Below are 54953 nucleotides of genomic sequence, written 5' to 3'. Positions count from 1 at the left end.
CGCGACGGTGCGCAACATCCTCGATTTTCCCGGCCATTTCGAGCCGCCTGCCGCAACCGTCACGCTCGATCGCAACTATCGTTCGACGGAGCCGATTCTCGCGGCGTCGAACGCGGTGATCGGGCTCGCGTCCGAGCGCTATACGAAGAACCTCTGGACCGACAAGGCATCGGCGCAGAAGCCGCGCGTCGTCTCCGTCGCCGATGAAGCCGATCAGGCGCGCTATGTCGTCGAGAAAGTGCTCGAAGCGCGCGAAGGCGGCATGAAGCTGAAAGCGCAGGCGGTGCTCTTTCGCGCCGCGCATCACAGCGCGACGCTCGAAATCGAGCTCACGCGGCGCAACATTCCGTTCGTGAAGTTCGGCGGGCTCAAGTTTCTCGATTCGGTCCATGTGAAGGACGTGCTCGCGGTGCTGCGCTGGGCGGAGAATCCGCGCGATCGCGTCGCGGGCTTTCGCGTCGCGCAGTTGTTGCCGGGCATCGGTCCGGCCATCGCGGGGCGCTTGCTGGATAGCGTGAGCGCGCCCGACGCCGTTGCGCCGAACGCCATTGCCACGTTCCAGGCGCCGGCGCGCGCGAGCGATGACTGGCCGCGCTTCGTCGGTCTGATGGCGAAGCTCTGCGGGCGCGAATCGGGCTGGCCGGCGGAGTTCGAGATGATCCGGCGCTGGTACGAGCCGCATCTCGAACGCAATCACGAAGACGCGGCCATTCGCATCGGCGACGTTTTGCAGATGGAAAGCATCGCGTCGACGTATCCGACGCGCGAGCGCTTTCTCACCGAGCTCACGCTCGATCCGCCCGACGCGACCAGCGACGAATCCGGCGTGCCGATGCTCGACGAAGACTATCTGATTCTCTCGACCATCCATTCGGCGAAGGGGCAGGAATGGCGCAACGTGTTCGTGCTGAACGGCGTGGACGGCTGCATTCCGTCCGATCTCGGCACGGGCAGCGACGAGGAAATCGACGAGGAGCGGCGGCTTTTATATGTCGCGATGACGCGCGCGAAGGAAGACCTGCACATCATCACGCCGCAGCGTTTCTACGTGCACAACCAGACGCATCTCGGCGACCGGCACGTGTGGGCGCAGCGCACGCGCTTCATTCCGCCGCATCTGATGCAGAACTTCGAAGCGGCCGCGTGGCCGCCGGTGATCGCGCCTGCCGCGCCGACGGCGGCGGGGCTCGCGGCGGCCGCGAAAGCGAAGATCGATATCGCGGCGCGCCTGAAGGGGATGTGGGACTAAGGGCGGTCGCGTTCAGCGCTGCGCGCGCGAGGTTCGCGGCGCGCGCGGCGTCGGCGCGAAGATGCTGCGTAGCCACGCGGCGAAGCGCGTGAAGCCGTCGTAAGGCTCTTCGACGAAGAGTTCAGGCCGCAGCGCGCGCAGATACTCGAGCACCTGCTGCGCCTCCTGCTTCTGGATCGAGCCATAAACAATGCCGAGCCGCAGCAGGCAGCGCAATTCGCCGAGCTTCTCGCGCGCGGTCGACCCAATGCTGGCTTCCACCGCAATCTTCGTTTCGTACACGCGCTGACGCAGCGAATCGGCGAGACGCCATGCGGGCGTCTGCATCTTCTCTTCGACATCGCGGATATCCGCCGCCGCCGACTTGATCTGCGACGCCAGCATGTCCACTTGCGACACGTCGCCCTTCGCCTCGGTGACGATGGCCGTCGCCCATTCGCGCGACGCCCTGACGAGATCCTCGGCGGTCCAGTCGGCGCGGATCGCGAACGCGAAACCGTGCTCCGCCGCCTGACGGATCAGGATTTCGACGACGTCCGGAAACTCCTTGTCGAGCGCGCGCTTCGCCCACGCGTACTGGCCGTGAGTGAGCATGCGCTGCACCGCCTGCTCGGTGAGCGGCGTGTTGTTGTCGAGCAGCTTCGCGCGCAGGAAGTCCTCGAACGACGGCGTGACGAATTGTGGATCAAGCTTCAGCGACAGACGCAGAAACGCTTCGAAGTCGCGCTGCAGCGAAGCGATCGTCTCGTCGCGAAGCGAAAGGGTGATTTGACGCATGTTGGTTCCCGGTTCCGCTTCTCGGCATGCCGATGGCGGGAAATGCTTGCGGCGCCGCTAATCAGGCGGAGTCCATTCGTTTCTGATATCGGCGCGATTTCCGGGAACTTGAGGCTTCTTCGAGGCTTTTTGAAAGCCGTTGGGCAGTGAATCGGCGACAGGGGTTCAGCGCAGCACCACGAACTGCCAGAAGAAAAACACCGCGAGCGACACCGCAATCGTCAAAAGCGGCCGCTTCGTGAGCGCGCAAACGATAATCGCGACGATCGCCGCGACCAGCTGCGGATTGCGCCACGTGATCTCGGCGCCGCTGCCGTGCGGCGAGACGGTCATCGGCACGATGATCGCGGTGAGCACCGTCACCGGCACGAACGAGAGGGCCGTGCGCACGATGGGCGGAAACGGAATGCGCTCGCCCAGCACGAACACGGCGGCGCGGATCGCATACGTGACCACCGCCATGCCGACGATCAACCAGACATAGTTCATTGCGTGCGCTCCTTCGGATTCTTCAGGCGGTTCTTCTCCTGCGGACGATTTTCCATCAGCGTGAGCACCATGCCGACCGCGACGCCTACCAGCACGGCCGCGAGCAAGCCGAGCTTGTACGGCCAGCCCTGCCACGCGAACGACAGCACGCCCGACGCCAGCGCCGCCGCGACGAAGCGCACCGCGACGAGCTGCGGCACGATGATCGCGATGAAGGTCGCGACCATCGCGAAGTCGAGTCCGAGCGATTTCAAACCGGGGAACGCCGCGCCGAACAGCAGGCCGATGAGCGTCCACATCTGCCAGTTCAGATACATCGCGACGCCGGAGCCGAAGAAGTAGTGCGGGCCGGTCTCGCCGGGCGGGCGCTTCTGATAGTGCGCGTAGGCGACCGCGAAGACTTCGTCGGTCATGATGCCCGCGAGCGCCCAGCGCCAGCGGCGCGGCAGATGCGCGACATAGGGCGCGAGCGTCGCCGAATACAGCACGTGACGCAGATTGACGACGAGCGTCGTCGCCCAGATGACGGCGAAGCTCGCGTGCGATGCGATCAGCCCGACCGCAATGAACTGCGCGGAGCCCGCGAACACCGCGAGCGACATCAGCTGGCCGTGCCAGAGCGTGAGCGGACTTGCGGTGACGAGCGTGCCGAAGATCACGCCGAAGGGCGCGGCGCCGACCATCATCGGGATGGTGTCGCGGGCGCCGGCGGCGAATTCGCGCAGCCCGGAGCCCGACGAATTCGCGGACGGTTGAGCGGGTGTTGCTTTCAAGATTTCCTCCTATGGAAGCGAGGATACGTAAAACACCGGTTCGAATGCTTGTACGTTCTTGCGCTTTCGCGTCGCCGGAACGCGCGGATCAGCGCCAGCGGCCGGGCGGCACGCCGAACGTGCGCTTGAAATGACGCGTGAAATGGCTCTGGTCGGTGAAGCCGCTCGCCGCCGCGACATCGGTCACGGAGGCGCCCGCGCGCAACGCGGGCAGCGCACGCACGATGCGCATCTGGTTGCGCCACGCGTGCGGCGCGAGTCCCGTTTCGCGCGTGAAGAGGCGGGCGGCGTGGAAGGTCGAGAGGCCGACCGTCTGCGCCAGCTCGGCGAGGGTGAGCGGTTCGAGCAGATCGTCGGCGAGGCGGGATTTCATCGTCGCGACGCGGTTGGCATCGGCGGCGAGCGGGGCGATGCCGGGGCGCTCCAGCGCGTGACGGCCGATGAGCGTCGTCACGGCATCGACGAGCGCGGTTTCCGCGGCGAGCGGATCGACGCCGCTTTCCAGCAGCCGATGCGCGCACACCAGCCGCCGCGCGAGATCGGTGTCGCGGATGATATCGACGGGAAACCACGGCGACGCCGCCGGCCGCGCCGACATCTCGCGCGCGAGATCCTCGACGAACGGCACCGGCAGATAGAACACGCGATACCGCCAGCCGGCATCGACGGCCCGCGCGCCGGTATGCACTTCGCCGGGATTGATTACCGGCACCGAGCCCGCTTCGGCCACGTGATGCGCGCCGCGGTAGTCGTAGCACTCGGCGCCCGCTTCGATGACGGGCACCGTGTAGGCGTCGTGCCAGTGCGGCGAGAATTCGTGGTCGTAGTATTCGGCCGTGACCATGTCCGCGTCCGGCACGAGCGGCGAGCGCCAGTAGCGTGCGGCATTGCGGAAACGGGCGGCGTTCATGACGGAAGAAATCGGCAGCGGGAGGCGGAATCGGACAGTTTACAACTTTGTCGCATCCCGGGCCGGACAGTTGGACCTCACTTGACCGGTATGGTCGTGCCCGCGGGCACCGGCACGGCGGTCACGCTGTTCTTCGGGCTGCCGGTCGCGATGCGGTCGCTGTAGGTCAGATAGACGAGCGTGTTGCGCTTCGTATCGACAATGCGCACCACATGCAGCGTCTTGAAGATGAACGACATGCCGGCGGAAAAGACATCGGTTTTCTGCTTGAGCGGCTGTGTGATCTTGATCGGCCCGACCTGGCGGCAGGCGATCGACGCTTCCGTCGGATCTTCCGCGATGCCGAGCGTGCCTTTGACGCCGCCCGTGCGCGCCCGCGACACATAGCAGGTCACGCCTTCGACGAGCGGATCGTCGTAGGCGTCGACACTCACGCGGTCCGAGCCGGTGAAACGGAAATTGGTATTGACGCTGGCGATTTCTTCCCCGTGCGCGAGTCCCGCGCCGAGGAAAGTAGCGAGCGATGCGGCGAGTGCGAGGACGGAGCGTTTCATCGTCAGCCTTCAGAAAAGAGAAAGGGCGTCGTATTGTATCGACGCCCTTGACTCTTTTGATGCATCGCCGCGCTGCCGGTCAATGAAAGATCAGATACAGAATCACCAGCACGATCACGGGAACGCCGAGCAGCCATCCGAGCAGATAAGGCATGTTGTCCTCCTTCGCGTGTTGTTTGTTGACGGTTCCAGTATCGCGAAGCAGAACGCCGCACGTTAGCCGTGCGCGTCCGAAATCCATGTAGGCGTTGTCCTATCACGACTTTCTTGACGCTTACAGATTCGTAATGTGATTCGATTCAAGCGACACGGTTCTTCTTCGCCATCAGGTCGCGGTAGAGCGTACGCACGTAATCGAGATGCGCGCCCGCGCACTCGCGCGCCCGCGCCGGATCGCGCGCGACGATCGAATCGAAGATCGCGCGATGCTGCGCCAGCAGGGTCGCTTCGATCTGGTCGTCATAGTCGACGAGCCGGTGCGACGTCAGCATCGATTCGCGCACGAGCTCGTCGAGTCCGTGCATCACGTGCGTCAGCGCGACGTTGTGCGTCGCGTCCGCGATCGCGAGATGGAACGCCGCATCCTTCTCCGCGATGCGCGTGCTCTTCTCCACGACGGCGGTCCGCAGCGCGTCGAATGCGGCCGCGATGCGCGCGAGATCGGCTTCGGTCGCGCGCTCGGCGGCGTAGGCGGTGGAGAGCGTTTCGAGGCCGTGGCGCAGTTCCAGCACATCGGCGCTCGCGTCCGGTTGCGCTTCGAGCAGGGCCGCGAGCGGATGCGACACGAGCGGCGCCGTCACGTCCGATACGACGAAGCCGCCGCGTCCGGCCGCGCGGATGAAACCGTCCGATTCCAGCCGGATCAGCGCCTCGCGCAGCGACGGGCGCGACACGTTCAACTGCTCGGCCAGATCGCGCTCGGCGGGCAGGCGCTGACCGGGCAGCAGCGTGCCGTTCGAAATCAATTCCCGAATCTGCCCGGACACGACATCGGAAAGGCGCACTCGGGCGTAGGAATGCGCATGGACGGGCTGGAAGGTCATCGTTCGCCGCGAATGGAAGGTGGAACCTGAGGATTGCCCCAGTTTGACACGAAACAGCCGCCTCTTTAAAGTCTTGGTCAGACCAAGCTTACCAAGCGCCGCCCGTCATCCTCGCAATCGGACCTCCATGAAAGTTGCCCTGTTCGTTCCCTGTTTCATCGATGCGTTCTATCCGCAGGTCGGCATCGCCACGCTGGAGGTGCTCGAGCGCCTCGGGCTGGACGTCGATTACCCGCAGGATCAGACCTGCTGCGGCCAGCCGATGGCCAATAGCGGCGCGCACAAGGTCGCCGCCAGCGCCGAGCGCGTGTTCGCGCGCAATTTCGCCGACTACGACTACGTCGTCGGGCCGTCGGCGAGTTGCACGCACCACGTGCGCGAGCACTTCACCGCGATCGAGCAGACGAGCGCGGTGCAGAAGGTGCGGCGCAATACCTATGAACTCGTCGAATTCCTGCATGACGTGTTGAAGGTGCGCGAGTTTCCGTGGGCCGAGTTTCCGCACAAGGTCGGGCTGCACAACAGTTGCAGCGCGGTGCGGCATTTGCGCGAGACGTCGAATTCGGAGATCGCCGGCACGCCGTATTCGAAGCCGCGCGCGTTGCTCGAAGGCGTGAAGGGCATCGAGTTCGTTGCGCCCGCGCGTCCGGACGAATGCTGCGGATTCGGCGGGACGTTCTCGGTGACGGAAGAGGCCGTCTCCGTGCGCATGGGGCAGGACAAGGTGCGCGATCACGTCGGGGCGGGCGCGGAGTACATCGTGTCGGGCGATATGTCATGTCTCATGCATCAGCAGGGCTGCGCCGAGCGCATGAAAGCCGATGCGAAGTTCATCCATATCGCGCAGGTTCTGAACGGAGCGCGCGCATGAGCAAAACCGTTCGTATCGATCACGCGAAAGCGGCGGGCGCGTTTCTGCAGAAGCCGGATCACGTCGCGTTCCACGACAAGCGCCTGTGGGATTTGCGCACCAAGCGCGACGCGCAGGCGCACGGCATCCCCGAATGGGAGGCGCTGCGCAATCTCGCGTCGGGGATCAAGGAGCACACGCTGTCGAATCTCGCGGATTACATCGCGCAGTTCGTCGATCAGGCGGAGAAAAATGGCGTCGTCGTGCATTTCGCGGCCAATGCGGAGGAGCACAACGCGCTCGTCCACAAGCTGATGAGCGAGCGCGGCATGACATCGCTCGTGAAGAGCAAGTCGATGCTGACCGACGAGTGCTACATGCGCGATTACCTCGAGCCGCGCGGCATCACGGTGATGGAAACCGATCTCGGCGAGCGGATTCAGCAACTCGATCATCAGGACCCGAGCCATATGGTCGTGCCCGCGGTGCACAAGCTGCGCGCGGACGTGGCCGAGCTGTTCGGCAAGACCATCGGCACCGATCCGAAGAACAGCGACATCCACTATCTCGCCGAAAGCCAGCGCATGAACACGCGGCCGTATTTCGTGCGCGAAAAGACGGCGGGCATGACGGGCTGCAACTTCGCGGTCGCGGAGACGGGCACGGTCGTCGTGTGCACGAACGAGGGCAACGCGGATCTGTCCGCGAACGTACCGCCGCTGCATATCGCGTCGATCGGCATCGAGAAGATCATCCCGACGATCGCCGATCTCGGCGTGTTCGTGCGGATGCTGTCGCGCAGCGCGCTCGGTTCGCCGATCACGCAATACACGTCGCACTTTCGCGCGCCGCGTCCGGGCGCGGAGATGCACTTCATCCTCGTCGACAACGGCCGTTCCGAACGGCTCGCGATGGACGACTTCTGGTACTCGCTCAAGTGCATCCGCTGCGGCGCGTGCATGAACACGTGCCCGGTGTATCGAAGGAGCGGCGGCTTGTCCTACGGCGGCACGTATTCCGGGCCGATCGGCGCGATCATCAACCCGACCTACGATCTCAAGCGCTACAGCGCGCTGCCGTTCGCATCGACGATGAACGGCAGTTGCACCAACGTCTGTCCCGTGAAGGTGAATATCCACGAGCAGATCTACAAATGGCGCGAAGTGATCGCCGAGAAGCACGAAGTGCCGTTCGTGAAGCAGGAAGTGCTGAAGATGGCGGGGCGCCTCCTCGCGAGCCCGACGCTTTATCGCGCGACGGTCGCCTCGCTCGGCGGCGCGCTCAAGCGTCTGCCCAACTTCGTGCTCTATAACCCGCTGAATATCTGGGGACGCCAGCGCGACTTGCCCGAAGCGCCCGCCGAGACTTTTCACGAGTGGTACAAGAAGAACCGTTCATCTGCCGGACAAGTTGCCAAATGACGACCCGCGAAGCTTTTCTATCGAAGATCCGTGCGGCGCAGCCGGCGTCGCGCCCGCGTCCCGATGTGCCCTTGTTTCCGACGCCCGAAGGCGATCTGCGCGAGCGTTTCGCCACGGCGCTCACCGCGATGGGCGGAACGTGCGTGGAGGCGTCGAGCGCGGAGGAGGTTCAGGCGATGATTGCCGCGCGTTTCGGCGCGGACGCGATCGTGGCGTCGGCGGTGGCGGGCATCGAAGGCAATCGCGCCATTTCGTGCGATACCGCGCCGGCGTCGCTTCAGGATGTCGATGTCGGCGTCGTGCGAGGGCGCTTCGGTGTCGCCGAAACCGGATCGGTCTGGTTCAGTGAGGAAGAGTATCTCGTGAACTCGATCGGCTATCTGGTGCAGCATCTCGTCGTGCTGCTCGATCCCGCGCTGCTGGTCGAAGGCTTGCAGCAGGTTTATCGACGGCCCGATTTCAAGTCGGCGCGTTATGCGGTGCTGGTGACGGGGCCATCGGCGACGGCGGATATCGAAGGTGTGCTGATTCGCGGCGCGCAGGGCGTGCGCTCGCTGACGGTCGTATGGCTTGCGTGAAGTTTCAGGCAGCGCGGAAAAACAAAAAGCCCAGTCGCGTGACTGGGCTTTTTGCTTGGAAGCTTTTTGGCTCCCCGACCTGGGCTCGAACCAGGGACCTACGGATTAACAGTCCGGCGCTCTACCGACTGAGCTATCGGGGAACAACTGAAACATCTACATCTGCAACTGAGATAAAAAACCCAGCCGATGGACTGGGTTTCTTTGAAACCGCTTGCTGGAGTTTTTGGCTCCCCGACCTGGGCTCGAACCAGGGACCTACGGATTAACAGTCCGGCGCTCTACCGACTGAGCTATCGGGGAACAACTGAAACATCTACATCTGCAACTGAGATAAAAAACCCAGCCGATGGACTGGGTTTCTTTGAAACCGCTTGCTGGAGTTTTTGGCTCCCCGACCTGGGCTCGAACCAGGGACCTACGGATTAACAGTCCGGCGCTCTACCGACTGAGCTATCGGGGAACATCTACAGCAGAGAAGCGGAATTATAGGGAGCTGGTGCTAGGGTGTCAACGCTAAATCGTCATTCAATACACTTTTTTGCATTGAACAATCCGATGTTGGCGGCCTGGCCGCAGCGAAATCAACGCTCGAGCAGGTTCAGCTTTTCCTTGACGTCCTTGAACTCGTCCGCTTCAGGAAGCGAGCCCTTCGTCTTCGTGATGCTCGGCCAGTTGCGCGCGAGCTCGGCGTTCAGTTCGGTGAAGTGCTGCTGGTCCGAGGGCACATCCTCTTCGGCGTAGATCGCGTTTACCGGGCATTCGGCGACGCACACGGCGCAGTCGATGCACTCGTCCGGATCGATCGCGAGAAAGTTGGGACCTTCGCGGAAGCAATCCACCGGGCACACGTCCACACAATCGGTGTACTTGCACTTGATGCAGCTTTCGGTCACAACGTGAGTCATTCAGGCTCCTGCATGCGTAATTCGTGGGGGCGGCGCCCTGGGCGGCTGCATGGGCCGCGAGATGCGCGTGGCGAAACGCATATTGTAGCGTAACGGTAAAAGCGGGCGCGAGCCGCGCGAAGCGCCCTTTATATCGATTCGTGATGTATGTATGCGCGCCTTCATAATAGGGCGGAGCATGGGTCATGCCCTCGCGCACATTCGGGTAACATGACCCTAAAGACCGGCTCGCGCTCGCAATAGATATCAGGCCAAGGCGCGTGGTCGATTCGCGTGGATGTTCCCGTCAGAACCATGATCATCAATTCGCTGCTCGATACCGACCTCTACAAGTTCACGATGATGCAGGTCGTGCTGCATCATTTCCCTGCGGCGCATGTCGAGTATCGCTTCCGCTGCCGCACGCCGAATGTGGATCTCGTGCCGTATATCGACGAAATCCGCGACGAGGTGCGCCAGCTCTGCAGTCTGCGCTTCGAGGAAGAGGAGCTGGACTATCTGCGGCGCATGCGCTTCATCAAGAGCGACTTCATCGATTTCCTCGCGCTCTTTCATCTGAACGAGAAGTCCATCCGCATTGCGCCCTCGCCGAAGAACAACGGCGAGATCGATATCGAAATCGAAGGGCCGTGGCTGCACACGATCCTCTTCGAGATTCCGGTGCTCGCGATCGTCAACGAGGTCTATTTCCGCAACACGCAGCGCAAGCCCGAGTTCGAAACGGGCCGCGAGCGCCTGCGCGACAAGATCAAGCTGCTCGCCGCGCCGCCCGAATACTCCGACTGCAAGATCGCCGATTACGGCACGCGCCGGCGCTTCTCCGGGCAGTGGCACGAGGAAGTGGTGCTGACGTTGAAGGAAAAACTCGGCGCTCAGTTCGCGGGCACGAGCAACGTCTTCTACGCGATGAAACACGGTCTGCGTCCCTTGGGAACGATGGCCCACGAGTACCTGCAGGCGTGTCAGGCGCTGGGTCCGCGTCTGCGGGATTCGCAAATCTTCGGCTTCGAAATGTGGGCGAAGGAATACCGCGGCGACCTCGGGATCGCGCTGTCGGACGTCTACGGCATGAAGGCGTTCCTGCGCGACTTCGACATGTACTTCTGCAAGCTCTTCGACGGCGCGCGCCACGACTCCGGCGATCCCTTCGACTGGGGCGAGCGCCTCATCCGGCATTACGAGGAAAACCGCTGCGATCCGCGCACCAAGGTGCTGGTATTCTCCGACGCGCTCGATATCCCCAGGGTGCTGCAACTGTATGAGCGCTTTCGCGGGCGCTGTCAGCTGGCGTTCGGCGTCGGCACCAATCTCACCAACGACCTCGGCTATCAGCCGCTGCAGATCGTCGTCAAGATGGTCCGCTGCAATGGTCAGCCGGTCGCGAAGCTCTCGGATTCGCCCGGCAAGAACATGTGCGACGACAAGGCTTATCTCGCGTATCTGCGCCAGGTATTCGGCATCGAGCAGCCCATCGAAGAAAACTGATCGCGCTTTCTGCGCGTTCGGCCTATGCCGTTCGGACGAGGTTCGTCGCCGAATATCGCTCGCTATAATTCGGACGCGTCGATCAAACCGGCGCGCACGAAACTCAAGCACGCAAACACGAGGACGGCACCATGGATACATCGGCCGCGCGCCGCAATATTCTCGCGCGCATTCGCAGCGCGCAGGGCCGTCGCGGCACGCCCACGGACGCCGAGCGCGCAACGGCGCAAGAGTATGTCGAGCGGCATCCCGCGGGTCCGCGTCCTCCGCTGCCTCAGTCTCGGGACGATCTCATCGCGCGGTTCCGGCTCGAAGCCGAGCGTCTTTCCTCGACGGTCGCCGAAGTCGAGTCGCTTGCCCATGCTCCCGCCGAAGCCGCGCGCTATCTGCAGTCGCTGAATCTTTCCACGGATGTCGTCGCGTGGCCCGCGCTCGCCGATCTTCCATGGGCGCAAGCGGGCATTCAGGCAGCGCTGCGCAAACCGGCGGACGCCGATCTCGTCGGCATCACCGGCTGCTTCTGTGCGACGGCTGAAACCGGTTCGCTCGTGCTGCTGTCCGGCGCCGATACACCCGCGTCCGGCGCACTCCTGCCGCAGACGCATATCGCGATCGTGCCGGCGTCGCGCATCGTCGCGGCGCACGAGGACGCGTTCGCGCTGATGCGCGCCGAGCGGGGCGAGTTGCCGCGCGCGGTGAACTTCGTATCGGGGCCATCGCGTACCGGCGATATCGAACAGACCATCGTGCTCGGGGCGCATGGGCCGTATCGCGTGCATGTGATCGTCGTGCGCGGAGCCTGAATCAGATGCGGCGGACCGTTTTCGGCGTCTTGTGCGCGGCGCTGGCGCTGATCGGTGCGCCCGCCGTCGCGGCCACACCCGGCGGCGCGACGCTTCCGGCAACCTGGGGCATTCCGTTCATCGGCATCCTGTTTTCCATCGCGGTCTTTCCGCTCGTCGCGCCGAAGGTCTGGCATCACCATTTCGGCAAGATCGCGGCCGCGTGGGCGCTCGCGTTTCTCGTGCCGTTCGCGCTCGCGTTCGGCATCGGCACGGCGGGCAGCGTGCTGGTTCACGCGATGCTCGAAGAGTATGTGCCCTTCATCATTCTGCTGGCGTCGCTCTATACGGTGGCGGGCGGCATCTGCGTGCACGGCAATCTGCATGGCTCCGCGCGTCTCAATACCGGACTGCTCGCACTCGGCACCGTGCTCGCGAGCCTCATGGGCACGACGGGCGCGGCCATGCTGCTCATTCGTCCGCTCCTGCGCGCGAACGACAATCGCAAGCACGTCGTGCATGTGGTCGTGTTTTTCATCTTTCTGGTCGCGAATGCGGGCGGCTCGCTCACGCCGCTCGGCGATCCGCCGCTGTTCCTCGGCTTTCTCAATGGCGTCGGCTTTTTCTGGACGACGCTGCATCTCGCGCTGCCGATGCTCTTCGTCTGCGCCGTGCTGCTCGCTCTGTTCTACATGCTCGACAGCCACTACTGGCGCCGTCACGACGCGCGCTCCGCGTTTCTCGACCCGACGCCCGACACGCCGCCGCTCGGCATCGACGGCAAGATCAACTTCGCGCTGCTCGCGGCGATCGTCGCGCTCGTGCTGATGAGCGGCATCTGGAAGCCGGGCATCGCGTTCGATGTCTTCGGCACGCAGGTGCAGTTGCAGAATCTCGCGCGCGACGTGCTGCTCATCGTCGTGCTGCTGGCCTCGCTCGCGCTCACGCCGAAAAGCGCGCGTGCCGGCAACGCGTTCGACTGGGCGCCCATCGAGGAAGTGGCCAAGCTCTTCGCCGCGATCTTCATCACCATCGCGCCGGTCATCGCAATTCTCCGCGCGGGCGAGGCGGGCGCGTTCGCGGGCATCGTGCGCGCGGTGTCGGATGCGCATGGCAAACCGGTCGACATCGCTTATTTCTGGGCGACGGGCCTCTTGTCCTCGTTTCTCGACAACGCGCCGACCTATCTCGTGTTCTTCAATCTCGCGGGCGGCGATGCCCGCACGCTCATGACCACGGACGCCACCACGCTCGCCGCCATCTCGGCGGGCGCGGTCTTCATGGGCGCGAATACGTATATCGGCAATGCGCCGAATTTCATGGTGAAGGCGATCGCCGAATCGCGCGGCGTGCGCATGCCGAGTTTCTTCGGCTTCATGGCGTGGTCGGGCGCGATCCTTCTGCCGCTTTTTGCCGTTCTGGGCTGGCTGTTTTTCTAGGAGCAATCGATGAAGAAGGTACTTGTCGCGCGTCCCACGTTCCCCGATGTGATCGAACGCCTGAAACAGTATTTCGATGTCGAAGCGAATCTCGGCGACGTGCTTCCGCAGGACGAATTCGCGCGCCGTCTCGCCGATAAGGACGGCGCGTTCACCGCGGGCGAGTGGGTCGGCGACAAGGAGCTGGCCGGCGCACCGAACCTGAAAGTGGTCGCGAACATGGCGGTCGGCTACAACAACTTCGACATGAAGGCGTTCGACGCGCACGAGGTGCTCGGCACCAATACGCCGAACGTGCTGAACGAAACCACCGCCGATTTCGGCTGGGCGCTGATGATGGCCGCCGCGCGCCGCGTCACGGAGTCCGAGCACTATCTGCGCGCGGGCAAGTGGCAGAAGTGGTCGTTCGATTCGTTCCTCGGCAACGATGTCTACGGCTCGACGCTCGGCGTGATCGGCATGGGACGCATCGGCCAGGCGCTCGCGCGGCGGGCGAGCGGCTTCAACATGCGCGTGATCTATCACAACCGCTCGCGCGTCGCGCCGGAGATCGAGCGGGAGCTGAACGCCGAGTACGCATCGAAGGAAGACCTGCTCAGGCGTGCGGATCATGTGGTGCTCGTGGTGCCTTACTCGAAGGAGAGCCATCACACGATCGGCGCGGCCGAGCTCGCGCTGATGAAGCCGACGGCCACGCTTACGAACATCGCGCGCGGCGGCATCGTCGACGATAACGCGTTGATCGTCGCGCTGCGCGAGAAGCGCATCGCGTCGGCGGGCATCGACGTGTTCGAGGGCGAGCCGGATTTCAACCCGGATTTCCTGCTGCTCGATAACGTCGTGCTGACGCCGCACATCGCGAGCGCGACCGAGGGCACGCGCCGCGCGATGGCCAATCTCGCGGCGGACAATCTCATCGCCGCGCTGGGCGAGGGCCCGCGCGCCGGCAATCCGCCGAACCCGATCAATCCGGACGTACTCAAGAAATGACGGAAATGCTGGTTGGCGCGGTCGCCTTGCTGGCGGCCGCGCTGGTGGTCTCGCTCATCGCGCTCGTCATGACGATGCGGCGCCACTCGAACGCGGTCATCTTCGATGAGTTCGAAGCGCTCACCGATCGCGTCAACGACATGGGCGAGGCCCACGCGCGCGCGCAGGAAAGGCTCGAACGCGGCCTGCGCGGCGATATCGCGGAAAGCGCGCGCGTGTCGCGCATGGAGTCGCAAAGCGGCTTCACGCAATTTCATCAGACGCTCGCGACGCAATTGGCGAGCACATCGAGCGTGCAGAACGCGCAATTCGATGCGCTCGCGCAGCAACTCGCACAACAGAGCCAGCAGGCGCGCGAGGATCAGGGCAATGCACTCAAGCGTTTCGCCGATTCCATGTCGCTGCATCTGTCGCAGCTATCGGAGGCGAACGAGCGGCGGCTCGCGGAAGTGCGCGCGACGCTCGAAGCGCGCCTGAAGGACATCGAAGCGAACAACGCGACGAAGCTCGAAGAAATGCGCAGAACCGTCGACGAGAAGCTGCACGCGACGCTGGAGCAGCGGCTCGGCGAATCGTTCAAGCTCGTGTCGGACCGGCTGGAACAGGTGCATCGCGGGCTCGGCGAAATGCAGACGCTCGCGGCGGGCGTCGGCGATCTGAAGAAGGTGCTGACCAACGTCAAGACGCGCGGCATCTGGGGCGAAGTGCAGCTGGAATCGCTGCTGGAACAACTGCTCACGCCCGATCAGTACGCGAAAAACGTCGCGACGATTCCGAAGAGCAACGAGCGCGTCGAGTTCGCGATCAGGCTTCCCGGCCGGCACGATGCACCGGGCGCGCCGGGCGATGCCGCCACGCCCGTGTGGCTGCCCATCGACGCGAAGTTTCCGCGCGAGGACTACGAGCGCCTGATCGATGCTCAGGAGCGTGCCGATCCGGCCGGCGTCGAGGACGCGTCCCGCGCGCTCGAAGGCCGCTTGCGCGCGGAAGCGAAGTCGATCGCGCAGAAGTACGTCGCGCCGCCTCACACGACCGACTTCGCGCTGCTCTTCCTGCCGACCGAAGGGCTCTACGCGGAAGTGCTGCGCCGTCCCGGTCTGAGCGACGCGTTGCAGCGCGAGTATCGCGTGACCATCGCCGGACCGACGACGCTGACCGCGCTGCTCAACAGTCTGCAGATGGGCTTCCGCACGCTCGCCATCGAGAAGCGTTCGAGCGAGGTGTGGCAGGTGCTCGGCGCGGTGAAGACCGAGTTCGGCAAGTTCGGCGAAGTGCTGGCGAGAACGAAGACGCAGCTCGAGACCGTCACGCGCTCGATCGAGGCGGCGCAGACGCGCACACGGCAGATGGGCAAGCGCCTGCGCGATGTCGAGGCGCTGCCGGGTGAACAGGCGGCGGGGCTGTTGGGCGATGCGCTCGGCGATCCGTCATCGCCCGAAAGCGACGACGATCTCTGAGTTACGAGGCGAGGCGTTCGAGCGGCTCGCCCGTCACGCGCACGATGCGCCAGTCGGGCAGCACGGTCGCGCCCATTTTCTCGTAGAAGTCGATCGCGTTCTGATTCCAGTCCAGCACCGACCACTCGAAGCGGCCGCACTGGCGCTCGACCGCGAGCGCGGCGAGATTCTTGAGCATCAATGTGCCGAGGCCGCTGCCGCGCATCGAAGGGCGCACGTACAGGTCTTCGAGATAGAGGCCGCGCTTGCCGAGGAAGGTCGAGAAGTTCTGGAAGAAGAGCGCATAGCCGACGATTTCGCCCGCCTGCTCCGCGACGAGCGCCTCGGCGGCGGGGCGCGCGCCGAAGAGCGCGTCGTGCACGCCTTCTTTCGTCGCAATGAACAGGTGCGTGAGCTTCTCGAACTCGGCGAGCTCGTACATCAGGCCGAAGATCGCGGCGACGTCGCCGGGTGTGGCCGATCGAATGTCAGGAGCGCTCACGCTTCCTCCGGTGCATCGGACAACACGATCTCGATGCCGCCGAAACGCGACGCCACCCAGTTGTACGCGTGACACGCGATCCACAGCAGAACGAAGCCGAGAATCGCGTTCAGCAGCAGCGCGCTCGTGACGGTGCTCACTTCCACCGAGCCGTATCGCACGAACGCGACCACGACGCCGAGCAGCACGATCGGCACGCTGAAGGTCAGATACACGAGGATCAGCGCCTTGGCGGTCTGTCCCGGTGCAATGGATGAAATCTGCTTTTTCATGGAAGGAAGCCCCGTCTATCGATGTAGGAATGGTTGTCCTGGCGATGCTCGTTGCCGCGCCCGTCAGATCAGGCCGTCGAACGGCACGATGTCGACGTCGTCGCCGGCGTCGATGTCGCCGCGCGCATGCTCGAGCACGATGAAGCAGTTGGCTTCGCTCATCGAGCTGAGCACGCCGGACCCCTGCGGGCCGGTCGTGACGACGCTCCAGCGGCCGTCGTCGTCGCGCGTCGCGATGCCGCGCTGGAACTCGGTGCGGCCCGCGCGCTTTTTCGTCGGCCCGGCAGCGGTCGCGCGGATGACCGCGAGCGGTTGACGCGTCGCACCCGACATCGCCAGCAGCGCCTCGCGCACGATGAAATAGAACGTCGCCATCACGGCGACCGGATTGCCCGGCAAGCCGAAGAATAGCGCCGACCTGCCGGTGCCCGCGCGCTCGCCCGACCACAGGCGGCCGAACGCGAGCGGCCGGCCGGGGCGCATCGCGATCTTCCAGAACGCGACGTCGCCGAGCGAATTCATCAACTCGCGCGTGAAGTCGGCATCGCCGACCGACACGCCGCCCGAGCTGATGACGACATCCGCGCTTTCGGTCGCCTGCCGCAATGCCTTTTCGAGCGATGCGCGGTCGTCGCGCACGATGCCGAGATCGATCGTCTCGACGTCGAGGCGCTTCAGCATCGCGAAGAGCGTGTAGCGGTTGCTGTCGTAAAGGCTGCCCGGGCTCAGCGTTTCGCCGACGGAGCGCAATTCGTCGCCTGTCGAAAAGAACGCCACCGTGAGACGCTTGTGCACGGCCACTTCGCCGATGCCGAGCGATGCGAGCAGGCCGAGATCCGACGCGCGCACGATGCGGCCGGCGAGCAGCGCCGGCTTGCCTTTCGCGAGGTCCTCGCCCGCGAGGCGGCGGTTCTGCCCGGCGCGGACAGCCGCGCTGGAGAAGCGGATCGCGTCGCCTTCGCGGGTCACGAGCTCCTGCGGCACGACGGTATCGCATCCCGGCGGGATGAGCGCACCCGTCATGATACGCACGCATTGATTCGCGCCCGGCGCGGTGGTGAACGGCCGTCCGGCGAGCGCCGTGCCTGCGACGGCGAGGTCCAGTGCGCTCGCGCCGCGCGACAGCGCTTCGCTCGCGAACGCGTAGCCGTCCATCGCGGAGTTGTCGAAGGCGGGCACGTCGATGGGCGAGATCACGTCTTCGGCGAGCACGCGGCCGAGCGCATCATGCAGGCCCACACGCTCGATCTGCGCGTCGCGCGTGCGCGGCATCGCCCATTGACGCACGATGTCCTGCGCGGCGGCGACTGGCAGCGCATCCGGATCGTAGTGGGCGACGCAGGCGGAAAATTCCTTGGACGTGGTCATGAATCGGCGTGGATCGCGGCCGGAATCCGGCGAAGAAGCAGCCACGAGGCCGCGCGGTGGTTGAGCGCCCGAACGTCAGAAGGCCGCGAAGGCGGCCGTGCGCGAACAGTCGGGTTGCAAATCGGATTGAATGAGTCAGCGGCGGTGCAGATCGGCCAACTGCTGTAAATCATTGATATTGTAAAACGCGCGTTCATCGTGAAATCGGACTTCCGCCGCCGTGTGGCGCGCGTACCACGCGCGAACCTTACGCTCGCCGGCGTCGAGCCAGGCGTCGAGATCGTCGGCGAGGGACGTGCGCACGAGCGCGAAAACCGGATGCGCCATGACTTCGCCGGACGCATCGACCGTCGCGGCGTAGGCGATGTCGGCGTGATGTGTGACGAGCGCGTGCATCAGCGCGGCGCCGAGATGCTCGTCGACGTAAGGGGCATCGCACGGCGCGGTCAGGACGAATTCGGTCGTCGCGGCGCGCAGCGCGGCAGCAATGCCGGCGAGCGGTCCGGGATAATCCGCGTGGGTGTCCGCGATGACGCGCGCCCCGAACGCCGCACCCAGGCGCTCATAGTCCTCGATGGAGCGATTCGCGCTGATCAGGACCGCGCTCGCTTGCGGCGCGATGCGCCGCATCACGTGCAGTGCGAGCGGCTCGCCGCGAAACGGCTGCATGCCTTTGTCGACGCCGCCCATGCGCGAGCCGCGTCCGCCCGCGAGCACGAGCGCAGTGACATTTGCGGATGAATGAGCGTTCAGCACGAGCCGCCGCCGCGCTCAGCCGCCGATGTACGACATCTCGACACGAGGCGCATCCTCGCGCGATGACGCCGACGCGCTGCCGCGCAGTTGCGAATAGCGGTCGCCGCGCGCTTCCCAGATGCGCGAGATCGCCGTCGCGACTTCGTCGTCGCTCGCGCCGCCGCGGATCAGGCCGCGCAGGTCGTGGCCCGACCCCGCGAAGAGGCACAGATAGAGCTTGCCTTCGGTGGACAGACGTGCGCGCGTGCAGGAGCCGCAGAACGCGCGCGTGACGCTGGAAATCACGCCGATTTCACCGCCGCCGTCGCGATAGCCCCAGCGCTGCGCGGTTTCGGCGGCCGTGTGCGCTTCGAGCGGTTCGAGCGGGAAATGCGCGTCGATGCGCTCGACCACTTGCGCCGACGGCAGCACTTCGCTCATGTTCCATCCGTTCGACGCGCCGACATCCATGTATTCGATGAAGCGCAGAACCGCGCCGCTGCCTTTGAAATGGTGCGCCATCGGGACGATTTCCTGATCGTTCGTGCCGCGCTTCACGACCATGTTGACCTTGATCGGATCGAGCCCGACGGCTTGCGCCGTTTCGATGCCGTTCAGCACGTCGGCGACGGCGAAATCGGCGTCGTTCATGCGGCGGAAGAGGGCGTCGTCGAGTGCGTCGAGGCTGACCGTCACGCGCGACAGACCCGCGTCCCTGAGCGAACGGGCCTTGCGCGCGAGCAGCGAGCCGTTCGTCGTCAGCGTGAGATCGAGCGGACGGCCTTCCGGCGTGCGCAGCAGCGAGAGCCGCTCGATCAGGAATTCGATGTTCTTGCGCAGAAGCGGCTCGCCGCCCGTGAGACGGATCTTTTCCACACCATGCGCGACGAACACGCGCGCGAGCCGTTCGATCTCCTCGAACGAGAGCAGGGCGGCGTGGGGCAAGAACTCATAATGCTTGTCGAACACTTCGCGCGGCATGCAGTACACGCAGCGGAAGTTGCAGCGGTCCGTGACCGAGATGCGCAGGTCGCGAAGAGGACGCGCGAGCGTGTCCGTAAGCAGCCCGGACGGCGACGTCGCGGCGCCGGAATAATCCGGAATCGAACTGACATCGGCCAGGGGAATGATGCGTCGGGACATGATGGCTGGGGGTTCGGCTCGGCCGCTGCGGCCTTGTTCGAATAATGGTTTGATCGTCCCATTCTAGCGGAACCGGGCGCCGAGGCGCACGGTCACGAGGTCGCGGTTTTCCCGCAGTTTCGTGCGCGATTTCATGCGCTAGGCGGCAAAACAAAACGCCATCGACCGGAATCGATGGCGTTCTTTTACTGCAGCCGTTTCACCGGAGCGAACCGGCTTGCGCGAGTGCGCTTAGTGGACGCTCTTGCTGGTTTCCACCTGCTGCATCGGCGTGGTGTCGGCCGGCGCGAGCGGTTTGCGCTCGCGCGGCACGCGCACCGGCGCCGGCACACGCTCGGCGGCGGCGTTGGCTTCACGCAGCTTGCTCTCGTCGGTGTTGACCCAGACCAGGCCGGCGCGCTCCAGCATCGGCTGAAGGGCTTCGGCGGCGATCGGCGTCGACGTCGCGGGCGCTGCCGGCGCGGCGGCCTTCACGGGCTCCGCAACGACGGCGACCGGTTCCTCGGCAGCCACGGACGCTTGCGCTTGCGCGTGCTCGACGGGCTTCACCGGCTCGACGGCGGTTGCCTCGGGCGTCGGCGCGACGGCGGCGGTTTTCACCGGCTCGGCGGCTTCGGCGGGCTCGGCCGCGACAGGCTCGACGGGCGTCGCAGCCGCTTCGACGGGCTTGGCCGCTTCGACGGGCTTCGCTTCTTCGACCGGCTTCGGCTCTTCCGTCGCGACGGGTGCGACGGGTGCAACCGGTGCGAACGGATCCGCGGCCGTCGTCTCGACAACCTTCGGCGTCGGGCCGAACGGATTCTCGACCGCCGGCGCCGGAGCGGGCTTCTCGAAGAGATCGAACGTGGCCGGCTCGGGCGTTTGCGCCTTCAGTTCGAACGGCTCGGCTTCGATGGCCTTCGCAACCGGTGCTTCCTCGGCTGCGGCGGGTGCCTGCTGCGCGGCCTCGACCGGCTGAGCGACCGCCTGAGAAACCGGCTCGGAAGCGGGTTCAACAGCGGGCTGCTCGACCGGTTGCGGTGCGGCAGGGCGGGTTTCGCGACGCGCTGCCGCTTCCTGCGCGGCTTCGGCGTCGAACACGCCGGCTTGCGCGGAGACGCTTTCTGCCGCGCCTTCGGCTTCCGCGACGTCAGCCGCGTGATTCACCGTCATGCCTTCCTCGTCGCGCTCGCGACGGCCACCGCGACGGCCACGGCGACGACGACGACGCTCTTCGCCGTCACGCGCTGCGGCCTGATCGGCCGATGCGGCGTCGATGCCGACCTGTTGCGCGGCGTCGGCATTGGCTTGCGCCGCTTCGACGATTTCCGACGGCACCGTTTCGCCTTGCGTCAGCGCCTCGACGGCTGCTTCCGGCTGCGGCTTGCGGCGCTCGCCACGTTCAGCGCGTTCGGTGCGCTCGCCGCGTTCCGCGCGCTCGCCACGATCAGGGCGTTCGCGGCGTTCCTGACGCTCGGCCGCTTCCGGACGCGCGGCGCGTTCCACGTTGCGATCGCGGGATTCGCGCGGCTCACGCGCTTCACGCGGCTCGCGTGCCTCGCGGGGTTCGCGTGCTTCACGCGGCTCGCGCGATTCACGGGCCTCGCGCGGTTCACGAACTTCGCGCAGTTCACGTCCCTCGCGACCTTCACGGCCGCCACGGGCTTCGCGATCCTCACGACGCGCGCCCTGACGGCCCGCGCCATTGCCACCCGTTGCCGCGCCCGCTGCGACGCCTTCGCGTCCGGTGCCACCGCCGCGACGATTGCGGTTGCGATCGCCGCTGCCGGTGCGCTCGCCGCGCTCACGCGGAGCGCGCGGGGCCGGTTGCGCCTCGACGGGCGCCGGCGCCGGCGTCGGCGCAGGCTGAATGCCGAACAGATTTTTGATCCACGCGATGAAACCGCCGCTCGCCGGCACGGGCGCCGGAGCCGGCGCGGCCTCGACGGGTGCGGGCTTGACCGGCGCGCTCGGCGCCGGCTTCTCGGGCGTGATGCCCTTCACGGCGGCTTCCTGCTTCGGCTTCACTTCTTCGGTGCGCTTGCTGTAGCCGGTTTCGGACTCCAGTTCGCTCGCCGCTTCGACGGCCATCTTCCACGACGCGCGCGGATCGTCGAGGCGCGCGTCGTCGTGACGCAGGCGCTCGAGCTTGTAGTGCGGCGTCTCGAGATGCTTGTTCGGGATCAGAACGACGTTGACCTTGAAGCGCGACTCGATCTTGTTGATTTCCGAGCGCTTTTCGTTCAGCAGGAAGGCGGTCACCTCGACCGGCACCTGGCAATGGATCGCCGCGGTGTTTTCCTTCATCGCTTCTTCCTGAATGATCCGCAGCACTTGCAGCGCGGACGATTCGGTATCGCGGATATGGCCCGTGCCGTTACAGCGCGGGCAGGTCACGTGACTGCCTTCGGAGAGCGCCGGACGCAGTCGCTGACGCGACAGCTCCATGAGGCCGAAGCGCGAAATCTTGCCCATTTGTACGCGGGCGCGATCGTGCTTCAACGCGTCTTTCAGACGTTGCTCGACTTCGCGCTGGCTCTTGGCCGATTCCATGTCGATGAAGTCGATCACGATCAGGCCGCCCAGATCGCGCAGGCGAAGCTGGCGCGCGACTTCGTCGGCGGCTTCGAGATTGGTGCGCGTCGCGGTTTCCTCGATGTCCGCGCCTTTGGTCGCGCGAGCCGAGTTCACGTCGATGGCGACGAGCGCCTCGGTGTGGTCGATCACGATCGCGCCGCCGGAAGGCAGCGGCACCGTGCGCGAGTACGCCGTTTCGATCTGATGCTCGATCTGGAAGCGCGAGAAGAGCGGCACGTCGTCGTGATAGCGCTTCACCTTCTGCAGGTTGTCGGGCATCACGATATCCATGAAGGCGCGCGCCTGATCATGGATTTCGGTCGTGTCGATGAGGATTTCGCCGATATCCGGCTGGAAGTAATCGCGAATCGCGCGGATGACGAGGCTCGATTCGAGATAGATGAGCATCGGCTGACCGGCGACGCCGCTCTGCGACGCGGCTTCGATCGCGCGCCACAGCTGCATCAGGTAGTTCAGGTCCCACTGGAGCTCTTCCGCCGAACGGCCGATACCCGCCGTGCGCGCGATGATGCTCATGCCTTCCGGCAGTTCGAGCTGCGCCATGGTTTCGCGCAGTTCCTGCCGCTCGTCGCCCTCGATGCGGCGCGACACGCCGCCGCCGCGCGGATTGTTCGGCATCAGGACGAGGTAGCGGCCGGCCAGCGAGATGAACGTGGTCAGCGCCGCGCCCTTGTTGCCGCGCTCTTCCTTCTCGACCTGAACGATGAGTTCCTGGCCTTCGCGGAGTGCATCTTGAATGCGCGCGGAGCGCATCTCGACGCCGTCGCGGAAATACTGGCGCGCGACTTCCTTGAACGGCAGAAAGCCGTGGCGGTCCTCGCCGTAGTTGACGAAGCAGGCTTCGAGCGACGGCTCGATGCGGGTGACGACTCCCTTATAGATGTTGCCTTTGCGCTGTTCGCGCCCGGCGGTTTCGATGTCGATGTCGATGAGCTTCTGCCCATCGACGATGGCGACGCGCAATTCTTCTTGCTGCGTCGCGTTAAACAGCATGCGTTTCATGAAACGGCTCCAGAGCGGCTCCGCCTTCCTTCATCGAGCGAATCGGCGTCGGTGACCGGTAGATCACGCGCGCGAAGCGGGAAGGTGGGCGTGCCACGCTTTTTGTGTGTTGTCACAAAGCACGCTGGAGCGGGACTTCTGGCGGGAGAATTGCCGAATGCAGGCGCAGGCCCGAAACAGGGCGGCCGCGCCGTGGGGCCCATGCGAAGCAACTGAGAGACGCCTCGGAGCCGCGCGGCTCGTGGCGAGGATGAACGGCGGCGCGGCGGCTCGCGCGTCTCAAAATGGACGCGCCGAACCGGCCCGCGCTCTTGCAAAGAGCCTGAATCCTCCCAACGGCGGCGGCGGGGAAGAGCGGTCTCGCGCAAACCGGCGCGATGCTTCGTGACCGATCCTCTTCGCTGCCATGCCGCGCCGGCGCGGCCGCGGGCTCGATTGCTCCCGTCGGCTCGCGGCCGTGTGTCTCGCCTCATTGCGGCGTCGTCGCGCTTCGCAGAAATCAGCGCAGCAGCGGTGTCGCCGTCAGTTGTTCGCAAAACCGGCGAGCGTCGATTTGCCTTTTTCTCCCGCTCGATGGCAGGGCCGATCCAGGCGGGCATCCGGTTGATGGCCGGACGCCGTCGCTTCTCGCCGATAAAATTCTTTTTGACCAAAAATCCGTTACCGACCGGCGATCGACTCGACCGAACGCGCCTGTGGGCTCCGTCCCTGCCGGTGATATCGCCGTGCGTGCAACTCGTTGCTCTCGATTTTCCGGGTGAGCAACCGACCGTGGGCGCAAGTAAAATAACGGTTTATCGCTTGCACCTATACAGTCTGATCAATCTTGGCCGTTGCTTGATCCTAAGCGTCGACCTTTTCAGGCTGTTCGCAAATTATATTCAGAATGAATGAGTTAGGCAAAACATCCCATAAACAGGTCGCAAGCGAACAGGTGTCGATGATCGAAGTCGATGAGACTGCCGCCGGTCAGCGGATCGACAATTTTTTGCTGCGCGTCTGCAAGGGCGTGCCAAAAAGCCATATTTACCGGATCCTCCGGAGCGGCGAAGTGCGCGTGAACAAGGGCCGCATCGATGCCGCGTACCGGCTCGAGTTGGGCGATCTCGTGCGCGTGCCGCCCATCCGCATCGCCCGTCAGGACGAGGCGCCGGTGTCGTCGAACGCGCCCGCCGCCGAGTTTCCGATTCTCTTCGAGGACGACCATCTGATCGTCATCGACAAACCGTCCGGCGTCGCGGTGCATGGTGGCAGCGGCGTCGCGTTCGGCGTGATCGAGCAGTTGCGCAATGCGCGCCCTCACGCGAAATTCCTGGAACTGGTGCATCGGCTGGATCGCGAGACTTCGGGCGTGCTGATGCTCGCCAAGAAGCGTGCGGCGCTCGTCGATCTGCATGAGCAGATCCGCGAGAATCGCGTCGACAAGCGCTACTACGCGGTCGGGCACGGCGACTGGCTCGCCGATTGGGGCCGCCGGCGCGTCGTGAAGGCGCCGCTGCACAAATATGTCGCGGCGGACGGCGAGCGGCGCGTGCGCATCCAGGAAAACGGGCTGCCGTCGCATACGGTCTTCAATCTGATCGAGCGCTGGCAGGACTACGCGTGGGTCGAGGCGGAGCTGAAAACCGGCCGCACGCACCAGATCCGCGTGCATATGGCGAGCATCGGCCTGCCCATCGCGGGCGACGCCAAGTACGGCGACTTCGCGCTGAACAAGGAACTCGCGCGTCCGAGCGCGAAACCGTCGCTGAAACGCATGTTTTTGCACGCGTACCGGCTGAAGATCACGCATCCGGCGACGGGTGCGCCGCTGCAACTCGAAGCGCCGCTGCCCGTCGAATGCAAGCGTTTCATCGAGCAACTGAAAACCCGAGAGACAGAATAAATGGCGCGGCAGCAATTCGATCTGATCGTTTTCGACTGGGACGGCACGCTGATGGATTCGACCGTCCATATCACGCGCAGCATTCAGGCTGCGTGCCGTGATCTGGGTCTGCCGGTGCCGGCCGACGAATCGGCGAGCTATGTGATCGGGCTGGGCCTGAAGGACGCGCTGCAGATCTGCGCGCCGACGCTCGATCCGTCCGATTACCCGCGCCTCGCGGAGCGCTATCGCTTCCATTTCCTGACGATGGGCCAGCACACCGAGCTCTTCGGCGGCGTGCGCGAGCTGCTTCAGGAGTTGCGCGATCTCGGCTATTTCCTCGCCGTGGCCACAGGCAAGAGCCGCGTCGGGCTGAATCGCGCGCTGGACCAGTCGCGGCTCACGAGCCTCTTCGACGGCACGCGCTGCGCCGACGAAACCTTCTCGAAGCCCCATCCGGCGATGCTCCATGAACTCACGCGCGAACTCGGCCAGGATCTCGCGCGCACGGTAATGGTCGGCGACACGACCCACGACCTGCAGATGGCGATCAATGCGGGCGCGGCGGGCATCGGCGTGGGCTACGGCGCGCATCCGGCGGATTCGCTGGCGGCGCTGCAGCCGAAGTTCTGCGCGGACAGCGTCGCATCGCTCGCCGGCTGGCTGCGGGAGCACGCATGAGCGAGCCGCTGCAGGACGCGGTCCGGGTATGCGCGGCCGATGAACTCGTCGACGGCGGCGCGGGCGTGCGCATCGGCGCGACGGAGGCGAGCGGCGATGCGGTCGTCTTCTTCGTGCGCTACGACGGCCGGCCGTACGGCTATCTGAACCGCTGCGCGCACGTGCCGATGGAACTCGACTGGAACGAGGGTCAGTTCTTCGAAAGCTCGGGCCTATACTTGATGTGCGCGACGCACGGGGCGATCTACGAGCCCGACACCGGCAAATGCGTCGGCGGTCCGTGCCGCGGCGCGCGGCTGCGGCCGGTGAAGGTCGAGGAGCGCGACGCGCCGGAAGGCCGCGCGATCTTCTGGCTGCCCGACGAAGCGTTGCGCCCCGCCTGATCCCTCTTCACACCACTGACCACGCATGTCCGACAACTTTCCGCCACGCGGCGACGACAACTGGGAGCGCAAGGCGCTCGAACGCATCGCCATGGCCGCCGTTCGCGAGCAGCGTGCCGCGCGGCGCTGGCGCATTTTCTTCCGCTTTCTGTTCCTCGGCGTGATCGCGCTGATCGTGTGGGGCGTATTCGATTTCACCGGCGATCGCGTCGCGAAGGCGGGCAAGCACACCGCGCTGATCGACCTCCAGGGCGAAATCTCCGCGAACAGCGATGCGAGCGCGGACAACATCGACGCCGCGCTGCAAAGCGCGTTCGAGGACGAGAACACGGCGGGCGTGATTCTGCGCATCAATAGTCCGGGCGGCAGTCCGGTGCAGGCGGGCATCATCAACGGCGAAATCCGGCGGCTGCGCGTGAAGTATCCGAAGACGCCGCTTTACGTCGTCGTCGACGACATGTGCGCGTCGGGCGGTTATTACGTCGCGGCGGCGGCGGACAAGATTTACGTCGATCGCGCGAGCATCGTCGGCTCGATCGGCGTGCTGATGGACGGCTTCGGCTTCACCGGCCTGATGGACAAGCTCGGCATCCAGCGCCGGATGCACACGTCGGGCGCGAACAAGGGCGCATTCGACCCGTTCTCGCCCGAAACGCCGCAGATGACCGCGCATGCGCAGGAAATGCTCGATCAGATCCACACACAGTTCATCGACGCGGTGAAGCTCGGGCGCGGCAAACGTCTGAAGGATGATCCGGAGCTCTTCTCCGGCATGTTCTGGACGGGCGCGAAGAGCGTCGAGCTCGGTCTCGCCGATGGCTTCGGCGACGCCAGTTACGTCGCGCGCGAGATCATCAAGCAGCCGGAGATCGTCGATTACACGCAGAAGGAGAGCATCAGCGAGCGCGTGGTGAAGCGCTTCGGCGCGTCGGTCGGCGATGCCGCCGTGCGCGCGCTCACGCTCGGCGGCAAGCTCCAGTTGCGCTGATCCTTACGACGCCAGCAGCAGGAAGATCGCCGGGCGCTTGTGCAGGTCCGGCGCGGCCTGCTTCTTCCAGTCCGCCGCGGTGCGCGTGACGATGGTTTCCGCCGGCAGCGTCAGATCCACCGCGACACAGATCAGCGTCGACGGCGCGCACGTGGCGATCAGCGTGTCGAGCATCGCCCGGTTGCGATAGGGCGTCTCGATGAAAATCTGCGTCTGATTGGCTTTGCGCGACAGTTGCTCCAGTTCGCGAAGTCGCTTGCCGCGCTCGCCGGCGTCCACCGGCAAATAACCGTTGAACGCGAAGCTCTGGCCGTTCATGCCCGAGGCCATCAGCGCGAGCAGAATCGAGCTCGGACCGACGAACGGCACCACTTTCACGCCGCGCTGATGCGCGCGCCGCACGAGCAGGGCGCCCGGATCGGCCACGGCGGGACAGCCGGCTTCGGAGACGAGACCTGCGTCGGTGCCGGCGAGAATCGGCGCGAGCAGCTTGTCGATGTCGGCGGGCGGCGTGTTGACGTTCAGTTCGCGCACCTCGATTTCCTGGATCGGCCGTTCCGTGCCCACCTTTTTCAGGAACGCGCGCGTCGTCTTCGCGTTTTCGCCGATGTAGTACGCGAGCGCGGCGGCCTGCGCGCGCACCGGCTCGGGGAGAACGTGTGCGAGCGCGGCGGAGTCGCCTTCGCCGAGCGTATTCGGGATCAGATAGAGAATGCCGCTCATGCTGCCCCCAGAACCGGATACCCGGCGTGCGCGAGCATGCCCGTCAGCGCGATCAGCGGCAAGCCGATGAGCGCCGTCGGATCGTCGGATTCGATCGCTTCCAGGAGCGCGATGCCCAAACCTTCCGCCTTCGCGCTGCCGGCGCAGTCGTAAGGCGTCTCGGCGCGCAGATAAGCCTCGATCTGCGCATCCGAGTAGTGGCGAAAGCGCACGCGCGTGACGATATCGGCGGATTGCGCTTCGCCGGTGCGGCTGTCGAACAGACACAGCGCACTATGGAACTCGACGCTGCGGCCACGCATCGCCTGAAGCTGCGCGAAGGCTTTTTCGTGCGTGCCGGGCTTGCCGATCTGCTTGCCGTCGAAGGTCGCGACCTGGTCGGAGCCGATCACGAGCACGCCGGCTCCGGCGTCAGCGTCGATGCGCGCTGCCGTGGCGCGCGCCTTGGCGATCGACAGCCGCACGGCCGTCGCTTCGGGCGTTTCGCCGGCGAGCGGCGTCTCGTCGATGTCGGGCGAGAGGGCATCGAACGGAATGCGCAGGCGTTCGAGCAATTCGCGCCGATAAGGTGAACTCGACGCCAGAACCAGGCGCGGCGGCTTTTTTGAGGCTTCGGACATAAAGCGAATCAGCAAAAATGAGTGTAAAAACGACAGGCGGCGGGCAAGCCCTTAAGTATTTGACTCGAAAGAATAAAGCCGATATGATTTTGGGCTTTTCATCGGTACGTGCGTAGCAGGAGCTCTCTATGCAACGCCGATGACCCGGTGGCAGCGGCTTGCAGGCGCCCAATGCGTCATGAAGCACGTCACGAAGCACGAATGCCGGCTCGATGCAAATTCGGGCAAGCCACGCCTGCTGTATACGGCGCCGCGGTGCATACTGAACGCTCACCCACCGGAAGCACTAACCAAGCAAGGCCAAGCAGGAGCGCACATGACTCAGAATCCTGGCAAACCTGTGAGCCCCGCCGATCCGCGCGCGCTCGACATTTACGATTTCGCCAAGAGCGGCAGGCAGGCGGCCGGCGCGCTGCGTATGTCGCAGATGCCGCGCATGTTAGCCGAAGTACCGGCAGATGCGCCAGATGGCGACGTCGCGTTCACGTGGCAGGGCGAGGGTTCGACCCAGCCGGAACTGCAGGACGACGGCACGGAAGCGCCGCAGCCTTATCTGCGCCTCGCGGTGCACGGTTCGGTGTGGCTCACGTGCCAGCGCTGTCTTCAGCCGTATTCGCAGCATCTCGATGTCGATGCAACCTATCGGATCGTGGCGACGGAGGAAGAGGCGGACGAATTTCCGCTCGACGACGATGAAGTCGAAGTGATCGTGGGTTCGCGCCAGTTCGATCTCGTCGACTTGATCGAAGAGGAACTGTTGCTGTCCTTGCCGCTCGTGCCGAAGCACAACGTGTGTCCCGAGGTCCACGAAAGCTTGCTTCCGGGCGATGCGGACGACGAGTCGGATGAAAGCGGTGCAGCGGAACAGGAAGAAAAGCCGAATCCGTTTGCCGCGTTGGAGAAGCTCAAACAGGGCGGCCCCGGCGGCAAGAAGCACTGAAATGATTTTGTAGCACGCAACAAACGGTAGCGCGATGTGCGCACCCGATGGCCGAACGGCCGAGGGCTGTCGGCGGATCGGGCTGTGTTAGAATTCGCAAAATTTTTCTGGAGTAATCATGGCAGTTCAGCAAAACAAGAAGTCGCCGTCGAAGCGCGGCATGCACCGTTCCCACGACTTCCTGACGGGCGCTCCGCTGGCCGTCGAGCCGAGCACGGGCGAAGTGCATCTGCGTCACCACGTGAGCCCGAACGGCTACTATCGTGGCAAGAAAGTCGTCAAGACGAAGAACGACTAAGCGTTCATCGACGCTTGATGCGCTTGTCGGAACCGTTTCGCGGTCACGCGGGCGCAGCTTGCTCTTGACACTTTCCCGGTACGACGAGAAGGCGGCATTTCACTGCCGCTTTTTTGTGCCCGAAATTCGTCGCGTTCCATGACTGTAAAGATAACCATCGACTGCATGGGAGGCGACCACGGTCCGGCCGTGACCGTTCCCGCTGCCGTCAATTTCGTGCGCTCGCATCCCGACGCGCACCTGATGCTCGTCGGTATCGAGCAGGCCATCCGCGCCCAGCTCAAGAAGTGCAAGGCGCTCGACGAGTCCCGCCTGAGCGTCGTTCCCGCAAGCGAAATCGTCGCGATGGACGACCCGGTCGAGGTCGCGCTGCGCAAGAAAAAAGATTCGTCGATGCGCGTCGCGCTCAACCTCGTGAAGGACGGCGAGGCGCAGACCTGCATTTCCGCCGGCAATACCGGCGCGCTCATGGCGGTGTCGCGCTATGTGCTGAAGACGCTCGCCGGCATCGAGCGTCCCGCCATCGCGTTCGCGATGCCGAGTCAGAAGGGCTACACCACCGTGCTCGACCTCGGCGCCAACGTCGATTGCGAGCCGGAGCATCTCCTGCAGTTCGCCGAGATGGGCCACGCGCTCGTATCGGCGATCGAAGGCCGCGAGCGGCCCACCATCGGCCTGCTCAACATCGGCGAAGAAGTCATCAAGGGCAACGAAACGATCAAGCGCGCGGGCGAGCTCCTGCGCGCGAGCACGCTCAACTTCTACGGCAACGTGGAAGGCAACGACATCTATAAAGGCACGACGGACGTCGTCGTGTGCGACGGCTTCGTCGGCAATGTCGCGCTGAAGACTTCCGAAGGTCTCGCGAAGATGCTCGCCGACATCATCAAGGAAGAGTTCAGCCGCAACTTCGCTTCGAAGCTGATGGCGCTCGTCGCGCTGCCCGTGCTCAAGCGTTTCAAGAAGCGTGTCGATCCCGCGCAATACAACGGCGCGGCGTTGCTCGGACTGCGCGGACTCGTCATCAAGAGCCACGGCTCGGCCGAGGCCTTCGGGTTTGAGTGGGCTATCAAACGCGGGTATGATGCCGTCAAAAATGGCGTGCTCGAACGCCTGGTGCGCGCGATGGAAGAAAATGCGCCCGCCGCGCGCGAGGCCGAGGCGAACGCTCCCGCGGCCGATGCGTCGGCTGCCGCGGATCAATCGATCCAGCAGGCCGCTTCACCGCCCGCTTCATCGCCCGCTTCATCGCCCAACTCGCAGCCGAACCCGCCGGACGAGTCCGGTACGGCGCTACATTCGAAGGCATAATGGCTCAATCCAATCTTTACTCTCGCGTGCTGGGCACCGGCAGCTACCTGCCGTCCGAGCGCGTCACGAATCAGGACTTGGCGGACCGTCTCGCGAAGCAGGGCGTCGAGACGAGTGACGAATGGATCGTCGCGCGCACCGGCATTCATGCGCGTCACTTCGCGGCTCCCGATCAAACCACGAGCGAGCTCGCGCTCATCGCATCGCAGAAGGCCATCGAAGCGGCGGGCGTCGATCCGCAATCGATCGATCTGATCATCGTCGCGACTTCGACACCTGACTTCGTGTTTCCGAGCACGGCGTGCCTGCTGCAGAACAAGCTCGGCATCAAGAACAACGGTGCCGCCTTCGACGTGCAGGCCGTGTGCTCGGGCTTCGCCTACGGCGTCGCGACCGCCGACAGCTTCATTCGCAGCGGCCTGAACCGCACGGCGCTCGTCGTCGGCGCGGAGACCTTCTCGCGCATCCTCGATTTCAACGACCGCACCACCTGCGTGCTGTTCGGCGACGGCGCGGGCGCGGTCGTGCTGCAGGCATCCGAAGAGGCGGGCGTGCTGTCGAGCGCGCTGCACGCGGACGGCAGCTACTCCGACATTCTCTGCACGCCGGGCAACGTGAACGGCGGCGTGGTTCAGGGCAGCGCATTCCTGCACATGGACGGCCAGGCGGTGTTCAAGCTCGCGGTCAACGTGCTCGAAAAGGTCGCGCTCGAAGCGCTCGACAAGGCGAAGCTCACGCCGGAAGACATCGACTGGCTGATTCCGCATCAGGCCAATATCCGCATCATGCAGAGCACGGCGCGCAAGCTGCATCTGCCGCCCGAGCGCATGGTGGTCACCGTCGGCGAGCACGGCAATACGTCGGCGGCATCGATTCCGCTCGCGTTCGACGTCGCCGTGCGCGACGGCCGCATCAAGCGCGGCGACAACGTGCTGATCGAAGGCGTGGGCGGCGGCTTCACGTGGGGCGCGTCGGTCATCCGCTACTGATTCGCTGATCAAATCCCTCTACCTATTCGTAACTGATCCCTCTTCATCGCTGACCCCGCGCGCTGCTCCAGCGCGCGGTCCATGAGGACATGCGGATCATTCCAATCAACGAGGACGATATGGAATTTGCGTTCGTTTTCCCCGGACAGGGCTCGCAATCGATCGGCATGCTCAATGCATTCGCCGATCACGCCATCGTGCGCGAGACCGTGCAGCAGGCCTCCGACGCGCTCGGCCAGGACCTCGGCAAGCTGATCGCCGAAGGTCCGGCGGAAGAGCTGAACCTGACGACGAACACGCAGCCCGTCATGCTGACGGCGGCGTACGCGATCTACCGCGTGTGGGAAAAGGAAACGGGTCTGAAGCCTGCGCTCGTCGCGGGCCACAGCCTCGGTGAGTACACCGCGCTCGTCGCGGCGGGTGCGCTCGCGTTCGCCGACGCCGTGCCGCTCGTGCGCTTTCGCGCGCAGGCGATGCAAAGCGCCGTGCCGGTGGGCGAAGGCGGCATGGCCGCGATCCTCGGTCTCGACGACGACACGGTGCGCGCCGTGTGCGCCGAAGCCTCGTCGGCGGGTGTGGTCGAAGCGGTGAACTTCAATGCGCCCGCGCAAGTGGTGATCGCCGGTTCGAAGGCCGCGGTCGAGAAGGCGTGCGAAGTGGCGAAGGCGAAGGGCGCGAAGCGTGCGCTGCCGCTGCCGGTGTCCGCGCCGTTCCACTCGTCGCTGCTGAAGCCCGCGTCGGATCAATTGCGCGACTATCTCGCCAAGGTCGAGATCAAGGCGCCGCAGATTCCGCTGATCAATAACGTCGACGTCGCCGTGGTTTCCGATCCCGCCGCGATCAAGGATGCGCTGGTGCGTCAGGCCGCGGGTCCGGTGCGCTGGGTCGAGTGCGTGCAGGCGATGGCGAAGGATGGCGTCACGCACGTCATCGAATGCGGTCCGGGCAAGGTGCTCGCGGGTCTGACGAAGCGCATCGACGGCAATCTCGTCGGCGGCTCGATCTTCGATCCGGCGTCGCTCGAAGAAACGCGCAAACTGATCGCTGCGTGATCGTTGGTTAAGGAACTGAATATGAGCCTCGAAAATCAAGTAGCAATCGTCACGGGCGCGTCGCGCGGCATCGGGCGCGCGATCGCGCTCGAGCTCGCGAAGCAGGGCGCCACCGTCATTGGCACGGCGACCAGCGAAAGCGGCGCCGCCGGCATCGGCGAAGCGTTGCAGCAAGCGGGCGCGAAGGGCCGCGGCGCGGTGCTGAACGTCAACGACGCCGCCGCGGGCGATGCGTTCATCGACGGCATCGTGAAGGAATTCGGCGGCTTGAACATCCTCGTGAACAATGCGGGCATCACGAAGGACCAGCTCGCGATGCGCATGAAGGACGACGAGTTCGACGCCGTCATCGACACGAACCTGCGCGCGGTCTTCCGCCTGTCGCGCGCCGTGCTGCGCCCGATGATGAAGGCGCGCGGCGGCCGCATCATCAACATCACGTCGGTGGTGGGCTCGTCGGGCAATCCGGGTCAGGCGAACTACGCGGCCGCGAAGGCCGGCGTCGCCGGGATGACGCGCGCGCTCGCGCGTGAAATCGGCAGCCGCGGCATCACCGTGAACTGCATCGCGCCGGGCTTCATCGACACCGACATGACCAAGGTTCTGCCCGAAGAGCAGCGCACCGCGCTCACTGCCCAGATCCCGCTCGGCCGCCTGGGCGCGCCCGAAGATATCGCGCATGCCGTGGCGTTCCTGGCATCGCCGTTCGCCGGGTATATCACCGGCACGACGCTGCATGTGAACGGCGGCATGTATATGTAATGCCGTAATAGGCATTTCGCCGAATTTCGCTTAATATCCGCGCCGGGACGGGCGCGCAAAATGCTCAAAAGAGCTTCGTGCGCACCGCTTCAGCGCGACAGTGAAGAATCGATGCACCGCAATCGGCAGCGCTCTTGATGAAGCGCACCGGGCGGCGGAGCATGGAACTGACGCGCCGTATTTTGCGGGTCCAAACCTGATAAAATGCGCGCACTCGTATTTTTGAACTTTTTTCCCCTCGGAGGGCTGCATGGACAACATCGAACAGCGCGTGAAGAAGATCGTCGCCGAACAACTGGGCGTGGCGGAAGCCGAAATCAAGAACGAAGCTTCGTTCGTGAACGATCTGGGCGCTGACTCGCTCGATACGGTCGAACTCGTGATGGCGCTGGAAGACGAATTCGGCATGGAAATCCCCGATGAAGAGGCCGAAAAGATCACCACGGTTCAGCAGGCGATCGACTACGCTCGCGCGAACGTCAAGGCCTAAGGCCGGACGCGCCAGCGACTCATCGCTCAATCAGTTGATGTTTCGTCGCTGCAGACCGATTTGACAGCCACAGGGCACACAGGGCGGTTTCCTGTGGCCGCTGTGGCTTTTGTTTTTCGTCATTCTATGGATAAGGGGTTACCGTGAGCCGTCGTCGAGTTGTTGTTACAGGCCTGGGGCTCGTGTCGCCTGTCGGCAATACTGTTGCCGACGGCTGGGCCAATCTGGTCGCGGGCAAGTCGGGCATCGCCAATATCACGAAGTTCGACGCAACGAACTTTTCCACGCGTTTCGCGGGCGAGGTGAAGGGCTTCAATATCGAAGACTACATGCCCGCCAAGGAAGCACGTCATATGGATACCTTCATCCATTACGGCTTCGCCGCGGGCGTGCAGGCCATGCAGGACAGCGGCCTCGAAATCACCGATGAAAATTCGGAACGCGTGGGCGTCGTGGTCGGCTCGGGCATCGGCGGCCTGCCGATGATCGAAGTCACGCAGACCGAGCTGCTCAATCGCGGTCCGCGCCGCATCTCGCCGTTCTTCGTGCCGGCATCGATCATCAACATGATCTCCGGCCATCTGTCGATCCGCTTCGGCCTGAAGGGCCCGAACCTGTCGATGGTCACGGCCTGCACCACCGGCCTGCACTGCATCGGCGAGGCGTCGCGTCTCATCGAATACGGCGACGCCGACGTGATGATCGCGGGCGGCGCGGAAGCCACGGTTTCGCCGCTCGGCATCGGCGGTTTCGCGGCGGCGCGCGCGCTCTCGCAGCGCAACGATGACCCCGCGACAGCGAGCCGTCCGTGGGACACCGACCGCGACGGCTTCGTGCTCGGCGAAGGCGCGGGCGTGATGGTGCTCGAAGAGTACGAGCATGCGAAGAAGCGCGGCGCGAAGATCTACGCGGAAGTGCTCGGCTACGGCATGAGCGGCGACGCGTATCACATGACCGCACCGCCCGAAGACGGCGACGGCGGCCGCCGCGCGATGGTCAACGCGCTGAAGAACGCGCAGGTCAACGCCGACCAGGTGAACTACGTGAACGCGCACGGCACCTCGACGCCGCTCGGCGACATCGCGGAAACCATCGGCATCAAGCGCGCCCTCGGCGATGCGGCGAAGAACGTCGTCGTGAACTCCACCAAGTCGATGACCGGCCACCTGCTGGGCGGCGCGGGCGGCCTGGAATCGGTGTTCACGGTGCTGGCGATCCACAATCAGGTGTCGCCGCCGACCATCAACATCTTCAATCAGGACCCGCAATGCGACCTGGACTACTGCGCGAACACTGCGCGGGAGATGAAGATCGACGTGGCGGTGAAGAACTCGTTCGGCTTCGGCGGCACGAACGGCTCGCTCGTCTTCAAGCGCCACTGAGCACGGCGCGCTCGTCATCACGGAGTTCGGCATGACGGGCGCGCGCGTGAATCGGCCGCATCGTGACGAAGGCGTCGCGATGCGGCCGTCGCGTTTTCTGCTGGGCGCGATGTTCGCATTCGCGTGCGTCGCGGGTGCGTCGGTATTCCAGTGCGTGCTCGCGCACGCCCAGCACGCCGGGGATGCGGCCGTGGCGTGCGCCGCGACGCTTGCGGCGCTCGGGCTCGCATCGTATCGATGGATGCGCGCACAGCCGTCGGCGATCAGCCTGCATTCGGACGGCCTCACGATCCGCAGCCGAACCGGCGAAATGCGGCACATGCGCATCGCGGGATGCGCGCAATGGAGCGGGCGCCTGCTCGCGCTGACGCTGCTCGATGCGCGCGGACGCCGCGACACCCTCGTCGTCGCGGCCGATTCCGTCGATGCCGACACCTTCCGCCAGCTTTCCGTCCAGGCCCGCCGCGCCGCCGCGTCTCACCTGTAACGACTGTAACGGCGCATGAGCGTTCCGGTCGCCTTACAGGCGGTAACGCTACAATAGCCCTCCGCGCAACACCCCCAAGCTAAACGGATTTCCCAGGTGAGCGAAAAAGAAATCGACCAATTGCTGGTCGAGCGTGTCCAGAAGGGTGACAAGGCCGCGTTCGAACTGCTGGTCGCCAAATACCACCGCAAGATCATTCGACTGATCTCACGCCTCGTGCGCGACCCCGCCGAGGTCGAGGACGTCGCCCAGGACGCCTTCATCAAGGCTTATCGCGCGCTGCCGCAATTCCGGGGCGAATCGGCGTTTTACACCTGGCTCTACCGGATCGCTGTCAATACGGCAAAAAACTATCTTGCAACTCAGGGCCGCCGGGCTCCCACTTCTACCGAAGCCGATGCGGAAGAAGCGGAAACTTTCTCCGACGCAGACCAACTAAGGGATATCAACACGCCCGAGTCGATGTTGATGAGCAAGCAGATCGCTCAGACGGTCAATGCCGCGATGGCATTGCTGCCCGAGGAATTGCGCACCGCCATCACGCTTCGGGAAATTGAAGGACTGAGCTACGAGGAAATCGCCGAAATGATGGATTGCCCGATCGGCACCGTCAGATCGAGAATTTTCCGTGCTCGCGAAGCCATTGCGGCAAAATTGCGTCCGTTGTTGGACACTCCCGAAGGCAAACGCTGGTAAGCGGCAAAGCACGGGGCAAGGGCGCGATATCTGGGTTAGTTGGTGTCACTACGGGGTGGGGTCAAAGATGGGGCGCATCATGGGGTCGGTCTCGATGCAGAATCAAACACAAGCGGGTTCGCGCGGCGAGCGCATGTCGGCATTCGTCGACGGTGAGTCGCTCGACGAGATTGGCGGCATCAGCCAGTTTCTCGCGGACCTGAAAAGCGATGAACGCGCGGCGTGGTCTGCCTATCACCTGATCGGCGACGCCCTGCGCTCCGACGATCTCGCGGTCAGCCCGGCGCGCAGCAGTGCGTTCATGACCGCATTCTCCGAACGTTTTGAAGCCGAAGCGCATGTTCTCGCGCCAGCGGCGTTGCCGGCGGCGGCAAAAGCGCGCGGCAGCCTGCTGCGTCGTCGCGTGATGCCGGCCTTCGCTGTCGCTGCCGCGGCGGCAACGCTCACGTGGATCGTCGTGCCGCAGTTGCAAGGCGTGGACAGCCACGGCGGCACGCAGGTCGCGAGCGTAGCGCCGGCGGATTCGATGCAGCGTGTCGCGCTGGCGTCGGTGCCGGCAGCGACCACGCGCGCACCGATCGTCGAGGCGAACATCATCCGCGACGCCGATCTGGACCAGTATCTCGAGGCGCATCAGCAGTTTTCCCAGCAGCCTTCGATGCCCGGTTCCATGCCTTTGATTCGCGCGGCGGTTACATCGCAAGGCCAATAAATTAATGCTGAGTGTGCGGTTGAATAAAACAAAATACTGGGGGCGGCTGCCGGCATTGATGCTTTGCGCGGCCGCATTGTTGACAGCGGTATCGAGCTCATTCGCTCAGGGAGACGATCCCGCCGCTGTTCGCAAATCGGCCGCCAGCCTGCTCAACCGCATTCACGAAGCGGCCCAACAGCAGAACTACGAAGGCACGTTCGTTTATCAGCGCGGCGCGACGGTGCAGTCGTCGCGCATCACGCATGTCGCCACGCGCGGCGACGGCGAATACGAATCGCTCGAAAGTCTCGACGGCGCGCCGCGCAAGATGCTGCGCCACGACGACGACATGTTCACGTTCGTGCCCGAGCGGCATTTGCTCGTGGTCGAGCACAGGCAGAACCGCGACTCGTTCCCGGCGCTGCTCTCGACCACCGGCGATCAGGTGCTGTCCGTCTACGAGCCGAAGCTTCTCGGCAACGACCGCGTCGCGGGCGTGGATAGCCAGGTGATCGAGCTCGATCCGAAAGATTCCTATCGTTTCGCCTACAAACTCTGGGCCGACGCCAAAACCGGCCTGCTGCTGCGCGCGCAGACGCTCGGTCCGGACGGTCAGGTGCTCGAGCAGCTTTCCTTCTCGCAGGTGCGCATTGGCGGGCCGATCGACAAGGCGCCGATCGCGAACGGCATTCGCAGCACGTCGGGCTGGACCATCGTGCGCCCGCCGGTGCAGGCGGTGGACATGGAAGCGCAGGGCTGGCAGCTGACGCCGAATATCGCAGGCTTTCGCAAGATTCGCGAACTTCGGCGTCCCATGGCGTCGAGCCAGCAGGGACAACCGCCGATTCCTGTCGATCAGGCCGTGTTCTCCGATGGCCTCGCGACCATCTCGGTCTTCATCGAGCCGGTGGAGAAAAATACGCGCAAGGAAGGCGCGGGCAACAGCGGCGCCACGCACGTGCTGGTCAAGCGCCGCGGGGATTTCTGGATTACCTTGCTCGGTGAAGTGCCGCAAGCCACATTGCAGCAATTTGCCTCTACCATAGAATACAAGCCTTCCAAGTAATCCAGATCCCGGCCTTCAACCTATGAGCAACTTCTCGCTGCGCAAGTTCATCGCGGCCGCGGCGCTCGCCGTGTGCCTGCCGTTCGTATCGCACACTGCGTCAGCGGCGCCCACGGTGAACCTGCCGGACTTCACGACGCTCGTCGACAAGGTGGGGCCGTCGGTGGTGAACATTCGCACGACGTCGCGCGTCGGTTCAAGCAGCGATCTGCGCGGCTTGCCGCCCGGTCTCGATGAAGGCGACATGTCGGAGTTCTTCCGCCGCTTCTTCGGCATTCCGATGCCCGGCCAGCCGGGTTCGCCTCGTGGTGGCGGAGGCGGCGGAGGCGGCGGTGACCAGGGCAAGGGCGGCAGCCGCAGCATGCCGCCGGACGATAACCAGGACAACTCGGAGCAGAGCAGCGGCGTCGGTTCGGGCTTCATCCTGTCGACCGACGGTTACGTGATGACCAACGCGCACGTCGTGGACGACGCGGACACCATCTACGTGACCCTCACGGACAAGCGCGAATTCAAGGCACGTCTCGTCGGCGTCGACGAGCGCACGGACGTGGCCGTGGTGAAGATCAGCGCGTCGAATCTGCCGGCGATCACCATCGGCGATTCGAACAAGGTGCGCGTCGGCGAATGGGTGCTCGCGATCGGCTCGCCGTTCGGCCTCGACAACACGGTGACCGCGGGCATCGTCAGCGCGAAGGGCCGCGACACCGGCGATTACCTGCCGTTCATCCAGACCGATGTCGCCGTGAATCCGGGCAACTCGGGCGGTCCGCTCATCAACATGGCGGGCGAAGTCATCGGCATCAACTCGCAGATTTACAGCCGTACCGGCGGCTTCATGGGCATCTCGTTCGCGATTCCGATCGATGAAGCGATGCGCGTCGCCGATCAGTTGAAGACGTCGGGCAAGGTGGTGCGCGGGCGCATCGCGGTGGCGATCGGCGAAGTGACGAAGGACGTGGCCGATTCGCTCGGTCTGCCGAAAGCGCAGGGCGCGCTCGTCTCGAGCGTCGAATCGGGCGGGCCGGCCGACAAGGCGGGTGTGCAGCCGGGCGACATCATCCTGAAATTCAACGGCCAGAACGTCGAGACCGCGACCGATCTGCCGCGCATGGTCGGCGACACCAAGCCGGGCACGAAGACCACGCTCACGGTCTGGCGCAAGGGCCAGACGCGCGATCTGCCGGTTACCATCGCCGAGATGCAGCCGGACAAGGTCGCGAAGACCGAGCAGAAGAAGGCGCCGCAGCCGAAGGAGCGCGCGAGCAATTCGCTCGGGCTCGCGGTGAGCGACATTCCGGCCGATCAGAAAAAGGCGCTCAAGCTGTCGAGCGGCGTTCAGGTCGATGCCGTCGAAGGGCCGGCGGCGCGCGCGGGTTTCCAGAAGGGCGACATCATCATGCGCATCGGCGATACGGATATCACGAGCGCGAAGCAGTTCCAGGAACTCGCGCAAGGTCTGGACGCCAGCAAGATGGTCGCGGTTCTCGTGCGACGCGGCGACAACACGCAGTTCGTGCCGCTGCGTCCGCGCGTGCCGGCGCAGAAGTAAGCGGCATGACTCGGGCTTCGGGCGCGCGTTTTGTCCTGTACGGGCGCGCCTGGTGTCATCTGTGCGAGGACATGCGCGCCAAACTGGAGCCGATCGCGGCGCGTCACGGCTTGGGCATCGAATGGATCGACATCGACGAAGATCCGGTCCTGGAGGCGCGCTACGACGAGCGTGTGCCGGTGCTCACACTCGATGGCATCGAACTATGTCAGTACCGTCTCGACGTCCGCGCCGTGCACGCGGCGCTCGATGCGCGCGGTCCATGACCCGGACGAAGGCGAAATCCGACGGGGCCCCCCCGTTTTCGGCTAAAATACAGAAGTTTTCCCCAAATTTTCAAGGCGTGCTCCGCGTTGGTGAGGGCGCGCCTTTTTCGCTTGATCGGCACTGAATGAATCATATTCGTAACTTTTCGATCATTGCGCACATCGACCACGGTAAGTCCACGCTCGCTGATCGCATCATCCAGTTGTGCGGCGGCCTGTCCGACCGCGAGATGGAAGCGCAGGTGCTCGATTCGATGGATCTCGAGCGCGAGCGCGGCATCACCATCAAGGCGCAGACCGCGGCGCTGACGTACAAGGCGCGCGACGGTCAGGTCTACAACCTGAACCTGATCGACACGCCCGGACACGTCGACTTCTCCTACGAAGTCAGCCGTTCGCTCTCCGCCTGCGAGGGCGCGCTGCTCGTCGTCGATGCGTCGCAAGGCGTCGAGGCGCAGACGGTCGCGAACTGCTACACGGCCATCGAGCTCGGCGTCGAAGTCGTGCCGGTGCTGAACAAGATCGACCTGCCCGCCGCGAATCCCGAAAACGCGATCGCCGAAATCGAGGACGTGATCGGCATCGACGCGACGGACGCCACGCATTGCAGCGCGAAGACCGGTCTGGGCGTCCAAGACGTGCTCGAATCGCTGATCGCGAAGGTCCCGCCGCCCAAGGGCGATCCGGACGCGCCGCTGCAGGCGCTCATCATCGATTCGTGGTTCGACAACTACGTCGGCGTCGTGATGCTGGTGCGCATCGTCAACGGCACGTTGAAGCCGAAGGACAAGATCAAGATGATGGCGACCGGCGCGCAATACCCGGTCGAGCATGTCGGCGTGTTCGCGCCGAAGTCGACGAACCTCGCGGAGTTGTCGGCGGGGCAGGTGGGCTTCGTGATCGCGGGCATCAAGGAACTGACGGCAGCGAAAGTGGGCGATACCGTCACCGTCGCGAATCGTCCCGCCGCCGAGCCGCTGCCGGGCTTCAAGGAAGTGAAGCCGCAGGTGTTCGCGGGTCTCTATCCGGTCGAGGCGAACCAGTACGACGCGCTGCGCGAATCGCTCGAAAAGCTGAAGCTGAACGACGCGTCGCTGCAATTCGAGCCGGAAGTGTCGCAAGCGCTCGGCTTCGGCTTCCGCTGCGGCTTCCTCGGGCTTCTGCACATGGAAATCGTGCAGGAGCGTCTCGAGCGCGAGTTCGACATGGACCTCATCACCACCGCGCCGACGGTGATCTACGAGGTCGAGCAGCGCGATCGCACGACCATCATGGTCGAGAATCCGGCGAAGATGCCGGAGCCGTCGAAGATCGAGGAAGTGCGCGAGCCGATCGTCACCGTGAACCTGTACATGCCGCAGGAATATGTCGGCTCGGTCATCACGTTGTGCACGGCCAAGCGCGGTTCGCAGATCAATATGCAGTACCACGGCCGTCAGGTGCAGCTCACCTACGAAATCCCGATGGCGGAAATCGTGCTCGACTTCTTCGACCGTCTGAAGTCCACGTCGCGCGGCTATGCGTCGATGGACTACGAGTTCAAGGAATATCGCGCGGCGGATGTCGTGAAGGTGGACATGCTCATCAACGGCGACAAGGTCGACGCGCTGTCGGTCATCGTGCACCGTTCGCAGAGCCAGCATCGCGGCCGCGAAGTGGCGTCGAAGATGCGCGAGCTGATTCCGCGTCAGATGTACGACGTGGCGATTCAGGCGACCATCGGCTCGAACATCATCGCGCGCGAGAACATCAAGGCGCTGCGCAAGAACGTGCTCGCCAAGTGCTACGGCGGCGACATCTCGCGTAAGAAGAAGCTGCTCGAAAAGCAGAAGGCCGGCAAGAAGCGCATGAAGCAGGTCGGCTCGGTCGAAATCCCGCAAGAGGCTTTCCTGGCGATTCTGCGCGTCGACGAATGATCGGGTCGGCGCCAGGCAAACAACGATAACAACCGGAAGCGATTGATGAATTTCGCATTGATTCTTTTGATTCTCGTCGTATTGACGGGTATTGCATGGGTGCTCGACAAGCTGGTGTTTCTGCCGCAACGGCGCCGCGCCGCCGAGGCCGCGGTGGCCGAGTTCGACCGCCAGCAGGAACGCGTCGGCGAGCGTTTCGCCGATGAAAACGCCGCGCAGACGCGCGCCCGCCTGCGCGACGACAAGCTGCGCCAGCCGTGGTGGCTCGAATACACGGCGAGCTTCTTTCCGGTGATTCTCGCGGTGTTCGTGGTGCGTTCGTTCATCATCGAGCCGTTCAAGATTCCGTCCGGCTCGATGGTTCCGACGCTGCTCGTCGGCGACTTCATCCTCGTGAACAAGTACGAGTACGGCCTGCGCATGCCGATCACCAACACGAAGCTGACGAACGGCAGCCCGCTGAAGCGCGGCGACGTCGTGGTGTTCCGCTATCCGAAGGACGAATCGGTCGACTACATCAAACGCGTGATCGGCCTGCCGGGCGATACCATCGCGTATGAAGACAAGAAGCTCACGATCAACGGCAAGCCGGTGCCGGAAACGCCGTTGCCGGACTATTTCGACGATGAGCGCATCGGTTACGCGAAGCAGTACACCGAAGACCTCGACGGCCGCAAGAACAACATTCTCAACAATCCGCAAGTGCCGCCGTTCGTCGTGGGCGCGGATGATTTTCCGTTCCGCGACAACTGCAACTACAACGCGCAAGGCGTGACGTGCAAGGTGCCGCCGGGCAACTACTTCATGATGGGCGACAACCGCGACAACAGCGCGGACAGCCGCTACTGGGGCTTCGTGCCGGACAAGAACATCGTCGGGCGCGCGTTCTTCATCTGGATGAACTTCAGCAATCTGAAGCGCGTCGGCTCGTTCCAGTGATCTTCATGACGCCGGCTTCCACGGCCGGCGTTCTCGCATAATCAAAATTTCCTTCGAAACGGCGTGAAGAAGTTCGGCTAACGCTGTCTCGTCACGCGGTTTCCGGTGTGGGCGGGCGGAATCGCCTGTCTGTCGCCCGCGTTATACTCTGCACATGCCATCTTCTCCGTTGGAAAGCCGGCTGCGGTACGAATTTCGCAATGCGGAATTGCTGCGCCAGGCGATGACCCACCGCAGTCACAGCGCCACGCACAATGAACGGCTCGAATTTCTCGGCGATTCCGTTCTAAATTGCGTGGTGGCGGCGCTTTTGTTCCAACGATTCGGCAAACTCGACGAAGGCGACCTGTCGCGCGTGCGCGCCAATCTGGTCAAACAGCAGTCGCTTTACGAAATCGCACAGGCGCTCAACGTGTCCGAAGACCTGCGGCTCGGGGAAGGCGAACAGCGCAGCGGCGGTTTTCGCCGTCCGTCGATTCTCGCCGATACGCTCGAAGCCATCTTCGGCGCGGTCTTCCTCGACGGCGGTTTCGACGCCGCGCATACCGTCATCAAGCGGCTCTACACGCCGGTGCTGGATCACATCGATCCGCGCACCATCGGCAAGGATGCCAAGACGCTGCTCCAGGAATATCTGCAGGGCCACAAGATCGCGCTGCCGACGTACACGGTCATCGCGACGCACGGTGCTGCGCATAATCAGCAATTCGAAGTCGAATGCACGGTGCCGAAGCTCGAGGTGAAAGTGTCGGGCTCGGGCGCGAGCCGCCGCGCTGCCGAACAGGCCGCGGCGAAGAAGGCGCTCGACGAGGTCATGACCGCCGCGCCGACGCTCGGCGTGAAGCCGAAGCGCAAGGGCGCGCGCGCGGCGAAACTGGCCGAGCCGGAAGTCGTGCCTGGCGTGACCGGCATTCAGGCCGCGCTCGATCTGCGTTCGCCCGACCGGCGAGAGCGTCATTACGGCGCGCACGGCGCGCAAGCGGCCGTCCCGGAACGCCAGCCCGCAGCCCCGCTCGCCGTGATTCGCGCGACGCACGTCGAGCCGTCGGCGGGCGCGTATGCCGCCGCCGACAAGCCTGAACGCGCGGTGATCCACAAGCCGGAAAAGGCGGCGAAGAGCGAAGCGGCGCAGACGTCCGAGCGTAGCGCGAATGCGGACAAGCCCGCGTCTTCCGACAATCGCGACGACGCTGCCGAACCGCGCAACGGCGCAAGCCCGGACGCGCCTGCGGGCCGCGTCGCGCGTGCCGCCGACGCCGGCCACTGACGCGCACCGCCGCGTCCATCGCTTCCATTGCGTCCTTTGCGTCCATCAAGCACCCGCGCCCCAACGATTTCTTGCCGCACACATCTATGAACGCTCCTATTTCTTCCGGTTTCCGCTGCGGCATGGTCGCGATCGTTGGCCGCCCGAACGTCGGCAAATCGACGCTGATGAACGCGCTCGTCGGCCAGAAGGTGAGCATCACGTCGCGCAAGGCGCAGACGACGCGCCACCGCATCACCGGCATCAACACCTTCGATGACGCGCAGTACATCTTCGTCGATACGCCCGGATTCCAGACGCGCCACAGCGGCGCGCTCAACCGCTCGCTGAATCGCGCGGTGACGTCGACGCTGACGTCCGTCGATGCGATTCTCTTCGTGATCGAAGCCGGCCGCTTCGGCCCCGACGACCAGAAAGTGCTCGACCTGATTCCCACCGGCACGCCCACGCTGCTGATCGCCAACAAGCTCGATCGCGTCGGCGACAAGGATTCGCTTTTCCCGTTCATGCAGCAGATGTCCGCGCTGCGCGACTTCCGCGAGATCGTGCCGCTGTCGGCCAAGAATTCGGACGACATCAAGCGGCTCTTGTCCGTCGTGAAGCCGTACCTGCCGGAAGGCGAGCCGATCTACGGCGAGGACGACCTGACCGACCGCAGCGAGCGTTTCCTTGCGGCGGAGATCCTGCGCGAGAAGGTGTTCCGCTGGACCGGCGACGAGCTGCCGTACACGAGCACGGTGCTCATCGACAAGTTCGAGACCGAAGGGCGCCTGCGCCGCGTCTTCGCGACGATTCTCGTCGACCGCGACATGCACAAGGCGATGATCATCGGTCAGAAGGGCGCGAAGCTGAAGCAGATCAGCACCGAGGCACGGCTCGACATGGAGAAGCTTTTCGACGGCCCCGTGTATCTGGAAACTTTCATCAAGGTGAAGAGCGGCTGGGCCGACAACGAAGCCGGCCTGCGCGCATACGGCTACGAATGAGGCATGGACGACGCCCCGAACGACGCCCGGATGGTTCCGTCCGCCGATGATCGTCCCGACGACGATTTCGACGCGGACGAGCGGCCGGCTGCGCGCGTCGTTCCGAAGCGCACGCGGGCGTCTTCGTCTTCGTCCGCGACCGGAAGTAGCGAAAAGAGACCGCGCGCCGCGCCGCGTTCCGACTTCCGTATCGCCGAGCAGCCGGGCTTCGTGCTGCACAGCTATCCCTATCGCGAGACGAGTCTCATCATCGATGTGTTTTCGCGCGACCATGGGCGCGTCGCGCTCGTCGCAAAAGGGGCGAAGCGTCCGCATTCCGCGTTGCGCGGCGTGTTGCAGACGTTTCAGCCGCTCGGGCTGTCGTGGTCGGGCAAGGGCGAAGTCCGCACGCTGACGACCGCCGAATGGGTCGGCGGCATGCTGCCTCTGACCGGCGATGCCTTGCTCTGCGGCTTCTACGTCAACGAACTGCTCGTGAAGTTCTGCGCGCGCGAGGACGCGCATCCGGCGCTGTTCAATCACTACGTGCTGACGCTCTCGCGTCTCGCGCACGACGAGCCCGCCGTGCAGGTGTTGCGTTCGTTCGAGCGCGTGCTGTTGCGCGAAACCGGCTACGCGATGAACCTGATGCGCACCGTCACGCGTCAGCCGGTCGTCCCGGAAGGCCGCTATGTCTTCGATCCCGACCGCGGCGTGCGCGAAGCCTCCGACGATCTCCCGGCGCAATGGCCGGTGATCTCGGGGCAGACGCTCATCGACATGGAGCGCGACGATTACACGAACCCGCAGACCGCCGCGCAGAGCAAGACGCTGATGCGTTTCCTGCTGAACCATTACCTGGGCGGTACGCCGCTCGCTACCCGTCAGATACTGATCGACCTGCAAAAACTATGAGCTTCTTTCTCTCATCGCCTGCGAGCGTGATCGATCTGGGCGTGAACATCGATCACGTCGCCACCCTGCGCAATGCGCGCGGCACGTCCTATCCCGATCCGATCCGCGCGGCGCTCGCCGCCGAGGAAGCGGGCGCCGATGCCATCACGCTGCATTTGCGCGAGGATCGCCGCCATATCGTCGATGCCGACGTGCGCACGCTGCGCCCGCTTCTCAAGACGCGCATGAACCTCGAATGCGCGGTGACGCGCGAAATGCTCGACATCGCGTGCGAGATCAAGCCGCACGATGTCTGCCTCGTGCCGGAAAAGCGCCAGGAAGTGACGACCGAAGGCGGACTCGATGTCGCGGGCCGGTTCGAAGAGGTGAAGGCCGCGTGCAGACAACTCGCCGATGCCGGCGCGCGCGTGTCGTTGTTCATCGATCCGGACGAGACGCAGATTCGTGCCGCGAAAGAGGCGGGCGCGCCCGTCATCGAACTGCACACGGGCCGCTATGCCGAAGCGCATGACGAAGCCGGACAGCAGCGCGAGTTCGAACGCGTCGCGGCGAGCGTCGATTTCGGCAACTCCCTCGGCCTCAAGGTCAACGCGGGCCACGGCCTGCATTACACGAACGTGCAGGCGATCGCCGCGCTGCCGGGCATCGTCGAGCTGAATATCGGGCACGCGATCGTCGCGCATTCGATCTTCGCCGGCTGGGACAACGCCGTGCGCGAGATGAAGGCGATCATGGTCGCATCGCGTCTCGCCGCGATCCACGCACGCTGAGCGCTCACGTCATGGCGATCTATGGAATCGGCACGGACGTCGTGCAGGTGAGCCGCGTCGCGGCGGTGATGAGGCGCACCAAGGGGCGCTTCGCCGAGAAGGTGCTCGGGCCCGACGAACTGCGCATCTATCACGCACGGAACGCGCGTTCCGAAGTGCGCGGCCTCGCGTTTCTCGCGACGCGCTTTTCGGCGAAGGAAGCGTTCTCGAAGGCGATCGGCCTCGGCATGCGCTGGCCGATGACCTGGCGCGCGCTGCAAACGCTCAACGAGCCGAGCGGCAAGCCGATGATCGCGGCATCCGGCGAGCTCGCGCAGTGGCTGGAGCAGCGCGGCATCACCGCGAAGGTCACGGTGAGCGACGAGCGCGACTACGCGGTGTCGTTCGTGATCGCAGAAGTCGCCGACCCGGTCTGAGTTCAATCCAACCAACACAAGAAGCCAATTGAATCCGATGAAACGCACTCCCGGCCCCGTCATGTTCGACGTTGCGGGCACGACGCTGAACGACGCGGATATCGAGCGACTCACGCATCCGATGACCGGCGGCATCATTCTCTTCGCGCGGCATTTCAAGGATCGCGCGCAGCTCGTCGCGCTGACCGATGCGATCCGCGCGGTGCGCGATGACATCCTGATCGCCGTCGATCACGAAGGCGGCCGCGTGCAGCGCTTCCGCACCGACGGCTTCACCGTGCTGCCCGCGCCGGGCAAGCTCGGCGAGCTGTGGGACCGCGACGTGCTCGCCGCGACCAAGGCCGCCACCGCGTTCGGCTATGTGCTCGCAGCCGAATTGCGCGCGTGCGGCATCGACATGAGCTTCACGCCGGTGCTCGATCTGAACTACGGGCAGTCGAAGGTGATCGGCGATCGCGCGCTGCACAGCGATCCGCGCGTCGTGACGATGCTCGCGAAGAGCCTGAATCACGGCCTCGCGCTCGCCGGCATGGCGAACTGCGGCAAGCACTTTCCGGGTCACGGTTTCGCCGAAGCCGATTCGCACGTCGCGCTGCCGACGGACGATCGCCCGCTCGACCAAATCCTCGCCGCCGACGTGCGTCCGTACGACTGGCTCGGCATGTCGCTGGCGTCGGTGATTCCGGCGCACGTCATTTACACGCAGGTCGACGACAAGCCCGCGGGCTTCTCGCGCATCTGGCTGCAGGACATCCTGCGCCGCAAGCTCGGCTTCAACGGCGCGATCTTCAGCGACGATCTCTCGATGGAAGCCGCGCGCGCGGGCGGCACGCTCACCGAGGCGGCGACGGCCGCACTCACGGCGGGCTGCGACATGGTGCTGATCTGCAATCAGCCGGACGAGGCGGGCAAGGTGCTGGAGCAACTGCGCTACACGCCGTCGAAGGCATCGGCGCAGCGTCTTAAGCAGATGCGTCCGCGCGGCAAGGCGCTGCGCTGGAGCAAGCTGCAGGCGCATGTGGACTATCAGGCGGCGCGCGCGCTGGTCAAAGAGATGCTCGGCTGAATCCGCTTAGTCAAAGAAAAACGCCACGGCTCGAAAATCCGTGGCGTTTTTTTTGATCAGTCGAAATCAGGACGATTCGAGCTTCATCCGTTGCAGCTTGTTGTAAAGCGTCTTCGGGCTGATGCCGAGCAGCGTCGCCGCGCGATGCCGCGTGCCGCCGACCGCTTCGAGGGTCGCGCGAATCAGCATGTCCTCGACATCCGCCAGCGCGGTGCCGACCGTCACGGAGACGCTGCTGCCGTTCAGACCGCGTCCGCCGAGGCCGCCCGGTTCATCGACGCGCAAGGTCTCGATGGTCTCGCCCGACGCGTGATACGCGCGCCGCACGCGCTCACGCATCTCGCGCACGTTGCCCGGCCATTCGTTGCCGATGCACTCGCGGATGAACGCCGGGCTGATGCGCTTCGGCGACCCGCTCGTGATCCCGGCGATGTGATTCTCGCGGTTGAGTTCGTCGACGAGCGTTTCGGCGATCAACGCGATATCGTCGTCGCGTTCGCGCAGCGGCGGCAGCATGATCGACGACGCCGAGAGGCGCTGGAACAGGTCTTCGCGCATCGCGCCGCTCGCGACGGCTTCGCGGATCGGCGTGCGCGACGCGGCGATCAGTCGGAAGTCCGTCATGATGCGGTTGCTGCCGCCGACGCGCATGAAGGTCTGCGAATCGAGCGCGCGCAAGAGCGCTTCCTGCTGCGCGGGAGGCAGGGAATCGATCTGATCGAGAAAGAGCGTGCCGCCGCCTGCCTGCTCGAGCAGGCCCGGCTCGCGGTTCTCCGCGCCCGCGAAGGCGTTGCGCTCGTGCCCGAAGAGAATGCTTTCCATCGTGCGCTGCGAGCCGTCGCCGGCATTCCGATGCGCGGAGCAGTCGAACGTGACGAACGGGCCCTTGCGGCGGCGGCTCAGTTGATGAATCGTGCGTGCCGCGATCTTTTTTCCGGTGCCCGGCTCGCCGCAGATCAGCACGGCGGCTTCGGTCGGCGCGGTGTGCTCGATCAGGTCGTAGACGTGCTGCATTGCCGCGCTGCGCCCGATCATGTCGCCGAAGTGGCCGAGCACGCGCAGCGTCGAGCGCAGCGCCTGGACTTCCTCGGTGAGTTCGTAAGGGCGCGGAATACGCGCGAGCAGGCTGCGCAGACGCGGAATGTTCACCGGCTTCAGCAGATAGTCCCAGATGCCGTGCCGCAAGCCTTCGATCGCGCTTTCGACCGTCGCGTTGCCGGTCATCACGATGACGGGCAGCGCACCGTCCGGCGGTTGCGAGGGCAGGCTCGGCAACAGATCGAGACCGCTCCCGTCCGGCAGGTTCAGGTCGATCAGCACGACGTCGGGGATGAAGCGGGTCAGCGCGGAGCGCGCTTCGGCGAGCGTCGTCGCGGTATCGACGGAGAAGCCGTCTGCCGTGAGGATCGCGGACAGGCCGGAGAGACTATTGGGATCGTCTTCGACAATCAGTGCGTGTGGCATGGCGGACCAACGTATCAAAGTGGACTGTAATGCGCCGTTGCCGCTTGCGGCTCGGGCGTGTCGTGGGCGGGGCGCGGCGCCTTCTTCCGGCATCCGGCGCGCGTCCCGCTGCGCTTGTTGTCCTGCATTACTCGTTCGTCATTTATCGGGGCGTGCGCGTCACTGCGGCCTGAGGTGCAAATCGTTGCTGACCGATTGCACTCCCGGGACGCCGCGCGTCACGGCGAGCGCTTTCTGAATCTGCACCTCCGAATCCACATAACCAGACAACTGCACGACGCCGCGATAGGTCGCGACGCTCATCGGCAAGACCTTCAGTTGCGGGTCCGCGACGAGCGCGGCTTTCACGCGGGCGGCGAGCGCGGCGTCGTCGTTGGCGATCTCACTGCCCGGATTCGCCGATGGCGCTGGCGTGGACTTGCAGCCGGCGGTCAACGCGAAGACGGGCAATGCGAGCGCCGCGATGATCAGAAACCGGCTAGCGGTGAAAGGCATGTTGTGCATGTCGGTTCTGAAAACTTGATCTGAGCCATCAAGCAGAAAACGTGCCACACAGTTAATTTTTCCGATGCAGGCGATACGCGCGGACCAGGCGCCGATTCCTGCTTCAATCGTGGTCGACGTTTAACGGGTTGCAACCGGTAAAGTTTGCCTGAATTTGTCAAAAAATTCATGCAAAAGAAAAAGCGCCCGCGATGGGGCGCTTTTTTTGGAGCGGGCGGAAGGTGCGTTACACCTGCCGCCGGCTTTCGATGCAGTTGCGTGGGGCTTACGCGCGGCTGCGGTATTCGTTGGTGCGGGTGTCGATTTCGATCTTGTCGCCGATGTTGCAGAAGAGCGGCACCTGCAGTTCGAAACCGGTGTTCAGCTTGGCGGTCTTCAGCACCTTGCCCGACGACGTGTCGCCCTTCACCGCGGGTTCCGTGTAGACGATCTCGCGCACGAGCGTGGTCGGCAGTTCGACCGAGATGGCCTTCTCGTTGTAGAACACGACTTCGCACGCCATGCCGTCTTCGAGGTAGTTGAGCGCGTCGCCCATCATTTCGGCTTCGACTTCGTACTGGTTGTAGTCGGCGTCCATGAAGACGTACATCGGGTCCGCGAAGTACGAATACGTCACTTCCTTGCGGTCGAGCACGACGACGTCGAACTTGTCGTCCGCCTTGTACACGGTTTCCATGCCGGCGTTCGTCAGCAGGTTCTTGAACTTCATTTTCACGACCGCGGCGTTGCGGCCCGATTTGTTGTACTCGGCGCGCTGCACGACCATGGCATCGTTGCCGATCATGACGACGTTGCCGACGCGGAGTTCTTGTGCGGTCTTCATAAAACTAAGTCCTGTACGAATGAATGTTGGCTTGAATGCCTGGAAATGAATCGATCGGACGGCGGCGCTGCCCGTGTTCATGGCGGCGCGACGTGCGAGAGTTCTTGCTAACGAGGGATTTGCCGGAGCTTGCCTTTGGGGCGCCTTCTTCTTTGCTCTGAGGCCGGCCTTCGGGCTGCCCCGACCGGCGCAATATCGATGCTGCGACCCGTCTCCTCGGATAACCGCTTATTTTAACTGAGTTTTTGCCTCTTTGGCCAGTCGGATGGCCTGGGCGATAGCGGCGCGGACGCCATATTCATCTGACGATCCGTGAGGTGGCGTGCGCGACGAGATTGCCCGCCAGATCGCCGATGCGCGCCAGTTCATCGGCCCAGCGCGCCGCGCGCGCCTCGAGCGCCCGTCGATGGCCCCAGAAGTCCGCCCAGTCCGGCACGCCCGCGCCGTTCCACGCGTGCCAGAAGCGCGTGACCGCGTCGCGCTCAGTCGCGTCGAGCGCGCGGGTGTAATGCGCGAGCGCGGCGTCGAGCTTGGGCACGTGGGCATCGTCGGCTTGTGGGTAGATGTGCCAGACGAACGGCTTTTTCGCCCATTGCGCGCGCACGAAGGAATCCTCGCCGCGCACGAAGTTGATGTCGGCGGCCCAAAGCAATTCGTCGAAACGCGGCTGCTCGACGAAGCCGAGCGCATGCGCTTCCAGTGCGCCGGCGCGCGCCGTCATGCCGGCGGAGAATTTCGGCAAGCCGAAAAAGCGCGCGAGCGCGCCCGAGATGCGGCCTTCGGGCACGAGCACGACGACAGGCGCGTCGCCGTCGCGCCATTGGGCGAGCAGCGAGTCGACGGCAGGGTTTTCATAGGCGAACAGCGATACGACCGTCTGCGCGGCGCCGGGCCGCTCGATGCCTGCGCGCTCGCGCCACCACGCCGCCGCATCGAAGCGCGCGCGGCGGGCGTCGAGATCGCGCTCCTTCAGCACACCGCCGGTGCCCTTGCCGAGCCCCGGAAAGAAGAAGCTCTTGTCGAGCGGATAGCGCGGGTGCGGAGAAGGCCGCATATGGAAATCGGCGACCCAGTCCTCGCCGCTCAGATACTCCAGATTGATCCAGACCGGCTTCGGATCGCGGCGCGCCATCGCGGCGATGTACGCATGGGGCAGCTCGCACGCGAACGCCTCGATCACGACATCGGCGATGGCGAGCGTGTCGCCCGCGTGCGTGGGCTCGCGCCAGTGCTCGATCGCGATGCCCATGGCTTCCTGGCGCGCGAGCGTCGCATCGACTTCGGGGCAGAGCGCGTGAAACGCCTTCAGATCGTCGACGAAGAGCCGCACGCGCCAGCCGTGCTCGTCGCGCAATTGCCGCGCGAGGCGCCAGCACACGCCGATGTCGCCGAAGTTGTCGACCACCGCGCAGAAGATGTCGCAGGCGAGTTCCGGTGCGGCTGGATGCGTAGTCATGAGGACGAAGGCGCGCGGCGTAATGTTCTAAACTGGCGATTCTAGTGCGACACGCACGCTCGTGTCCGTGGGCCTCGCGTTAAGAGGCATCGACTAGAGGGACATCGCCTGAGACTTCGGTTTTGGTCGCTCTACCCTCCGCAGGCGGCCCCCTTGTGGGCCGCGCCCTTGTAGTAGGGGTGGTTTCGGCCACTTCCTGGATGGAACGAACCGCGGTGCAGCTTGGCCGTGGAACGTGTTGCATTAGTCTGGTTATCACCAGATTCCGCCCAGTCAGCGGCTTCACTTCCGCTGACAAAGCGGAGTGTTGTTTGCAGCGTTCGCCGCCTAGTGTGGTGAACCCGCTACACGATACGAGCGAAAGCTCGGGATGTCATTGTTCGGCCCGACCTGCAGTTTGGGGGAGGGCAGTGAACCTGCTGTACGACCAGCAGTAGCCTACGAGGACATGCGTCACTGGCAACGGTGGGGTGTGAAGCTCCTCGGACAATGTAGCCCCCGGACGTATCGGGCGGACCGTTCCCGTGAGGGGACTGTTCGGAGACTCCCAGCAGCGAGGGGGTTGAGGAGCTAGGCTGGCTGATAAGGTTAATGTAAGTGAACTGCTGATAAACCTCGTTACCAGTGAGGAGCCAAAGCTGCTTGAAACATCGGGCTCTAACCAAAACGGTAAGTGGTCGGATAGCCCACTTAGAATTTGGGCTACGTCGTCACAGCACCACCGGGGGATAGGCAGAACCTACGTCAGTCGTGTGACATGCCGGGAACGTGGTAAGCCCGTATGGTCGCCAGCGCTGTACGGCTGGCAGACGGACCGTAAGGAACGTTGTTGATCATGCGGGTATGGGAGGACGGAAAAAGCGAATGCCGGGCTGTAATGGCACGGATAGGGGTTGAGACATCATCCCACGCGAAAGCGGGCAGACTTCCGTCTGGTCTACCGTCGCAAGGCGGCTGACTACCCTCTGTAACTTGGTCAGGTACGGGTGCATGCGCCCGTACTGAGGTGTTTGTCCGAGATAGGGGCGCACGCGCTCCTATTGAGGTGTCTGTTGTTCCCTAGAGGGGTGTGTCTGCCCCTCTGGGGAGATGCGCCTTCTGCCTGGGGACTTTTTCCAAGTAGGAGAGCAGCATGAAAGTATCTGGTCGAAAGACCGGATCTGCGCTTTCCCACGCGCCTGTCAACTGGAATGCCGTCAATTGGCGGAAAGTTGAGCGGAACGTGAGAGGGATGCAGATTCGAATTGCGAAGGCGACGCGGGAAGGTGACTGGCGCAGGGTGAAAGCCCTGCAACGGATGCTGACTCGCACGTTGTCCGCGAAGCTGTATGCGATACGACGTGTTACGCAGAACCAGGGTGCGCGAACGGCTGGAGTCGATTGCGAACTGTGGGACTCGCCTGAGAGCCGGTGGGAAGCCATCGGCAGGTTGAAGCGGCGCGGATATAAGCCTTTGCCATTACGGAGAGTTTTTATCCCCAAGGCCAATGGAAAGGAGCGTCCTTTGGGCATTCCGACCATGCGGGACAGGGCGATGCAAGCCTTGTATCTGCTGGCTTTGGAGCCGGTAGCAAAGTCGACGAGCGACCCGAACTCGTATGGGTTCCGGATCAATCGTTCAACGGCTGACGCTATGGGTCAGGTACGAGCTTGCACGTCCCGGAGGAATTCGTCCCGATGGGTACTGGAAGCGGATATCAAAGGCTGCTTTGACCACATCAACCACGATTGGCTGGAAAACCATGTCCCCATGGACAGGGAAATTCTCCGGAAGTGGTTGAAGGCTGGCCTGATTTACAAGGGGCAGCTACAGGCGACTGAGGCCGGTACGCCGCAGGGAGGCATCATAACGCCACCAACAACAGAGCAAACTGCCGCATAAAATGGAGCCTGCGCATTTCGAGGGAGTGCCTGGCGCCCTGGTC

At 64.3% G+C, this 54953-nt stretch carries 57 protein-coding genes, 3 tRNA genes and 1 pseudogene (1 of these 61 running past the window's edge); 37 read left to right on the top strand and 24 right to left on the bottom strand.

What is annotated here, in order from left to right; all coding sequences use genetic code 11:
• Window positions 1-1249: the 3' portion of an ATP-dependent helicase gene (locus AWB78_RS16640; protein WP_232477731.1), read on the top strand. It extends 914 nt beyond the left edge of the window; the window shows 1249 of its 2163 coding nt (coding positions 915-2163); the start codon falls outside the window, past its left edge; it ends in the stop codon at window positions 1247-1249.
• Between the two features lie 12 nt (window positions 1250-1261).
• Here AWB78_RS16640 and AWB78_RS16635 read toward each other — a convergent pair whose 3' ends face one another.
• From AWB78_RS16635 to AWB78_RS16610, 7 genes are all read right to left on the bottom strand, one after another.
• Window positions 1262-2026 carry a DUF4088 family protein gene (locus AWB78_RS16635; RefSeq protein WP_062606087.1) on the bottom strand — a complete coding sequence of 255 codons (765 nt, stop codon included), beginning with the start codon at window positions 2024-2026 and terminating at the stop codon, window positions 1262-1264.
• Window positions 2027-2191: 165 nt separating this feature from the next.
• Window positions 2192-2515, bottom strand: coding sequence for a branched-chain amino acid transport AzlD family protein (locus AWB78_RS16630; RefSeq protein WP_062606085.1), 324 nt, complete (start codon window positions 2513-2515; stop codon window positions 2192-2194).
• Complete coding sequence (locus tag AWB78_RS16625; RefSeq protein ID WP_232477734.1) at window positions 2512-3201, bottom strand: AzlC family ABC transporter permease; 690 nt, start codon at window positions 3199-3201, stop codon at window positions 2512-2514. Before AWB78_RS16625 ends, AWB78_RS16630 begins: the two co-directional genes overlap by 4 nt.
• A 175-nt stretch (window positions 3202-3376) precedes the next feature.
• Window positions 3377-4198, bottom strand: coding sequence for a helix-turn-helix transcriptional regulator (locus AWB78_RS16620; RefSeq protein ID WP_062606081.1), 822 nt, complete (start codon window positions 4196-4198; stop codon window positions 3377-3379).
• 77 nt (window positions 4199-4275) lie between these two features.
• Window positions 4276-4752 carry a CreA family protein gene (locus AWB78_RS16615; protein WP_062606079.1) on the bottom strand — a complete coding sequence of 159 codons (477 nt, stop codon included), beginning with the start codon at window positions 4750-4752 and terminating at the stop codon, window positions 4276-4278.
• Between the two features lie 79 nt (window positions 4753-4831).
• Window positions 4832-4993: a hypothetical protein gene (locus AWB78_RS46545; RefSeq protein ID WP_157697537.1), complete on the bottom strand. Its 162-nt coding sequence runs from the start codon at window positions 4991-4993 to the stop codon at window positions 4832-4834.
• A 58-nt stretch (window positions 4994-5051) separates the two neighbouring features.
• Window positions 5052-5795: a FadR/GntR family transcriptional regulator gene (locus AWB78_RS16610; protein WP_062606077.1), complete on the bottom strand. Its 744-nt coding sequence runs from the start codon at window positions 5793-5795 to the stop codon at window positions 5052-5054.
• Between the two features lie 127 nt (window positions 5796-5922).
• Between AWB78_RS16610 and AWB78_RS16605 the strand changes: the two genes are divergently transcribed.
• The 3 genes from AWB78_RS16605 to AWB78_RS16595 are packed head-to-tail and all read left to right on the top strand — an operon-like array spanning window position 5923 to window position 8644.
• Window positions 5923-6666, top strand: coding sequence for a (Fe-S)-binding protein (locus AWB78_RS16605; RefSeq protein ID WP_062606076.1), 744 nt, complete (start codon window positions 5923-5925; stop codon window positions 6664-6666).
• A complete protein-coding gene (locus AWB78_RS16600; protein WP_062606074.1) occupies window positions 6663-8066 on the top strand; it encodes a lactate utilization protein B in 1404 nt (467 codons plus the stop codon). Before AWB78_RS16605 ends, AWB78_RS16600 begins: the two co-directional genes overlap by 4 nt.
• Window positions 8063-8644 (top strand): LutC/YkgG family protein, encoded by a 582-nt coding sequence (locus AWB78_RS16595; RefSeq protein WP_062606072.1) that lies wholly within the window; start codon window positions 8063-8065, stop codon window positions 8642-8644. Before AWB78_RS16600 ends, AWB78_RS16595 begins: the two co-directional genes overlap by 4 nt.
• Window positions 8645-8711: 67 nt before the next feature.
• On the opposite strand, the gene AWB78_RS16590 is transcribed toward AWB78_RS16595, so the two are convergent.
• The 4 genes from AWB78_RS16590 to fdxA form a co-directional block, all read right to left on the bottom strand.
• Window positions 8712-8787, bottom strand: a tRNA-Asn gene (locus AWB78_RS16590).
• 84 nt (window positions 8788-8871) lie between these two features.
• Window positions 8872-8947, bottom strand: a tRNA-Asn gene (locus AWB78_RS16585).
• Between the two features lie 84 nt (window positions 8948-9031).
• Window positions 9032-9107: transfer RNA gene (locus tag AWB78_RS16580), tRNA-Asn, on the bottom strand.
• 121 nt (window positions 9108-9228) lie between these two features.
• Window positions 9229-9552, bottom strand: a complete 324-nt coding sequence (gene fdxA, locus AWB78_RS16575) for a ferredoxin FdxA (RefSeq protein ID WP_062606070.1) — start codon at window positions 9550-9552, stop codon at window positions 9229-9231.
• Window positions 9553-9846: 294 nt separating this feature from the next.
• Between fdxA and pncB the strand changes: the two genes are divergently transcribed.
• The 5 genes from pncB (at window position 9847) to AWB78_RS16550 (ending at window position 15705) form a co-directional block, all read left to right on the top strand.
• Entirely contained in the window at window positions 9847-11037 is a 1191-nt protein-coding gene (gene pncB, locus AWB78_RS16570) for a nicotinate phosphoribosyltransferase (RefSeq protein ID WP_062606068.1), read from the top strand.
• Between the two features lie 131 nt (window positions 11038-11168).
• Complete coding sequence (locus AWB78_RS16565; RefSeq protein ID WP_062606066.1) at window positions 11169-11840, top strand: LutC/YkgG family protein; 672 nt, start codon at window positions 11169-11171, stop codon at window positions 11838-11840.
• Between the two features lie 5 nt (window positions 11841-11845).
• On the top strand, window positions 11846-13258 hold the full coding sequence (locus tag AWB78_RS16560) for a sodium:proton antiporter (RefSeq protein WP_062606064.1): 1413 nt from the start codon (window positions 11846-11848) through the stop codon (window positions 13256-13258).
• Window positions 13259-13267: 9 nt separating this feature from the next.
• Window positions 13268-14248, top strand: a complete 981-nt coding sequence (locus AWB78_RS16555) for a 2-hydroxyacid dehydrogenase (RefSeq protein WP_062606062.1) — start codon at window positions 13268-13270, stop codon at window positions 14246-14248.
• A complete protein-coding gene (locus AWB78_RS16550; protein ID WP_062606060.1) occupies window positions 14245-15705 on the top strand; it encodes a DNA recombination protein RmuC in 1461 nt (486 codons plus the stop codon). Before AWB78_RS16555 ends, AWB78_RS16550 begins: the two co-directional genes overlap by 4 nt.
• Window position 15706: 1 nt before the next feature.
• Here AWB78_RS16550 and AWB78_RS16545 read toward each other — a convergent pair whose 3' ends face one another.
• From AWB78_RS16545 to AWB78_RS16520, 6 genes are all read right to left on the bottom strand, one after another.
• Window positions 15707-16126, bottom strand: a complete 420-nt coding sequence (locus tag AWB78_RS16545) for a GNAT family N-acetyltransferase (protein ID WP_062606257.1) — start codon at window positions 16124-16126, stop codon at window positions 15707-15709.
• A gap of 56 nt (window positions 16127-16182) precedes the next feature.
• Window positions 16183-16458, bottom strand: coding sequence for a hypothetical protein (locus AWB78_RS16540; RefSeq protein WP_049655276.1), 276 nt, complete (start codon window positions 16456-16458; stop codon window positions 16183-16185).
• A 63-nt stretch (window positions 16459-16521) separates the two neighbouring features.
• Window positions 16522-17826 carry a molybdopterin molybdotransferase MoeA gene (gene moeA / locus AWB78_RS16535; RefSeq protein ID WP_062606059.1) on the bottom strand — a complete coding sequence of 435 codons (1305 nt, stop codon included), beginning with the start codon at window positions 17824-17826 and terminating at the stop codon, window positions 16522-16524.
• A 135-nt stretch (window positions 17827-17961) separates the two neighbouring features.
• The gene (gene mobA / locus AWB78_RS16530) at window positions 17962-18516 is read right to left on the bottom strand and encodes a molybdenum cofactor guanylyltransferase MobA (RefSeq protein WP_232477733.1); all 555 of its coding nucleotides are present in this window, start codon (window positions 18514-18516) and stop codon (window positions 17962-17964) included.
• Between the two features lie 81 nt (window positions 18517-18597).
• Window positions 18598-19704: a GTP 3',8-cyclase MoaA gene (moaA, locus tag AWB78_RS16525; protein ID WP_062606055.1), complete on the bottom strand. Its 1107-nt coding sequence runs from the start codon at window positions 19702-19704 to the stop codon at window positions 18598-18600.
• A 231-nt stretch (window positions 19705-19935) separates the two neighbouring features.
• Window positions 19936-23283: an Rne/Rng family ribonuclease gene (locus AWB78_RS16520; protein ID WP_062606053.1), complete on the bottom strand. Its 3348-nt coding sequence runs from the start codon at window positions 23281-23283 to the stop codon at window positions 19936-19938.
• Between the two features lie 459 nt (window positions 23284-23742).
• Between AWB78_RS16520 and AWB78_RS46540 the strand changes: the two genes are divergently transcribed.
• A complete protein-coding gene (locus tag AWB78_RS46540; protein ID WP_157697535.1) occupies window positions 23743-24177 on the top strand; it encodes a hypothetical protein in 435 nt (144 codons plus the stop codon).
• Window position 24178: 1 nt separating this feature from the next.
• On the opposite strand, the gene AWB78_RS49315 is transcribed toward AWB78_RS46540, so the two are convergent.
• Window positions 24179-24307 (bottom strand): hypothetical protein, encoded by a 129-nt coding sequence (locus AWB78_RS49315; protein ID WP_269768938.1) that lies wholly within the window; start codon window positions 24305-24307, stop codon window positions 24179-24181.
• Between AWB78_RS49315 and AWB78_RS16515 the strand changes: the two genes are divergently transcribed.
• From AWB78_RS16515 to AWB78_RS16500, 4 genes are read left to right on the top strand one after another with little or no spacing between them, the layout of a single operon-like run.
• Window positions 24272-25168: an RluA family pseudouridine synthase gene (locus AWB78_RS16515; protein WP_232477732.1), complete on the top strand. Its 897-nt coding sequence runs from the start codon at window positions 24272-24274 to the stop codon at window positions 25166-25168. The genes AWB78_RS49315 and AWB78_RS16515 overlap by 36 nt on opposite strands.
• On the top strand, window positions 25169-25828 hold the full coding sequence (locus AWB78_RS16510) for an HAD-IA family hydrolase (protein WP_062606049.1): 660 nt from the start codon (window positions 25169-25171) through the stop codon (window positions 25826-25828).
• Window positions 25825-26211, top strand: coding sequence for a Rieske (2Fe-2S) protein (locus tag AWB78_RS16505; protein WP_062606047.1), 387 nt, complete (start codon window positions 25825-25827; stop codon window positions 26209-26211). Before AWB78_RS16510 ends, AWB78_RS16505 begins: the two co-directional genes overlap by 4 nt.
• A 25-nt stretch (window positions 26212-26236) precedes the next feature.
• Entirely contained in the window at window positions 26237-27199 is a 963-nt protein-coding gene (locus tag AWB78_RS16500; RefSeq protein ID WP_062606046.1) for a S49 family peptidase, read from the top strand.
• Window positions 27200-27202: 3 nt separating this feature from the next.
• Here AWB78_RS16500 and AWB78_RS16495 read toward each other — a convergent pair whose 3' ends face one another.
• Window positions 27203-27922, bottom strand: a complete 720-nt coding sequence (locus AWB78_RS16495; protein WP_062606043.1) for an SAM-dependent methyltransferase — start codon at window positions 27920-27922, stop codon at window positions 27203-27205.
• A complete protein-coding gene (locus tag AWB78_RS16490; protein WP_062606041.1) occupies window positions 27919-28542 on the bottom strand; it encodes a Maf-like protein in 624 nt (207 codons plus the stop codon). The genes AWB78_RS16495 and AWB78_RS16490 overlap by 4 nt, the downstream gene beginning before the upstream one ends.
• A 316-nt stretch (window positions 28543-28858) precedes the next feature.
• On the opposite strand from AWB78_RS16490, the gene AWB78_RS16485 reads away from it, so the two are divergent.
• The 22 genes from AWB78_RS16485 (at window position 28859) to nagZ (ending at window position 48781) form a co-directional block, all read left to right on the top strand.
• On the top strand, window positions 28859-29482 hold the full coding sequence (locus AWB78_RS16485; protein WP_062606039.1) for a YceD family protein: 624 nt from the start codon (window positions 28859-28861) through the stop codon (window positions 29480-29482).
• Window positions 29483-29600: 118 nt separating this feature from the next.
• On the top strand, window positions 29601-29780 hold the full coding sequence (gene rpmF / locus AWB78_RS16480; RefSeq protein ID WP_014191965.1) for a 50S ribosomal protein L32: 180 nt from the start codon (window positions 29601-29603) through the stop codon (window positions 29778-29780).
• A 138-nt stretch (window positions 29781-29918) separates the two neighbouring features.
• Window positions 29919-31091, top strand: coding sequence for a phosphate acyltransferase PlsX (plsX, locus tag AWB78_RS16475; RefSeq protein WP_062606037.1), 1173 nt, complete (start codon window positions 29919-29921; stop codon window positions 31089-31091).
• Window positions 31091-32080, top strand: a complete 990-nt coding sequence (locus AWB78_RS16470) for a beta-ketoacyl-ACP synthase III (RefSeq protein ID WP_062606035.1) — start codon at window positions 31091-31093, stop codon at window positions 32078-32080. The genes plsX and AWB78_RS16470 overlap by 1 nt, the downstream gene beginning before the upstream one ends.
• Before the next feature lie 119 nt (window positions 32081-32199).
• Window positions 32200-33132: an ACP S-malonyltransferase gene (fabD, locus tag AWB78_RS16465; protein WP_062606033.1), complete on the top strand. Its 933-nt coding sequence runs from the start codon at window positions 32200-32202 to the stop codon at window positions 33130-33132.
• 21 nt (window positions 33133-33153) lie between these two features.
• Entirely contained in the window at window positions 33154-33894 is a 741-nt protein-coding gene (gene fabG, locus AWB78_RS16460; RefSeq protein WP_062606031.1) for a 3-oxoacyl-ACP reductase FabG, read from the top strand.
• A gap of 250 nt (window positions 33895-34144) precedes the next feature.
• Window positions 34145-34384, top strand: coding sequence for an acyl carrier protein (gene acpP / locus AWB78_RS16455; RefSeq protein WP_004197638.1), 240 nt, complete (start codon window positions 34145-34147; stop codon window positions 34382-34384).
• Between the two features lie 143 nt (window positions 34385-34527).
• The gene (gene fabF, locus AWB78_RS16450; protein ID WP_062606029.1) at window positions 34528-35766 is read left to right on the top strand and encodes a beta-ketoacyl-ACP synthase II; all 1239 of its coding nucleotides are present in this window, start codon (window positions 34528-34530) and stop codon (window positions 35764-35766) included.
• Window positions 35767-35797: 31 nt separating this feature from the next.
• Window positions 35798-36253, top strand: a complete 456-nt coding sequence (locus tag AWB78_RS16445; protein ID WP_082883327.1) for a protein YgfX — start codon at window positions 35798-35800, stop codon at window positions 36251-36253.
• 96 nt (window positions 36254-36349) lie between these two features.
• Window positions 36350-36949 carry an RNA polymerase sigma factor RpoE gene (rpoE, locus tag AWB78_RS16440; protein WP_008342103.1) on the top strand — a complete coding sequence of 200 codons (600 nt, stop codon included), beginning with the start codon at window positions 36350-36352 and terminating at the stop codon, window positions 36947-36949.
• Between the two features lie 79 nt (window positions 36950-37028).
• Complete coding sequence (locus AWB78_RS16435) at window positions 37029-37661, top strand: sigma-E factor negative regulatory protein (RefSeq protein ID WP_062606253.1); 633 nt, start codon at window positions 37029-37031, stop codon at window positions 37659-37661.
• Between the two features lie 4 nt (window positions 37662-37665).
• Entirely contained in the window at window positions 37666-38709 is a 1044-nt protein-coding gene (locus tag AWB78_RS16430) for a MucB/RseB family sigma factor regulatory protein (RefSeq protein WP_062606026.1), read from the top strand.
• A gap of 22 nt (window positions 38710-38731) precedes the next feature.
• Window positions 38732-40261: a DegQ family serine endoprotease gene (locus AWB78_RS16425; RefSeq protein ID WP_062606024.1), complete on the top strand. Its 1530-nt coding sequence runs from the start codon at window positions 38732-38734 to the stop codon at window positions 40259-40261.
• A 5-nt stretch (window positions 40262-40266) separates the two neighbouring features.
• Window positions 40267-40527, top strand: coding sequence for a glutaredoxin family protein (locus AWB78_RS16420; RefSeq protein WP_062606022.1), 261 nt, complete (start codon window positions 40267-40269; stop codon window positions 40525-40527).
• 125 nt (window positions 40528-40652) lie between these two features.
• Window positions 40653-42443, top strand: a complete 1791-nt coding sequence (gene lepA, locus AWB78_RS16415; RefSeq protein ID WP_062606020.1) for a translation elongation factor 4 — start codon at window positions 40653-40655, stop codon at window positions 42441-42443.
• A gap of 45 nt (window positions 42444-42488) precedes the next feature.
• The gene (gene lepB, locus AWB78_RS16410) at window positions 42489-43382 is read left to right on the top strand and encodes a signal peptidase I (protein ID WP_062606018.1); all 894 of its coding nucleotides are present in this window, start codon (window positions 42489-42491) and stop codon (window positions 43380-43382) included.
• Between the two features lie 154 nt (window positions 43383-43536).
• Window positions 43537-44649 (top strand): ribonuclease III, encoded by a 1113-nt coding sequence (gene rnc, locus AWB78_RS16405; RefSeq protein WP_062606016.1) that lies wholly within the window; start codon window positions 43537-43539, stop codon window positions 44647-44649.
• An 86-nt stretch (window positions 44650-44735) separates the two neighbouring features.
• Window positions 44736-45635, top strand: a complete 900-nt coding sequence (gene era / locus AWB78_RS16400; protein ID WP_062606014.1) for a GTPase Era — start codon at window positions 44736-44738, stop codon at window positions 45633-45635.
• Window positions 45636-45638: 3 nt separating this feature from the next.
• Window positions 45639-46529: a DNA repair protein RecO gene (gene recO, locus AWB78_RS16395; protein WP_074173462.1), complete on the top strand. Its 891-nt coding sequence runs from the start codon at window positions 45639-45641 to the stop codon at window positions 46527-46529.
• The gene (pdxJ, locus tag AWB78_RS16390; protein WP_062606012.1) at window positions 46526-47299 is read left to right on the top strand and encodes a pyridoxine 5'-phosphate synthase; all 774 of its coding nucleotides are present in this window, start codon (window positions 46526-46528) and stop codon (window positions 47297-47299) included. The genes recO and pdxJ overlap by 4 nt, the downstream gene beginning before the upstream one ends.
• 11 nt (window positions 47300-47310) lie before the next feature.
• Entirely contained in the window at window positions 47311-47715 is a 405-nt protein-coding gene (gene acpS, locus AWB78_RS16385) for a holo-ACP synthase (RefSeq protein WP_062606010.1), read from the top strand.
• 37 nt (window positions 47716-47752) lie between these two features.
• Window positions 47753-48781 carry a beta-N-acetylhexosaminidase gene (gene nagZ / locus AWB78_RS16380; protein WP_062606007.1) on the top strand — a complete coding sequence of 343 codons (1029 nt, stop codon included), beginning with the start codon at window positions 47753-47755 and terminating at the stop codon, window positions 48779-48781.
• Between the two features lie 66 nt (window positions 48782-48847).
• Here nagZ and AWB78_RS16375 read toward each other — a convergent pair whose 3' ends face one another.
• From AWB78_RS16375 to earP, 4 genes are all read right to left on the bottom strand, one after another.
• Window positions 48848-50245, bottom strand: a complete 1398-nt coding sequence (locus AWB78_RS16375) for a sigma-54-dependent transcriptional regulator (RefSeq protein WP_062606005.1) — start codon at window positions 50243-50245, stop codon at window positions 48848-48850.
• Between the two features lie 159 nt (window positions 50246-50404).
• Window positions 50405-50749 carry a BON domain-containing protein gene (locus AWB78_RS16370; protein WP_062606003.1) on the bottom strand — a complete coding sequence of 115 codons (345 nt, stop codon included), beginning with the start codon at window positions 50747-50749 and terminating at the stop codon, window positions 50405-50407.
• A 265-nt stretch (window positions 50750-51014) separates the two neighbouring features.
• A complete protein-coding gene (efp, locus tag AWB78_RS16365) occupies window positions 51015-51572 on the bottom strand; it encodes an elongation factor P (RefSeq protein WP_062606000.1) in 558 nt (185 codons plus the stop codon).
• 298 nt (window positions 51573-51870) lie between these two features.
• Complete coding sequence (gene earP / locus AWB78_RS16360; RefSeq protein WP_062605998.1) at window positions 51871-53028, bottom strand: elongation factor P maturation arginine rhamnosyltransferase EarP; 1158 nt, start codon at window positions 53026-53028, stop codon at window positions 51871-51873.
• A gap of 1132 nt (window positions 53029-54160) precedes the next feature.
• Between earP and AWB78_RS16355 the strand changes: the two are divergent.
• Window positions 54161-54901, top strand: a pseudogene (locus tag AWB78_RS16355) (reverse transcriptase N-terminal domain-containing protein); the annotation flags it as partial.
• Window positions 54902-54953: the final 52 nt, after the last annotated feature.

Origin of the sequence: Caballeronia calidae (genome assembly GCF_900044055.2) — a bacterium.
GTDB lineage: Bacteria > Pseudomonadota > Gammaproteobacteria > Burkholderiales > Burkholderiaceae > Caballeronia > Caballeronia calidae.
This window is presented reverse-complemented; position numbering and strand designations above follow the sequence as displayed.

Coding starts and splice junctions, on each gene's coding strand:
- AWB78_RS16635 (WP_062606087.1), bottom strand. CDS start 2,026: ATGCGTCAAATCACCCTTTCGCTTCGCGACGAGACGATCGCTTCGCTG.
- AWB78_RS16630 (WP_062606085.1), bottom strand. CDS start 2,515: ATGAACTATGTCTGGTTGATCGTCGGCATGGCGGTGGTCACGTATGCG.
- AWB78_RS16625 (WP_232477734.1), bottom strand. CDS start 3,201: ATGATGGTCGGCGCCGCGCCCTTCGGCGTGATCTTCGGCACGCTCGTC.
- AWB78_RS16620 (WP_062606081.1), bottom strand. CDS start 4,198: ATGAACGCCGCCCGTTTCCGCAATGCCGCACGCTACTGGCGCTCGCCG.
- AWB78_RS16615 (WP_062606079.1), bottom strand. CDS start 4,752: ATGAAACGCTCCGTCCTCGCACTCGCCGCATCGCTCGCTACTTTCCTC.
- AWB78_RS46545 (WP_157697537.1), bottom strand. CDS start 4,993: ATGGATTTCGGACGCGCACGGCTAACGTGCGGCGTTCTGCTTCGCGAT.
- AWB78_RS16610 (WP_062606077.1), bottom strand. CDS start 5,795: ATGACCTTCCAGCCCGTCCATGCGCATTCCTACGCCCGAGTGCGCCTT.
- AWB78_RS16605 (WP_062606076.1), top strand. CDS start 5,923: ATGAAAGTTGCCCTGTTCGTTCCCTGTTTCATCGATGCGTTCTATCCG.
- AWB78_RS16600 (WP_062606074.1), top strand. CDS start 6,663: ATGAGCAAAACCGTTCGTATCGATCACGCGAAAGCGGCGGGCGCGTTT.
- AWB78_RS16595 (WP_062606072.1), top strand. CDS start 8,063: ATGACGACCCGCGAAGCTTTTCTATCGAAGATCCGTGCGGCGCAGCCG.
- fdxA (WP_062606070.1), bottom strand. CDS start 9,552: ATGACTCACGTTGTGACCGAAAGCTGCATCAAGTGCAAGTACACCGAT.
- pncB (WP_062606068.1), top strand. CDS start 9,847: ATGATCATCAATTCGCTGCTCGATACCGACCTCTACAAGTTCACGATG.
- AWB78_RS16565 (WP_062606066.1), top strand. CDS start 11,169: ATGGATACATCGGCCGCGCGCCGCAATATTCTCGCGCGCATTCGCAGC.
- AWB78_RS16560 (WP_062606064.1), top strand. CDS start 11,846: ATGCGGCGGACCGTTTTCGGCGTCTTGTGCGCGGCGCTGGCGCTGATC.
- AWB78_RS16555 (WP_062606062.1), top strand. CDS start 13,268: ATGAAGAAGGTACTTGTCGCGCGTCCCACGTTCCCCGATGTGATCGAA.
- AWB78_RS16550 (WP_062606060.1), top strand. CDS start 14,245: ATGACGGAAATGCTGGTTGGCGCGGTCGCCTTGCTGGCGGCCGCGCTG.
- AWB78_RS16545 (WP_062606257.1), bottom strand. CDS start 16,126: ATGTACGAGCTCGCCGAGTTCGAGAAGCTCACGCACCTGTTCATTGCG.
- AWB78_RS16540 (WP_049655276.1), bottom strand. CDS start 16,458: ATGAAAAAGCAGATTTCATCCATTGCACCGGGACAGACCGCCAAGGCG.
- moeA (WP_062606059.1), bottom strand. CDS start 17,826: ATGACCACGTCCAAGGAATTTTCCGCCTGCGTCGCCCACTACGATCCG.
- mobA (WP_232477733.1), bottom strand. CDS start 18,516: ATGGGCGGCGTCGACAAAGGCATGCAGCCGTTTCGCGGCGAGCCGCTC.
- moaA (WP_062606055.1), bottom strand. CDS start 19,704: ATGTCCCGACGCATCATTCCCCTGGCCGATGTCAGTTCGATTCCGGAT.
- AWB78_RS16520 (WP_062606053.1), bottom strand. CDS start 23,283: ATGAAACGCATGCTGTTTAACGCGACGCAGCAAGAAGAATTGCGCGTC.
- AWB78_RS49315 (WP_269768938.1), bottom strand. CDS start 24,307: ATGGCTTTTTGGCACGCCCTTGCAGACGCGCAGCAAAAAATTGTCGAT.
- AWB78_RS16510 (WP_062606049.1), top strand. CDS start 25,169: ATGGCGCGGCAGCAATTCGATCTGATCGTTTTCGACTGGGACGGCACG.
- AWB78_RS16505 (WP_062606047.1), top strand. CDS start 25,825: ATGAGCGAGCCGCTGCAGGACGCGGTCCGGGTATGCGCGGCCGATGAA.
- AWB78_RS16500 (WP_062606046.1), top strand. CDS start 26,237: ATGTCCGACAACTTTCCGCCACGCGGCGACGACAACTGGGAGCGCAAG.
- AWB78_RS16495 (WP_062606043.1), bottom strand. CDS start 27,922: ATGAGCGGCATTCTCTATCTGATCCCGAATACGCTCGGCGAAGGCGAC.
- AWB78_RS16490 (WP_062606041.1), bottom strand. CDS start 28,542: ATGTCCGAAGCCTCAAAAAAGCCGCCGCGCCTGGTTCTGGCGTCGAGT.
- AWB78_RS16485 (WP_062606039.1), top strand. CDS start 28,859: ATGACTCAGAATCCTGGCAAACCTGTGAGCCCCGCCGATCCGCGCGCG.
- rpmF (WP_014191965.1), top strand. CDS start 29,601: ATGGCAGTTCAGCAAAACAAGAAGTCGCCGTCGAAGCGCGGCATGCAC.
- plsX (WP_062606037.1), top strand. CDS start 29,919: ATGACTGTAAAGATAACCATCGACTGCATGGGAGGCGACCACGGTCCG.
- AWB78_RS16470 (WP_062606035.1), top strand. CDS start 31,091: ATGGCTCAATCCAATCTTTACTCTCGCGTGCTGGGCACCGGCAGCTAC.
- fabD (WP_062606033.1), top strand. CDS start 32,200: ATGGAATTTGCGTTCGTTTTCCCCGGACAGGGCTCGCAATCGATCGGC.
- fabG (WP_062606031.1), top strand. CDS start 33,154: ATGAGCCTCGAAAATCAAGTAGCAATCGTCACGGGCGCGTCGCGCGGC.
- acpP (WP_004197638.1), top strand. CDS start 34,145: ATGGACAACATCGAACAGCGCGTGAAGAAGATCGTCGCCGAACAACTG.
- AWB78_RS16445 (WP_082883327.1), top strand. CDS start 35,798: ATGACGGGCGCGCGCGTGAATCGGCCGCATCGTGACGAAGGCGTCGCG.
- AWB78_RS16435 (WP_062606253.1), top strand. CDS start 37,029: ATGGGGTCGGTCTCGATGCAGAATCAAACACAAGCGGGTTCGCGCGGC.
- AWB78_RS16430 (WP_062606026.1), top strand. CDS start 37,666: ATGCTGAGTGTGCGGTTGAATAAAACAAAATACTGGGGGCGGCTGCCG.
- AWB78_RS16425 (WP_062606024.1), top strand. CDS start 38,732: ATGAGCAACTTCTCGCTGCGCAAGTTCATCGCGGCCGCGGCGCTCGCC.
- AWB78_RS16420 (WP_062606022.1), top strand. CDS start 40,267: ATGACTCGGGCTTCGGGCGCGCGTTTTGTCCTGTACGGGCGCGCCTGG.
- lepA (WP_062606020.1), top strand. CDS start 40,653: ATGAATCATATTCGTAACTTTTCGATCATTGCGCACATCGACCACGGT.
- lepB (WP_062606018.1), top strand. CDS start 42,489: ATGAATTTCGCATTGATTCTTTTGATTCTCGTCGTATTGACGGGTATT.
- rnc (WP_062606016.1), top strand. CDS start 43,537: ATGCCATCTTCTCCGTTGGAAAGCCGGCTGCGGTACGAATTTCGCAAT.
- era (WP_062606014.1), top strand. CDS start 44,736: ATGAACGCTCCTATTTCTTCCGGTTTCCGCTGCGGCATGGTCGCGATC.
- recO (WP_074173462.1), top strand. CDS start 45,639: ATGGACGACGCCCCGAACGACGCCCGGATGGTTCCGTCCGCCGATGAT.
- pdxJ (WP_062606012.1), top strand. CDS start 46,526: ATGAGCTTCTTTCTCTCATCGCCTGCGAGCGTGATCGATCTGGGCGTG.
- acpS (WP_062606010.1), top strand. CDS start 47,311: ATGGCGATCTATGGAATCGGCACGGACGTCGTGCAGGTGAGCCGCGTC.
- nagZ (WP_062606007.1), top strand. CDS start 47,753: ATGAAACGCACTCCCGGCCCCGTCATGTTCGACGTTGCGGGCACGACG.
- AWB78_RS16375 (WP_062606005.1), bottom strand. CDS start 50,245: ATGCCACACGCACTGATTGTCGAAGACGATCCCAATAGTCTCTCCGGC.
- AWB78_RS16370 (WP_062606003.1), bottom strand. CDS start 50,749: ATGCACAACATGCCTTTCACCGCTAGCCGGTTTCTGATCATCGCGGCG.
- efp (WP_062606000.1), bottom strand. CDS start 51,572: ATGAAGACCGCACAAGAACTCCGCGTCGGCAACGTCGTCATGATCGGC.
- earP (WP_062605998.1), bottom strand. CDS start 53,028: ATGACTACGCATCCAGCCGCACCGGAACTCGCCTGCGACATCTTCTGC.